This is a genomic window from Eikenella sp. NML99-0057 (assembly GCF_001648535.1).
Classification (GTDB): domain Bacteria; phylum Pseudomonadota; class Gammaproteobacteria; order Burkholderiales; family Neisseriaceae; genus Eikenella; species Eikenella exigua.
This window is the reverse complement of the sequence record NZ_LXST01000001.1, coordinates 56050-113720: the sequence shown is the minus strand read 5'-3', so window position 1 is coordinate 113720 and position 57671 is coordinate 56050. Positions and strand designations below refer to the sequence as shown.

Annotated in this window: 53 protein-coding genes and 2 pseudogenes (2 of these 55 only partly in view); 38 read left to right on the top strand and 17 right to left on the bottom strand. The window is 56.7% G+C overall.

Annotated elements, in window-relative coordinates; translation table 11 throughout:
- A protein-coding gene (gene yegQ / locus A7Q03_RS00515) for a tRNA 5-hydroxyuridine modification protein YegQ (RefSeq protein ID WP_067446370.1) crosses the window boundary here: on the top strand, positions 1-964 show its 3' portion. It extends 392 nt beyond the left edge of the window; only the last 964 of its 1356 coding nucleotides appear in the window; its start codon lies beyond the left edge, outside the window; its stop codon occupies positions 962-964.
- Positions 965-1028: 64 nt separating this feature from the next.
- A complete protein-coding gene (locus A7Q03_RS00510) occupies positions 1029-2213 on the top strand; it encodes a sugar transporter (protein ID WP_067446367.1) in 1185 nt (394 codons plus the stop codon).
- A 175-nt stretch (positions 2214-2388) separates the two neighbouring features.
- Here A7Q03_RS00510 and msrAB read toward each other — a convergent pair whose 3' ends face one another.
- Entirely contained in the window at positions 2389-3990 is a 1602-nt protein-coding gene (gene msrAB / locus A7Q03_RS00505) for a bifunctional peptide-methionine (S)-S-oxide reductase MsrA/peptide-methionine (R)-S-oxide reductase MsrB (protein ID WP_231881745.1), read from the bottom strand.
- Positions 3991-4300: 310 nt separating this feature from the next.
- Here msrAB and A7Q03_RS00500 point away from each other — a divergent pair, with 310 nt between their 5' ends.
- From A7Q03_RS00500 to A7Q03_RS00480, 5 genes are all read left to right on the top strand, one after another.
- The gene (locus A7Q03_RS00500; protein WP_067446361.1) at positions 4301-4573 is read left to right on the top strand and encodes a YbeD family protein; all 273 of its coding nucleotides are present in this window, start codon (positions 4301-4303) and stop codon (positions 4571-4573) included.
- A complete protein-coding gene (gene lipB, locus A7Q03_RS00495) occupies positions 4573-5196 on the top strand; it encodes a lipoyl(octanoyl) transferase LipB (RefSeq protein WP_067446358.1) in 624 nt (207 codons plus the stop codon). Before A7Q03_RS00500 ends, lipB begins: the two co-directional genes overlap by 1 nt.
- A gap of 60 nt (positions 5197-5256) precedes the next feature.
- Positions 5257-6255 carry a lipoyl synthase gene (lipA, locus tag A7Q03_RS00490; RefSeq protein WP_067446355.1) on the top strand — a complete coding sequence of 333 codons (999 nt, stop codon included), beginning with the start codon at positions 5257-5259 and terminating at the stop codon, positions 6253-6255.
- A 368-nt stretch (positions 6256-6623) separates the two neighbouring features.
- On the top strand, positions 6624-7220 hold the full coding sequence (locus tag A7Q03_RS00485; protein WP_082880665.1) for a TIGR00730 family Rossman fold protein: 597 nt from the start codon (positions 6624-6626) through the stop codon (positions 7218-7220).
- Between the two features lie 717 nt (positions 7221-7937).
- On the top strand, positions 7938-10067 hold the full coding sequence (locus tag A7Q03_RS00480; RefSeq protein WP_067446349.1) for a lysine decarboxylase LdcC: 2130 nt from the start codon (positions 7938-7940) through the stop codon (positions 10065-10067).
- A gap of 297 nt (positions 10068-10364) precedes the next feature.
- On the opposite strand, the gene A7Q03_RS00475 is transcribed toward A7Q03_RS00480, so the two are convergent.
- Complete coding sequence (locus A7Q03_RS00475) at positions 10365-10700, bottom strand: hypothetical protein (protein ID WP_067446347.1); 336 nt, start codon at positions 10698-10700, stop codon at positions 10365-10367.
- A 26-nt stretch (positions 10701-10726) separates the two neighbouring features.
- Positions 10727-11161, bottom strand: a complete 435-nt coding sequence (locus A7Q03_RS00470) for a surface-adhesin E family protein (protein ID WP_067446343.1) — start codon at positions 11159-11161, stop codon at positions 10727-10729.
- A gap of 81 nt (positions 11162-11242) precedes the next feature.
- Here A7Q03_RS00470 and recQ point away from each other — a divergent pair, with 81 nt between their 5' ends.
- Entirely contained in the window at positions 11243-13075 is a 1833-nt protein-coding gene (gene recQ, locus A7Q03_RS00465) for a DNA helicase RecQ (protein ID WP_067446340.1), read from the top strand.
- A gap of 553 nt (positions 13076-13628) precedes the next feature.
- Here recQ and A7Q03_RS00460 read toward each other — a convergent pair.
- A pseudogene (locus tag A7Q03_RS00460) lies at positions 13629-14852 on the bottom strand (alpha-isopropylmalate synthase regulatory domain-containing protein).
- 1470 nt (positions 14853-16322) lie between these two features.
- Between A7Q03_RS00460 and A7Q03_RS00455 the strand changes: the two are divergent.
- From A7Q03_RS00455 to A7Q03_RS00435, 5 genes are all read left to right on the top strand, one after another.
- Positions 16323-17297 (top strand): class 1 fructose-bisphosphatase, encoded by a 975-nt coding sequence (locus A7Q03_RS00455; RefSeq protein ID WP_067446337.1) that lies wholly within the window; start codon positions 16323-16325, stop codon positions 17295-17297.
- Positions 17298-17430: 133 nt separating this feature from the next.
- Complete coding sequence (locus tag A7Q03_RS00450; protein WP_067446334.1) at positions 17431-18237, top strand: carbon-nitrogen hydrolase family protein; 807 nt, start codon at positions 17431-17433, stop codon at positions 18235-18237.
- A gap of 110 nt (positions 18238-18347) precedes the next feature.
- Positions 18348-19037, top strand: a complete 690-nt coding sequence (locus A7Q03_RS00445) for an NAD-dependent deacylase (protein WP_067446331.1) — start codon at positions 18348-18350, stop codon at positions 19035-19037.
- A gap of 181 nt (positions 19038-19218) precedes the next feature.
- Positions 19219-21096, top strand: a complete 1878-nt coding sequence (locus tag A7Q03_RS00440; protein WP_067446329.1) for a monovalent cation:proton antiporter-2 (CPA2) family protein — start codon at positions 19219-19221, stop codon at positions 21094-21096.
- Positions 21097-21111: 15 nt separating this feature from the next.
- Positions 21112-21705: a 5-formyltetrahydrofolate cyclo-ligase gene (locus A7Q03_RS00435; protein ID WP_067446326.1), complete on the top strand. Its 594-nt coding sequence runs from the start codon at positions 21112-21114 to the stop codon at positions 21703-21705.
- A 52-nt stretch (positions 21706-21757) separates the two neighbouring features.
- Here the strand turns inward: A7Q03_RS00435 and grpE are convergent, their stop codons facing one another.
- Positions 21758-22339 carry a nucleotide exchange factor GrpE gene (grpE, locus tag A7Q03_RS00430; RefSeq protein WP_067446323.1) on the bottom strand — a complete coding sequence of 194 codons (582 nt, stop codon included), beginning with the start codon at positions 22337-22339 and terminating at the stop codon, positions 21758-21760.
- Positions 22340-22599: 260 nt separating this feature from the next.
- Here grpE and dsbD point away from each other — a divergent pair, with 260 nt between their 5' ends.
- The 7 genes from dsbD to A7Q03_RS00395 all read left to right on the top strand — a co-directional run bounded on the left by dsbD (position 22600) and on the right by A7Q03_RS00395 (position 32646).
- Positions 22600-24384, top strand: a complete 1785-nt coding sequence (gene dsbD, locus A7Q03_RS00425) for a protein-disulfide reductase DsbD (protein WP_067446320.1) — start codon at positions 22600-22602, stop codon at positions 24382-24384.
- Positions 24385-24813: 429 nt separating this feature from the next.
- Positions 24814-29589, top strand: coding sequence for an NAD-glutamate dehydrogenase (locus A7Q03_RS00420; protein WP_067446317.1), 4776 nt, complete (start codon positions 24814-24816; stop codon positions 29587-29589).
- Between the two features lie 11 nt (positions 29590-29600).
- The gene (tsaB, locus tag A7Q03_RS00415; protein WP_153705690.1) at positions 29601-30302 is read left to right on the top strand and encodes a tRNA (adenosine(37)-N6)-threonylcarbamoyltransferase complex dimerization subunit type 1 TsaB; all 702 of its coding nucleotides are present in this window, start codon (positions 29601-29603) and stop codon (positions 30300-30302) included.
- A complete protein-coding gene (gene rimI, locus A7Q03_RS00410) occupies positions 30299-30742 on the top strand; it encodes a ribosomal protein S18-alanine N-acetyltransferase (protein WP_067446314.1) in 444 nt (147 codons plus the stop codon). The genes tsaB and rimI overlap by 4 nt, the downstream gene beginning before the upstream one ends.
- The gene (locus A7Q03_RS10325) at positions 30736-31710 is read left to right on the top strand and encodes a uracil-DNA glycosylase (RefSeq protein ID WP_067446311.1); all 975 of its coding nucleotides are present in this window, start codon (positions 30736-30738) and stop codon (positions 31708-31710) included. The genes rimI and A7Q03_RS10325 overlap by 7 nt, the downstream gene beginning before the upstream one ends.
- A 223-nt stretch (positions 31711-31933) precedes the next feature.
- A complete protein-coding gene (locus tag A7Q03_RS00400) occupies positions 31934-32272 on the top strand; it encodes a hypothetical protein (protein ID WP_067446308.1) in 339 nt (112 codons plus the stop codon).
- A gap of 179 nt (positions 32273-32451) precedes the next feature.
- Positions 32452-32646, top strand: a complete 195-nt coding sequence (locus A7Q03_RS00395; protein WP_067446305.1) for a hypothetical protein — start codon at positions 32452-32454, stop codon at positions 32644-32646.
- Between the two features lie 72 nt (positions 32647-32718).
- Here A7Q03_RS00395 and A7Q03_RS00390 read toward each other — a convergent pair whose 3' ends face one another.
- Positions 32719-32991 carry a hypothetical protein gene (locus tag A7Q03_RS00390; RefSeq protein WP_067446302.1) on the bottom strand — a complete coding sequence of 91 codons (273 nt, stop codon included), beginning with the start codon at positions 32989-32991 and terminating at the stop codon, positions 32719-32721.
- A 16-nt stretch (positions 32992-33007) separates the two neighbouring features.
- On the opposite strand from A7Q03_RS00390, the gene A7Q03_RS00385 reads away from it, so the two are divergent.
- On the top strand, positions 33008-33232 hold the full coding sequence (locus tag A7Q03_RS00385; RefSeq protein ID WP_067446299.1) for a hypothetical protein: 225 nt from the start codon (positions 33008-33010) through the stop codon (positions 33230-33232).
- Between the two features lie 391 nt (positions 33233-33623).
- Here A7Q03_RS00385 and A7Q03_RS00380 read toward each other — a convergent pair whose 3' ends face one another.
- Both A7Q03_RS00380 and A7Q03_RS00375 read right to left on the bottom strand, forming a co-directional pair.
- On the bottom strand, positions 33624-34265 hold the full coding sequence (locus A7Q03_RS00380; RefSeq protein ID WP_067446296.1) for an NAD(P)H-hydrate epimerase: 642 nt from the start codon (positions 34263-34265) through the stop codon (positions 33624-33626).
- Between the two features lie 105 nt (positions 34266-34370).
- Entirely contained in the window at positions 34371-35021 is a 651-nt protein-coding gene (locus A7Q03_RS00375) for a hypothetical protein (protein WP_197474734.1), read from the bottom strand.
- A gap of 400 nt (positions 35022-35421) precedes the next feature.
- Between A7Q03_RS00375 and A7Q03_RS00370 the strand changes: the two genes are divergently transcribed.
- The 4 genes from A7Q03_RS00370 (at position 35422) to A7Q03_RS00355 (ending at position 39070) form a co-directional block, all read left to right on the top strand.
- Entirely contained in the window at positions 35422-36915 is a 1494-nt protein-coding gene (locus A7Q03_RS00370) for a UbiD family decarboxylase (protein WP_067446293.1), read from the top strand.
- A 102-nt stretch (positions 36916-37017) separates the two neighbouring features.
- The gene (locus tag A7Q03_RS00365; protein ID WP_067446291.1) at positions 37018-37599 is read left to right on the top strand and encodes a UbiX family flavin prenyltransferase; all 582 of its coding nucleotides are present in this window, start codon (positions 37018-37020) and stop codon (positions 37597-37599) included.
- Positions 37600-37765: 166 nt separating this feature from the next.
- Positions 37766-38341: a DUF554 domain-containing protein gene (locus A7Q03_RS00360; RefSeq protein ID WP_197474733.1), complete on the top strand. Its 576-nt coding sequence runs from the start codon at positions 37766-37768 to the stop codon at positions 38339-38341.
- A gap of 285 nt (positions 38342-38626) precedes the next feature.
- Positions 38627-39070 carry a pyridoxamine 5'-phosphate oxidase family protein gene (locus tag A7Q03_RS00355; RefSeq protein WP_067446289.1) on the top strand — a complete coding sequence of 148 codons (444 nt, stop codon included), beginning with the start codon at positions 38627-38629 and terminating at the stop codon, positions 39068-39070.
- A 92-nt stretch (positions 39071-39162) separates the two neighbouring features.
- Here A7Q03_RS00355 and A7Q03_RS00350 read toward each other — a convergent pair whose 3' ends face one another.
- Positions 39163-40065 (bottom strand): LysR family transcriptional regulator, encoded by a 903-nt coding sequence (locus A7Q03_RS00350; RefSeq protein ID WP_067446286.1) that lies wholly within the window; start codon positions 40063-40065, stop codon positions 39163-39165.
- Between the two features lie 178 nt (positions 40066-40243).
- Positions 40244-40579: pseudogene (locus tag A7Q03_RS10490) on the bottom strand (heavy metal translocating P-type ATPase metal-binding domain-containing protein); the annotation flags it as partial.
- A 620-nt stretch (positions 40580-41199) separates the two neighbouring features.
- Here A7Q03_RS10490 and A7Q03_RS10685 point away from each other — a divergent pair.
- The 3 genes from A7Q03_RS10685 to hemH all read left to right on the top strand — a co-directional run bounded on the left by A7Q03_RS10685 (position 41200) and on the right by hemH (position 45122).
- Positions 41200-41331: a hypothetical protein gene (locus A7Q03_RS10685; RefSeq protein WP_255361174.1), complete on the top strand. Its 132-nt coding sequence runs from the start codon at positions 41200-41202 to the stop codon at positions 41329-41331.
- Between the two features lie 329 nt (positions 41332-41660).
- A complete protein-coding gene (locus A7Q03_RS00340) occupies positions 41661-44051 on the top strand; it encodes a DNA translocase FtsK (RefSeq protein WP_067446280.1) in 2391 nt (796 codons plus the stop codon).
- A 57-nt stretch (positions 44052-44108) separates the two neighbouring features.
- Positions 44109-45122 (top strand): ferrochelatase, encoded by a 1014-nt coding sequence (gene hemH / locus A7Q03_RS00335; RefSeq protein WP_067446277.1) that lies wholly within the window; start codon positions 44109-44111, stop codon positions 45120-45122.
- Between the two features lie 54 nt (positions 45123-45176).
- Here hemH and A7Q03_RS10805 read toward each other — a convergent pair whose 3' ends face one another.
- Genes A7Q03_RS10805 through ttcA form a run of 4 tightly spaced genes read right to left on the bottom strand, consistent with a single transcriptional unit; the run spans position 45177 to position 47319 of the window.
- Complete coding sequence (locus tag A7Q03_RS10805; protein WP_369799374.1) at positions 45177-45278, bottom strand: hypothetical protein; 102 nt, start codon at positions 45276-45278, stop codon at positions 45177-45179.
- A complete protein-coding gene (locus A7Q03_RS00330; RefSeq protein ID WP_153705629.1) occupies positions 45271-45633 on the bottom strand; it encodes a DUF6678 family protein in 363 nt (120 codons plus the stop codon). Before A7Q03_RS00330 ends, A7Q03_RS10805 begins: the two co-directional genes overlap by 8 nt.
- A gap of 59 nt (positions 45634-45692) precedes the next feature.
- Positions 45693-46376: a CPBP family intramembrane glutamic endopeptidase gene (locus tag A7Q03_RS00325; RefSeq protein WP_067446271.1), complete on the bottom strand. Its 684-nt coding sequence runs from the start codon at positions 46374-46376 to the stop codon at positions 45693-45695.
- A complete protein-coding gene (gene ttcA / locus A7Q03_RS00320; protein ID WP_067446268.1) occupies positions 46366-47319 on the bottom strand; it encodes a tRNA 2-thiocytidine(32) synthetase TtcA in 954 nt (317 codons plus the stop codon). The genes A7Q03_RS00325 and ttcA overlap by 11 nt, the downstream gene beginning before the upstream one ends.
- A gap of 149 nt (positions 47320-47468) precedes the next feature.
- Here ttcA and A7Q03_RS00315 point away from each other — a divergent pair, with 149 nt between their 5' ends.
- From A7Q03_RS00315 to A7Q03_RS00305, 3 genes are all read left to right on the top strand, one after another.
- A complete protein-coding gene (locus A7Q03_RS00315; RefSeq protein WP_067446265.1) occupies positions 47469-47924 on the top strand; it encodes a DUF4149 domain-containing protein in 456 nt (151 codons plus the stop codon).
- Between the two features lie 122 nt (positions 47925-48046).
- Complete coding sequence (locus A7Q03_RS00310; RefSeq protein WP_067446262.1) at positions 48047-48313, top strand: accessory factor UbiK family protein; 267 nt, start codon at positions 48047-48049, stop codon at positions 48311-48313.
- Positions 48314-48323: 10 nt separating this feature from the next.
- The gene (locus tag A7Q03_RS00305; RefSeq protein ID WP_067446256.1) at positions 48324-49820 is read left to right on the top strand and encodes a YifB family Mg chelatase-like AAA ATPase; all 1497 of its coding nucleotides are present in this window, start codon (positions 48324-48326) and stop codon (positions 49818-49820) included.
- Between the two features lie 45 nt (positions 49821-49865).
- On the opposite strand, the gene A7Q03_RS00300 is transcribed toward A7Q03_RS00305, so the two are convergent.
- The 3 genes from A7Q03_RS00300 to pcnB form a co-directional block, all read right to left on the bottom strand.
- On the bottom strand, positions 49866-50525 hold the full coding sequence (locus A7Q03_RS00300; protein ID WP_067446254.1) for a deoxynucleoside kinase: 660 nt from the start codon (positions 50523-50525) through the stop codon (positions 49866-49868).
- 70 nt (positions 50526-50595) lie between these two features.
- On the bottom strand, positions 50596-51090 hold the full coding sequence (folK, locus tag A7Q03_RS00295) for a 2-amino-4-hydroxy-6-hydroxymethyldihydropteridine diphosphokinase (protein WP_067446252.1): 495 nt from the start codon (positions 51088-51090) through the stop codon (positions 50596-50598).
- A gap of 132 nt (positions 51091-51222) precedes the next feature.
- Positions 51223-52596, bottom strand: coding sequence for a polynucleotide adenylyltransferase PcnB (gene pcnB / locus A7Q03_RS00290; protein ID WP_067446250.1), 1374 nt, complete (start codon positions 52594-52596; stop codon positions 51223-51225).
- A gap of 157 nt (positions 52597-52753) precedes the next feature.
- Between pcnB and A7Q03_RS00285 the strand changes: the two genes are divergently transcribed.
- The 7 genes from A7Q03_RS00285 to A7Q03_RS10485 form a co-directional block, all read left to right on the top strand.
- Complete coding sequence (locus A7Q03_RS00285; protein ID WP_003823186.1) at positions 52754-52939, top strand: DUF3460 family protein; 186 nt, start codon at positions 52754-52756, stop codon at positions 52937-52939.
- Between the two features lie 15 nt (positions 52940-52954).
- Positions 52955-53647: an O-methyltransferase gene (locus A7Q03_RS00280; RefSeq protein ID WP_067446247.1), complete on the top strand. Its 693-nt coding sequence runs from the start codon at positions 52955-52957 to the stop codon at positions 53645-53647.
- A complete protein-coding gene (locus A7Q03_RS00275; protein ID WP_067446245.1) occupies positions 53638-54303 on the top strand; it encodes a tol-pal system YbgF family protein in 666 nt (221 codons plus the stop codon). The genes A7Q03_RS00280 and A7Q03_RS00275 overlap by 10 nt, the downstream gene beginning before the upstream one ends.
- Positions 54304-54377: 74 nt before the next feature.
- Positions 54378-54884, top strand: a complete 507-nt coding sequence (locus A7Q03_RS00270) for an SH3 domain-containing protein (RefSeq protein ID WP_067446241.1) — start codon at positions 54378-54380, stop codon at positions 54882-54884.
- 236 nt (positions 54885-55120) lie between these two features.
- A complete protein-coding gene (gene purH / locus A7Q03_RS00265) occupies positions 55121-56713 on the top strand; it encodes a bifunctional phosphoribosylaminoimidazolecarboxamide formyltransferase/IMP cyclohydrolase (RefSeq protein ID WP_067446239.1) in 1593 nt (530 codons plus the stop codon).
- Between the two features lie 105 nt (positions 56714-56818).
- The gene (locus A7Q03_RS00260) at positions 56819-57313 is read left to right on the top strand and encodes a hypothetical protein (RefSeq protein WP_067446237.1); all 495 of its coding nucleotides are present in this window, start codon (positions 56819-56821) and stop codon (positions 57311-57313) included.
- An 84-nt stretch (positions 57314-57397) separates the two neighbouring features.
- On the top strand, positions 57398-57671 hold the 5' portion of the coding sequence (locus A7Q03_RS10485; RefSeq protein ID WP_231863688.1) for a DUF6348 family protein. Its footprint extends 86 nt past the window's final position; only the first 274 of its 360 coding nucleotides appear in the window; it begins with the start codon at positions 57398-57400; its stop codon lies beyond the right edge, outside the window.

Sequence of the window (57671 nt, the reverse complement as noted above, 5' to 3'; positions counted from 1 at the left end):
GCAGCGCATCGGCGTGGAACGCATTATTTTGTCGCGCGAATTGAGCATGGAAGAAATCGCCGAAATCCGCCAAGAATGCCCCGATGTCGAGCTCGAAGTATTCGTGCACGGCGCACTCTGCATCGCCTATTCCGGCCGCTGCCTGCTCTCCGGCTACTTCAACCACCGCGACCCCAACCAAGGCGCCTGCACTAACTCCTGCCGCTGGGACTATAAAGTCCACCCTGCCGAAATCGACGAAATGGGCGACGCCCGCCTGCTGCAAGGCTTTGATTTCAACAAAGCCCAAGAAGAAGCCAACGCCGCCTTCGAAGGCATCAACGGCCAAGTGCGCCACCCCGCCGCCAATAAAATCTTCCTCATAGAAGAGAGCAACCGCCCCGGCGAAATGATGCCGATTATGGAAGACGAACACGGCACCTACATCATGAACTCCAAAGACCTGCGCGCCGTAGAACAAGTGGCCGAGCTCGCCCGCATCGGCGTGGACAGCCTCAAAGTTGAAGGCCGCACCAAATCTGTGTATTACGTGGCGCGCGTGGCTCAGGCCTACCGCAAAGCCATCGACGATGCCGTAGCCGGCCGCCCCTTCGACTACAGCCTGCTGGCCGAACTGGAAGGCCTCGCCAACCGCGGCTACACCACCGGCTTCCTCGAGCGCCACCAAACGCAAGACTACCAAAACTACCTCACCGGCCATTCCGTGGCCAAGCAAAGCCAATATGTCGGCCACGTTACCGAAATCGACACCGAAGGCTGGGCCACTGTGGAAGTGAAAAACCGCTTCGCCGTGGGCGACACACTGGAAATCATTCACCCGCAGGGCAACCAAACCATCGTGCTGCAAGCCATGAAGCGTAGGGGCGAAGCGGCGGAAGTTGCCCCCGGCAACGGCATTCAGGTGCAGATTCCGAATATGGTGGGCAGGGATAAGGCACTGATTGCAAGAATATTGAACCCTTAAACCGCCTGCTGGATCAGAGTTTAAAGGCTACCTGAAAACATTACTTCGCTTTCCATATACGCCCATGCTCAAACATCACCCCCATGCCCCCATCCTACTGGCCTATCTGCGCGTGTTTGCGATTTCGGTGGCGGCCTTTGTGGTATGCACCACCGAATTCATCCCCATCGCCATGCTCACCGATATTGGCAAGGGCTTCAATATGTCTGCCGCCGACACGGGTATCATGATTACCGTGTATGCCTGGGTAGTATCGCTGGCTTCGTTGCCGTTGATGCTGCTGGCAGCCAACGCGGAACGGCGCAGGCTGCTGCTTGCGCTGTTTGCCGTGTTTGTGGCCGGGCACGGGCTTTCCGCTGTGGCGTGGAGCTTTCCCGTGCTCTTGGCTTCGCGCGTGCTGATTGCCTTTACCCACGCGCTGTTTTGGGCCATCACCGCTTCACTAGTGATGCGTCTGGCACCAGTGGGCAGGCGGCAGCAAACTTTGGGCTGGCTCTCATTGGGCACATCTATGGCCACGGTGTTGGGTTTGCCGTTGGGGCGGCTGGTGGGGCAGTGGCTGGGCTGGCGGGTTACCTTCGCACTGATCGGCGTGCTGGCTTTGGGCGTGATGGTGCTTTTAGCCAAAATCCTGCCGCACTTGGAAAGCAAAAACGCCGGCTCGCTGAAAAGTCTGCCACTCTTAGCCAAACGCCCTCACCTATTGGGGATGTATGCGATGGCAGTGCTCATTGTGAGCGCCCATTTCACAGCCTATAGCTACATCGAGCCTTATGTGCTGGAAATTACCCATATGCCGCCGGATACAGCCACGGCGCTGCTGCTGGTATTCGGCTTGTCGGGCATGGCGGCCAGCTGGCTGTATTCGCGCTTCTATCCAAAACACCCGAATCCCACTCTACTCAGCTCGGCAGCCTTGCTGCTGGTTTCATTACTGCTGTTGAGACCTTTAGGCGGCAGCACGGCAGCCATGTTTGCACTCTCGCTGGTTTGGGGAACTGGCATCGGGGTATTGGGCTTGAGCATGGTTGCCCATGTGATCCGCTACGCTCCGGATGCCACCGATGTGGCCAATGCGATTTACTCTGGCAGCTACAACATCGGCATCGGCGGCGGCGCGCTCTTGGGCGGCATCATCTCGCGCCACTGGGGGCTGGGTACGCTAGGCTGGGTGGGCACCGCCCTAGCCGCTGCCGCTCTAGCAGTATTTGCGTGGACGCAGCTTGGCTTTAAAATAAAACAGACTTGAGATGGATACACTGAAGTATTTAAGAGGCTAACTGAAGATAAACAACCAAACGGCTGCCTGCCATACAAAAGGCTACCTGAAAACTTCCTATCCCTTTTCAGGTAGCCTATCCGCTATCTATACAAAACAAAGGCTACCTGAACCTTCAGGTAGCCTTTTCTGCATTTATCCACACTTAATGCAAATCTTTCAGGTAGCTGCCGTAGCCCTGCTGCTGCATTTGGTTTTCGGGGATGAAGCGCAGGCTGGCACCGTTGATGCAGTAGCGCAGGCCGCCGCGGTCTTTTGGGCCGTCGGGGAAGACGTGGCCGAGGTGGGAGTAGGCAGCGCTGCTGCGCACTTCGGTGCGGTGCATATGGTAGCTGTAGTCGTCGTGTTCGGTGATGGCATCAGGACTGATGGGACGGGTGAAGCTGGGCCAGCCACAGTGGGAGTTGAATTTGTCGCGGCTGCTAAACAGAGGCTGACCGCTAACAATATCAACATACAGGCCGGGCTCGAACAGGTCATCATACTGGTGACTGAAGGCACGTTCAGTGTCACCTTTTTGGGTAACGCGGTATTGCTCGTCGGTGAGAGTACGGCGCAGGGTGGCGTCGTCTGGCTTGCGGTAGGTGGCAGGGTTGAAGCCTTTGGCGGGGGCAGGGCTGCTTCCCTCGGCAGGGTCAAGCGGCTTGTCAGCGAGGCCGATGTCGATATGGCAGTAGCCGTTAGGGTTTTTGGCGAGGTAGTCTTGGTGATAGGCCTCGGCAGGATAGAAGTGTTGCAAGGGCAGGGCTTCCACTACGATGGGACGGCGATGTTTACGCTGTTCGGCAGCCAGGGCGGCGCGTACGGTCTTAGCTTCGGCAGGGTCGGTGTAGTAGATACCGGTGCGGTATTGGCGGCCTCGGTCGTTACCTTGCTGATTGAGCGAGGTGGGGTCGATAACGCGGAAGTAGTAGCGTAGAAGGTCTGCCAGGCTGATGCGCTCGGGGTCGTAATCCACCTTCACGGTTTCAGCGTGGCCGCTGCCACGGATTACATCTTCATAGCTAGGGTTGGCAGTTTGACCGTTAGCGTAGCCGGATACGGCATCCACCACGCCAGGCAGGCGCTGCATATAGGCTTCCACACCCCAGAAGCAGCCACCGGCAAGGTAGATGGTTTTGGTCTGTGCGGTGCGGCTGCTGCCGTCGGCGGCGGTGTAGTGCTGCTGTACGGGCACGGCGGCGAGGTCGGCATTAGGGTTATCGAGTAAGGCGAGGGCTTGTTCATGCTGCAAACTACCTTTGTGCACGCGCAAGATTTCTCCGTCGGCAGAGAGTAATACCCAGCTAGGATACACACCAACACCGGCGGCTTTGGCTAGGCTGCCGTCGTCGAGGGCTACCTGAAGGCCGGGGTAGTCGAGCTTAGCAAACCATTCTTTAAATTCGGCTTCTGGCTTTTCGCCGAGGAAGCCAGGCGAGGCAATGGTAATCAGGTTAGCACGGGCATTTTCGCCGGAAAACTCGGCAGATTGCTGCCATTCGGCAGTAGTTTGTAACTCGCTCAAACACAAGGGGCACCAGCTGGCCCAGAATTTAACCAATGTGGGGCGGTTACTTTTGAGTAGGGTTTGTACGGGCTGACCGCCGGGAGTGTGCAAGGAAACGAGGCGTTGAGCAAAGGCGGGGTTACTGGGCATGGCATGGGCTCCAGGTTTGGCTTGGGCGATGAATTTGGGGGCAAAAAAGCCGAGGATGAGAACGGCTGGAATGATAGCGGCTAAGAGTAGCAATATTTTGCGTAGCATAGTTTGAGCTTTCGAAAAAGTGGAAGACATAGCTTAGACGGAACAGGCAGCGGTTTTCTGACACACTATAGCGGTTCCCCTTTCGGAATGAAACAAAGTAGCGAACCAATCCCGTCATTCTTAATTTAAGGCAGACATAAAAAACAGGCATTTAATCTTTTCAGGTAGCCTTTATCCGGCGCCAAAGGCTACCTGAAACCCTATTTCCGCCACACCGCGGCGTGTTGTTCAAGCCATCGGTTTTCCAGTAAAATGCCGCCCTGATTATACCGCGCCGCCACTCCGAACGGCGGCCGTTTGAAAGGCCACCATGAGCGAAACCAACCAAGAAACCCTACTGGAATTCCCCTGCCGCTTCTCCATCAAAATCATGGGCGCCAAACACCCCGAATTTGCTGTGCAGATATTGGAAACCGTGCGCCTGCACGCGCCAGACACCGCCGAACACGATATGCGCCACCGCGAAAGTAGTCAAGGCAACTATCAGGGCATAACCGTTACCATAAACGCCCACAGCAAGTCGCAGCTCGATAATATTTACCTAGCACTCACCTCACACCCCTTGGTGAAAGTGGTGCTGTGATGAAAGTCATTCAGCTTGGCTTGGCCGAATACAGCCCGATTTTCCACGCCATGGAAGCCTTCACCGATGCCCGCAGCGAGCGCACGAAAGACGAGCTTTGGGTGGTGGAACATCCGCCCGTGTTCACTCAAGGCATGGCCGGCAAAGCCGAGCATCTCTTGGCACGCAGCAACATCCCCGTGGTGCAGATCGACCGTGGCGGCCAAATTACCTACCACGGCCCCGGCCAGCTGGTGGTATATACCCTAATCGACTTCAAACGCCGCAAAATCAGCGTGCGCGACTTGGTAAGCAGTTTGGAAAACAGCATCATCGCCACCCTGGCTGAATACGGCATCTTCGCCGCAGCCGACCCGAAACGTCCCGGCGTGTATGTGGAAGGCAAAAAAATCGCCTCCCTCGGCCTGCGCATCAAACGCGGCGCGGTGTATCACGGCTTGGCATTAAACGTAAATATGGACTTAAGCCCCTTCCGCCAAATCAACCCCTGCGGCTACGCCGAGCTGGAAATGACTCAAATCGCCGACTTGGTGCAGCCCGTCCCCTCCGTGGCCGACGTGGCCGCCAAACTGACCAACCATTTGCAGCAGCAGTTGAGGCTACCTGAAAAACAGGCCGACTGACTACCCGCCGGCTACCTGAAAAGTACACACCACATTGAAAACACAGCAAAGGAACAAGCCATGGCCACAGAGAACCCCGCCAAACAAGACAACAGCCGCGGCGTAAAACACAAAGGTGCGGCCAAAGTTGCCCGTATCCCGATTAAGGTTGTGCCGCTGGAGCAGAAACTGAAAAAACCAGAATGGATTCGCGCCCAGCTGCCCACCGGCAAGAAGTTCTTTGAGATCAAAAATATCCTGCGCGATCAGAAAATGCACACCGTGTGCGAAGAAGCCAGCTGCCCCAATATCGGCGAATGCTTCAGCCGCGGCACCGCCACCTTCATGATTATGGGTGATATCTGCACTCGCCGCTGCCCCTTCTGCGATGTCGGCCACGGCCGCCCCAACGCGCTCGATACCGAAGAGCCGCAACATCTCGCCTCCAGCGTGGTCTCCATGAATTTGCGCTACGTTGTTATCACCTCGGTAGACCGTGACGATTTGCGCGATGGCGGCGCCCAGCACTTTGCCGACTGCATCACTGCCATCCGCGAGCGCAGCCCCAATACTAAAATCGAAATCCTCGTACCCGATTTCCGCGGCCGCATGGATATTGCCCTCGAAATTCTGGCCAAAACCCCGCCCGATGTGATGAACCACAACCTAGAAACCCACCCGCGCCTCTACAAACAGGCCCGCCCCGGCGCCAACTACCAGCATTCGCTCGAGCTGCTGCGCCGCTATAAAGAAATGATGCCGCACATCCCCACCAAATCCGGCATCATGGTAGGCTTGGGCGAAACTGACGATGAAGTGCGCGAAATCATGCGCGATATGCGTGCCAACAACATCGAAATGATCACTGTGGGGCAATACCTGCAGCCCAGCAACAGCCACCTGCCCGTATTGCGCTACGTTACCCCCGAAATGTTCAAGCAGTTCGAACATGAAGCCTATGCCATAGGTTTTACCAACGCTGCTATCGGTGCCATGGTGCGCTCCAGCTACCACGCCGACGCACAAGCGGCCGAAGCCATGGCCTCGGCCGGCGGTGGCGGCTGCCACCACGGGCATTAACGATACACGCCAAACAGGCTGCCGATTACTTCGGCAGCCTGTTTTTTTGCACCATACAAGTTTCAGGCTACCTGAAAACATCAGTCTCACTAAAGCCAAAGGCTACCTGAAAAGCTGTTGTAGCATTTTCAGGTAGCCTTTGCCTGTCCTACCCTCCGGCTTGTGCGCAAAAATTCCTATTTCGCTATAATTCACCCTTTCACCTTTACCGGCTAATTGCCGAAACCACTACCCTCCAAGAGGATAAGGCCTGCACCAAGCTGCCGAATATAGATGCAGTTTAAGGCGTGTACATGCAACCAAAAAATATACCGCGAGCAGTATTTAGCCAAGACCTCGGGCTACCTGAAAGAATAAATATGAATGCTATGAACAACATCGTCGTCTATTGCGGCTCCAACCTAGGCGAAGACCCGAGCTACAGCCAAGCCGCCCGCGAGCTGGGGCGTGCTATTGCCGAACGCGGCAGCCGGCTGGTGTACGGTGGTGGTGGTATCGGCCTGATGGGCGAAGTGGCTTCTGCCGCCCTGGCTGCCGGCGGCAAAGTAACCGGCATCATCCCCACCTTCCTGCGCCACGAAGAAATGGCGCACGGCCGCCTCACCGAGCTCATCATCACCGACAACATGGCCGAGCGGCGCACCAAAATGATTGAGCAGGCCGATGCCTTCATCGCCCTGCCCGGCGGGCTGGGTACATACGAAGAGCTGTTTGAAGTGCTCTCGGCCGCCCAGCTCAAACTACACAGCAAACCCATCGGCCTGCTTAACATCAATGGCTTTTTTAATCCCATCACCACCCTGTTGCAGCACACCGCCAGCCAAGGTTTCATGCCAGCCGCCAATACCGGCTTAGTGTGTACAGACAGTAGCATCCCCGCCCTGCTGAACAAAATGGCCGCCTATCGTTTCCAAGACGCACCCAAATGGCAATGCCCCGCTTGGCAGCAGGCAGAGGCTACCTGAAAATATGGCCAAAGGCACTTCATATCCTAATTGCGTTAACTCACCTTACCGTACTCCTGTATTGTCTGTGGCTTGCCGCCCTGTAGGAAAATGTGCTCTACATAATACCCCCTCCCAATATATTTGCGGGAAACTTATTTTTCTCAACGATTAAATACCCCAGTACCCACCATTTCCATTTACGCAAACTCACACTCAACCCTTGCTGCCAGCACCTTCCCGCCAGCTCCCTTTGGTTAGTATGTTTACTCTAAAATTTTCTGACTAAAGTCAACCCATATCACAATATTTTATGATATGATGTATCAATAAATAGATAGGCATTCAAAATAAATTGCCAATTCAGTCAAATTATTAAGATATTGCTCTTTAAAATCAACTGGCTCTATATGCATGCAAGGATGCAAATGATTTTAGCATTTGTCCACTTGAACGCAACAGCTAAAGCAACTGTTAAATTTCCTTAGCAGTATTTAACTGTAAGACAGATATTCTATCCGCCGCCAGACAGCTTGTCTCAGGATATCATTAACGCACTACCCCCCTTGCCTGCATATACCGTAGTATGCAGGTTTATTTTTGTCGTTGTGTTCGCAAACGGCAAAACACAAGTTGCTGCTGCTGCTGTGCTATTCTGGCACAGCAGCAGCAGCAAAAAGCCGGGTTTATCCGGCTAGCAAAGCAGCTGTTTTTTAATTTATTTAAAGGATTTAGATCATGAAGAATATATTATTAGGCTGTGGTCATAAGGAACTTGGTGACTATCTGAAGAGCTTGATTGCAACTTTGGAAAAGGGTGGTTACGCCATCCGAATAGCCCATGACCAGCAAGAAATACTGACGCTTTTGAAACATGATGCCAGAATAGGTTCCGTGCTTTGTACACTGGATATTTTCAACCAAGAATTAGACAAGAAAATTATTGCGCTCAACGATGAGTTGCCTGTATTCATTCTGAAGCCTACCGACTGCGACAAACCCGTGGACTTCGGTGCTGTAGGCGACCACGCCACCTTCATTGATTGCCACCTGTTCAGCAACGAAGACGTTGTTGATAAAATTGAAAAAGCAATCTGCCACTATATCGACAATATCACACCTCCCTTCACCAAAGCCCTGTTTGACTACGTTGTTAAAAACAAATATACATTCTGTACTCCGGGCCACATGAGCGGTACCGCTTTCTTGAAATCTCCCGTAGGCAGCCTGTTCTACGACTTCTACGGCGAAAACACTTTCAAATCCGACATTTCCGTTTCTATGGGCGAGCTAGGCTCTCTGCTCGACCACTCCGGTCCGCACAAAGAAGCCGAAGAATACATCGCCAAAACCTTCAATGCCGACCATAGCTACATCGTAACCAACGGTACTTCCACCGCCAACAAAATCGTGGGTATGTACTCCGTGCCGGCCGGCAGCACCGTGCTGATCGACCGTAACTGCCACAAATCATTAACCCACCTGTTGATGATGAGCGACATTACTCCGGTGTATCTGAAACCGACCCGTAACGCCTACGGTATCTTGGGTGGTATTCCGCAAAAAGAATTCACTAAAGAAGTTATTACCGAAAAACTTGCCAAAGTTCCGGGCGCCACTTGGCCGGTACATGCTGTGATTACCAACTCCACTTATGACGGCCTGTTCTACAACACCGACAAGATCAAAGACACCCTGGATGTGAAATCCATCCACTTCGACTCTGCTTGGGTTCCCTACACCAACTTCAGCCCGATCTACAACGGCAAAACCGGTATGGGCGGTAAGCAGGTTAAAGACAAGGTAATCTTTGAAACCCACTCCACCCACAAACTGCTGGCTGCATTTTCACAGGCTTCCATGATTCACGTTAAGGGTAACCTGAACACCGCCACCTTCGGCGAAGCCTACATGATGCACACCTCCACTTCTCCGTTCTACCCCATGGTAGCCTCTACTGAAGTGGCAGCAGCCATGATGCGCGGCAACTCCGGTAAACGCCTGATGCAGGATTCACTGGAACGCGCCGTTAAATTCCGTAAGGAAATCAAGAAACACAAAGCCCATGCCGATTCATGGTATTTCGACGTATGGCAACCTGAAAACGTTGATAACATCGAATGCTGGGAATTGCATCAAACCGACAAATGGCACGGCTTCAAAGACATCGACGCCCAGCACATGTACCTCGACCCGATCAAGGTAACTCTGCTTACCCCGGGCTTGGATAAAAACGGCGAGCTGGAAAAAACCGGTATCCCTGCCAACCTCGTTTCCAAATTCTTGGAAGACCGCGGCATCATCGTGGAGAAAACCGGTCCCTACAACATCCTCGTGCTCTTCAGCATCGGCGTGGACGACACCAAAGCCCTCAGCCTGCTGCACGCATTGAACGAGTTCAAATCCCTGTACGATGCCAACGCCACCGTGGAAGAAGTATTGCCGCGCGTGTTCAATGAATCTCCCTCTTTCTACCAAGACATGCGGATTCAAGAATTGGCACAAGGCATCCACAGCCTGATCTGCAAGCACAACCTGCCTGAACTCATGTTCAGCGCATTCGAAGTGTTGCCGACCATGGTGATGAACCCGCACAAAGCCTTCCAGCTTGAGCTGAAAGGTCAGATTGAAGACTGCTACTTGGAAGACATGGTAGGTAAGATCAACGCCAACATGATTCTGCCCTATCCTCCCGGCGTACCGTTGGTAATGCCTGGTGAAATGATCACCGAAGAAAGCAAGCCCATCTTGGAATTCCTGATGATGCTGTGCGAAATCGGCGCCCACTTCCCCGGCTTCGAAACCGACATCCACGGTGCTTACCGTCAAGAAGACGGCCGCTACAAAGTTAAGATTGTTAAAGCTTAACCCACGCGGTACGGGGCTTCATACCCTCGCAGCATAAACCAACCGGCCTGAATAATCAGGCCGGTTTTTTATATGCCGATATAGCCGGGCAAGCAAAGGCTACCTGAAATTTTAACTGCGCAGAAACTCTGCTGCGCCGTGCTTTCAGGTAGCCTCTTCCATACAAACTCCAACATCAAAACCTTCACATAAACTTTCAGGTAGCCTCTCCGTACGGAAAGGCTACCTGAAAGCGCAGCTTTAACCAGTCAAAACCAGTTTCTGCAAAGCTAAAAATCTGCTACTACTAATCTCCGACTAAGGCTGCTGTCCGCGTACTGCCGTCCAAGCCGCGTCCAGCCGGCGGCCGGCTTCTTCCAGCGTGGTATTCGATTGCTGCGCGGCCACATCCGCCTCATTCAATTGCGTTTGCAACTGCGTGATTTCCGCCTGTTTTTGCTGCAAGGCAGTTTGCGCCGCTTCCAAACGGGTGCGCAGCGTGTTCACACGGCTGCCGTTATCGGTTTGCACCTTCAATGCTTCCTGATACGCCATCTGCGCACTCAAAAGCTCGGTTTGTGCCGCATCATCCGCCCAAGCTGGCGCAGCGGCGGCCAGCAGGCACAGGCCGGCCACAATTCCCTTGATCCGCATATTTTCTCTCCTTAATTCTGCAAAAATCACAAAGTTTTGCCACAGGCAATTTCAAACTGTTTACCGCCGGCCGAACCTTTCACCACCGGCTGGGCAGGCCGCCTGGCTGTTTCATATTGGTTGGCAGCCAGTTTGTTGCCTGAAGCATCCCACATATCCACCGCAGCCAAACGGCGGGTGCGCGCCTGGCAATCGAACTGCCATTGGTTGACCGCCGTTTTGAAATGCGGCGTGTTCACATAATGCTCGCGCCCCACATCCGACACGGTAATCCGCTCGCGGAAGCTAACCCGGCTGCCTTCTTTCCGAATACTGGAAGTGTCTATTTCATAACGCATGTTGCCGTTTTGGCTCACACCCACCTCTCTCCAGCTGCCGCCCAGGCTCGGCCCGCCGCTCATGCTCGGGCAACCCGCCAACACCAACACTGCACACAGCCCGGCCCATCTCTTCAGTTGCATAAAAATCCTTTCAGGTAGCCTTCAAACGCTATAAAATCCGCGCCATTATATCCAACAAATCCCGCAAACGGAAAACCACCCATGCCACAACCCTCCGCCCTCAACATCCTGCGCGAAGTTTTCGGCTATCACGCCTTCCGGGGGCGGCAGGAAGAAATCGTGAACGCGCTGGCAGAAGGGCAAAACCTGCTGGTGCTGATGCCCACCGGTGGCGGCAAATCCCTATGTTATCAAATTCCCGCCCTGATGCGGCGCGGGCTGGCCGTGGTGGTGTCGCCGCTGATTGCCCTGATGGACGACCAAGTGGCCGCCCTGCAGGCCGCAGGTGTGGCCGCCGCCAGCGTGCATAGCGGCATCAGCAGCAGTCAGGTGCAGCAGATTGCCGACACCATCGAAGCAGGCTACCTGAAACTGCTCTACGTTTCCCCCGAGCGTCTGGTAAGCGAACGCTTCCTGCGCTTTCTCGACCACACCGAAATCAGCCTGTTCGCCATCGACGAATCCCACTGCGTGAGCCAATGGGGGCACGACTTCCGCCCCGAATACCGCCAGCTCGGCCTCCTGGCCGACCGCTATCCCGCTATCCCCCGCATCGCCCTCACCGCCACCGCCGATGCCGAAACCCGTGCCGACATCAAACACTACCTCAAACTGGAAAACGCTGCCGAATACATCGCCAGCTTCGACCGCCCCAATATCTACTACCAAATCATCGAAAAAAACAACGGCAAAAAGCAGCTGCTCGATTTTCTGCACAGTCGTCCCCACGGCGAAAGCGGCATCGTCTACTGCCTAAGCCGCAAAAAAGTAGAAGACACTGCCGCCTTTTTAAACGAACACGGCTACCGCGCCCTGCCTTATCACGCCGGCCTCACCATGACCGAGCGCAACGAAAACCAGCACCGCTTCACCCGCGAAGAAGGCCTCATCATCGTGGCCACCGTCGCCTTCGGCATGGGCATCGACAAACCAGACGTGCGCTTCGTCGCCCACCTCGACATGCCGCAAAGCATCGAACACTTCTACCAGGAAAGCGGCCGCGCCGGGCGTGACGGCCAGCCCGCCGCCAGCTGGCTGTGCTACGGCCTCAACGACTACTCCCTGCTGCGCGAACGCATCCAAACCGGCAACAGCAGCGACTTCCAAAAGCAAATCGAACAGCAGAAACTCGAAGCCATGTTTGCCGTGTGCGAAACCTCCGGCTGCCGCCGCGCCGCCCTGTTGAGCCACTTCGGCGAAGCAATCCCCCCCTGCGGCCACTGCGACAACTGCCTGCACCCGCCCGTCCTTTTCAACGCCACCGAAAACGTGCAGAAACTCCTCAGCTGCGTTTACCGCGTCGGCCAGCGCTTTGCCGCCGGCTACGTCATCCACGTATTGCGCGGCAAGGCCGACGACTGGATTCGGCAAAACCACCACGACCAGCTCTCCACCTACGGCATCGGTGCCGCCCTGTCCGACAAAGAATGGCGCGGCATCATCCGCCAATGCATCGGCCAAGGCCTGCTCGCCACCGACCCGCACAACTACCACGCCCTCATGCTCACCCAAGCCGACCGCCCCGTGCTGCAAGGCAAGCAGACCGTGATGCTGCGCCCGCTCAAACGCGAAAAATCCGCCACCCGCACCCCGCGCGAACAATGGCTGCGCACCGAGCGCGAAGAGCGCCTCTGGCAGGCGCTGCGCCAATGGCGCACCGAACGCGCCCGTGCCGACAATGTGCCCGCCTACATTGTGTGTGGCGACCGCACCCTGCAAGATATCGTGCAGCAACGCCCCGCCAGCCTCACCGAACTGCAAAACGTCTACGGCTTGGGCGAAGCCAAAATCCAAAAATTCGGCAACGATATTCTCGAAGTCTGCACGCGGTTCACTCAAGACAGCGCCCCCGAACCCGCCCTGCCAGATGCCTAAGCTAATCCATAAAAGGCTACCTGAAATTTTCAGGTAGCCTTTTAAATGCGGACAACACGTTTCCAGCCAATTTATAGTGCATTAAATTTAAATCAGGACAAGGCGGCGAGCCGCAGACAGTACAAATAGTACGGTAAGGCGAGACAACGCTGTACTGGTTTAAATTTAATTCACTATACCTTTGCCACACATGGCGCAGCCCATATTATTCGGAGCAAGCCGGGCAATACCGAATCAGCAAAACCAGCTAGTTTAAATATAAAAACACAGGCCTTAATCAGATTCGATGCGGCAGGAATCAACTATCTGGTGCACAAACTGCCCTGCTCATACAGAATGATTCAGGCTACCTGAAAGCAGTATGGCGCTGCAAAACTCCGGCGAGGGATATCTGCATTGTTTGAGTGTGTACCTTCCCGCCTCCTGCACAACAGAAAGGCTACCTGAAAACCATACCACATAATTTCAGGTAGCCTTTCGTGCAAAATCAAACCGCCCTGCAGCATGATGCCGAAGGGCGGTACTTCAAAAGCAAACTGAAAACAAAATCCTGCTAAATCCCGCCTTGCGCCTTCACTTTTTCACCGCCTTCCAGCTTGTTCAACGCGGAAAGGTAGGCTTTGGCGGTAGCGGCCAGAATATCGGTGTCCGCACCTTGGCCGTTGGCCACGCGGCCGTTTCTGGCCAGGCGCACACCGGTTTCGCCTTGGCTTTCCGTGCCGAAGGTTACCGCATTCACCGAATAAATCTGCAATTCGGCGCCACTCTGCACCACGCTTTCAATGGCCTTGAAAATCGCATCTACCGGGCCGGAGCCGGTGGCTTCGGCGTGCTGCTCTTCGCCATCGGTGCTGAACACGATTTCGGCGCGCGGCAGTTCACCGGTTTCGGTAACGATTCGCTGCGAGATGAATTTATAACGATCAGGCGTGAGATTAGACATTTCGTCTGAAACCAGCACATGCAAATCTTCGTCAAAAATTTCGCGTTTTTTATCGGCCAGTTCTTTGAAGCGGGCAAAAGCAGCATTGAGCGCTTCCTCGCTACCCAATTCAATGCCCAGCTCGGCCAATTTGGTTTTGAAGGCATTGCGACCGGAAAGTTTACCCAAACTCAATCGGTTGGCCGACCAACCCACCGATTCGGCCGACATGACCTCATAGGTTTCCCGATGTTTAAGCATGCCATCTTGGTAGATGCCGGATTCGTGGGCAAAAATTGGCACCCATAATGGCATTATTGGGCTGCACCGGATAGCCGGTGATGCTGGACACCAGCTTAGACGCGGGTACGATTTGGGTGGTATCGATGCCGGTTTCCCGGCCAAACAAGTCGTGCCGCACTTCCAGCACCATCACGATTTCTTCCAAGCTGACGTTGCCGGCCTCGATTACATCCACCCCCAGCCTCTCCAGCTGTCGTGCCACGCGTACTTTTTCTTCCTTGGTTATGGCGGCGCCCGGAGATTGCTCACCATCGCGTAGAGTGGTATCGACCACTATGCGGCTACTACCGGGCTGTGCCGGGACATGCTGCAAAGTAGGCTACTGCTCCAAAAAAGCATTCAAGTCCAACGACCTGCCCTGCACTTCAGCCAGAGTAGTCAGCCTTTGCAGCTGCGCCAGCGGCAGCGAGCGCCGCGTGCGCGCCATTTGTAAATTGCCGCCGTGGAGGTAACTCCTTCGGGATCATGTAGGCGCAGTACCTCGGCTAATGCATTTACACCGACTAAATAAACAATCAGGAGATCGATATCGAGTTCATAATAGACTTTCAATCTAAACCGAGAATATAGTAGATGCCGCCATATATAGACATTTCTATAGACATAAAAACAAGCACAATTTTTACAAATAATGTGTAAACGAGTGAATTTTTATGCTTATTGCCCACAACCATTCACTTGTTGTGCATATGTTTTATCTTTTTTCACCTTTTTTGGTCACTATACTAGACATAAATGTAAAGAAATCGCTATAATTCAAAATAGATACAGAGGGTTTCCGAAAAAGAGAGTCTCGTTGAAACATAATATGTAAACAGCATTCTGCTAAAAGCGGCAAGCTTTGAACTCTTACCCTTGCGCTGCGATAACAAACAAATAGTAAATACTAATTCTGATACCTACAACCAGACAACTTCATCCCATACAACCAAGACTTGTTGCCTTACTAGATAAATTACAAAATAATTGAGGATGCAAGGTGTTTTGCGCTATTACTTGCGGGAGAATAACGATGTTTGATTTATCTCTCTCTTTCTTATTGCTAGCACTGCTGCTATGGCTGCTGGTGCGGCTGAAACAGCACCACCACCGCCAGCGCAAGCCGCTCACCGCCCACGGGCACGATGATTGCAGTTTTTTTACTCACGAGTATCACCGTGACAAACAATAGCCCGTTCTGTGGCAACCGCCCAATGTACGTTTCTGCTTTCAGGTGGTAGCCTCTCAGCCTAGAAAGAAGCTTATATCCCACACCTACTGCGCAGCCTTGCCTTGGCCGCACTCCTGCCCCCCTCCCGCTACAACACAAACCCCATCTGAACTAAGTGCTCGACCAACTGATTGATCCGCTAAATCTTTCCACTTGCCTGTGCACCACCGTGTCCACCACCTCCGATTTCACCAACCAGAAAATCGCCTCACCGAACCAACAATAACCCCTGTCCGAACCTCGAACAACACGCTGCCGAGCAATATATTACCGGTATTAACCGCGAAGTATTCCAATCTGAAGAAGTACTGAACCAATTGCATGGAATCAGTCACAATGCAATAAACCAAACCTATACACAGGAAGAGGTGAACATCATGATTACCTTCTACCGCACGCCGATTAGACAAAACGTGCTGAACAGGGTGATTAACTAAAGCCATGATGCCACCAATGATACACCTGATTAGCCAACACTACGAACAGACAAGCCAACACCTCACTCCGCCATTCCGGCACAAAGTAAAATGCATTCAGCGCGAAGCGGAATGCACAGTTCAGCCAAGCCGCGTCGGCAGTAATAAGTGCCGTTAAACTTCCCACGCCAAAACATGGCTGCACGTCAAATTTCTCCCTGCAAACCCTACCCCGCCAAGCCGCTGTGCGGGTAAAATATGGCCATGCTAACAGGCTACCTGGAAATAAAGTCCCTACGCAGTTCAAATCCAGCGTAACGGCGCTGCCATGCCAAACTTTTCAGGTAGCCTTTAACTACAGATAACCCACAAAAACATCCTAATCGAGTTTTCCCCATGCCCACTCTATCCCAATTCCTCCAGCAACACCTCGCCGAACACCACCTCCCCGCCGAATTAGGCAGCGTGGTTTCCACCATCGTCCAAGCCTGCCAAACCATCAGCGGCCAAGTGCGCCAAGGTGCGCTCGCCGGCGTGCTGGGTGAAGCCGGCAGCAGCAATGTGCAAGACGAAGCCCAGAAAAAACTGGATGTGATCGCCAACCAAATCTTGATTGACGCCCTCTCCGCGAACCCCACTGTGGCCGGCTTGGCCAGCGAGGAAGAAGAGCAGTTTGTGCCCGCCCACGATCAAGGCCGCTATCTCGTGCTGTTCGACCCTTTAGACGGCTCGTCCAATATCGACATCAATATTTCGGTCGGCACTATTTTCTCCATCTTGGAAAAACCAGCAGGCCCGCTTTCTACCCAATCCTTCCTGCAAAGCGGCCGTGCTCAAGTAGCCAGCGGTTATACGCTCTACGGGCCGCAAACCCAGCTCGTGCTCTGTCTGCGCCACGGTGTGGCCGTATTTACGCTGGATGCCGGCAGCCAATTTGTCCAAACCCAGCTCAACCCGCAAATTCCACAAGCCACGCGCGAATTTGCCATTAATATGTCCAACCAGCGCCATTGGCAGCCACCCATGCAGCAATACATTGCCGAACTGCTCGCCGGGGAAACCGGCCCTCGCGGCAAAAACTACAATATGCGCTGGGTGGCCAGCATGGTGGCCGAAATCCACCGCATCCTCATGCGCGGCGGCATCTTTATGTATCCCAAAGACGCGCGCGACCCGGCCAAGCCCGGCAAACTGCGCCTGATGTATGAAGCCAATCCCTTGAGCCTCATCATCGAACAAGCCGGCGGTGCGGCCACCAACGCCCGCGAAAACATGCTCGATATCCAGCCCGAAGGCCTGCACCAGCGCGTGGCCGTAATCATGGGCAGCCGCGAAGAAGTGGATTACGCCACCCGGTTGCACCAACAATAAACCCTTGGGCTACCTGAAATAATTTTGGCTTCGCCGAAACAGCCGCCCGCAACAAAATATTGCTTTAACCCCGTTGAAGCAGATGCTTTCAGGTAGCCTCCCCTTAGTTTTCCAATCTAACATCGAACACACTATGCAAACTATCCGCGCCGCCGCCATCCAACTCGTTTCTCACACCGACCCTGCCGTAAACCGCTGCAGCGTCGTACAGCAAGTGGCCGCTGCCGCCCAAGCCGGCGCCGACTGGGTGCTGCTGCCCGAATACTGGTCGTTGATAGGTCGGCACGACACCGACAAACTCGCCCAGGCCGAACAATTCGGCCGCGGCCCCCTGCAAATCTTCATGGCTGAGCTTGCCGCCCGCCACCGCATCGTCTTATTCGGCGGCAGCATTCCACTGCTCGCCAACGAAAGCGGCAAAATCATCAACAGCCTGCTCGTATACGGCCGAGACGGCCAATGCCTCAGCCGCTACGACAAAACCCACCTCTTCAGCTACACCGGCATCGGCGAAAGCTACTGCGAAGCCGACACCATCGAAGCCGGCAACAGCATCCCCCCGTCTGTGGAGATCGACGGCTGGCGCTACGGCCAAGGCGTGTGCTACGACCTGCGCTTCCCCGAAATCTTCCGCGCCCAGCAGCCGTTCGACGTACTCCTCCTGCCCGCCGCCTTCACCTACACTACCGGCAAAGCCCACTGGCAAACCCTGCTGCAGGCCCGCGCCATCGAAAACCAATGCTACGTTATCGCCGCTGCCCAAGGCGGCCTACACGACAGCGGCCGTCGCACCTACGGCCACAGCATGATTATCGACCCCTGGGGCGAAATCCTTGCCGAGCGGCCAGAAGGCGAAGGCTGGATCATGGCCGAACTCAAGCCACAACGCCTGCACACCGTGCGCAACCAACTGCCCGCCCTGCAACACCGCCGGTTTTAAACGCAAAGGCTACCTGAAAATCCATATCCTATTTTTCAGGCAGCCTCTTTCAAACAACTCAAGCTACCTGAAAACGAGTATTTCAAACAAAACCTGAAAGAAAGCAAACCATGCAAAAAATCGTCGTCCTCACCGGTGCCGGCATCAGTGCCGACAGTGGCCTGCGCACCTTCCGCGACACCGACGGCCTGTGGGAAGGCTACAAAGTGGAGGATGTGTGCACCCCCAAAGCCTTCGCGCGTAATCCCAAGCTCGTGATCGATTTCTACAACGAGCGCCGCCGCCAAGCGCAGGCTGCCAAGCCCAACGCCGCCCACCATGCGCTGGCCGAACTGGAAAAATACTACCAAGTTCAAATCGTTACCCAGAACGTGGACGACCTGCACGAACGTGCCGGCAGCAGCACCGTGCTGCACCTGCACGGCGAATTGAACAAAGCCCGCAGTAGCGCTGATGAAAACTACGTGATCGAATGGACGGGCGACCAATCCACTGCCGATACCGACCCCCAGGGCCACCCCATGCGCCCGTACATCGTTTGGTTCGGCGAGGCCGTGCCGCTGATTGAAACCGCTGCACGATGGGTGTCGCAGGCTGACAAAGTGCTGGTAGTAGGCACCTCGATGCAGGTGTATCCCGCTGCTGGCCTGTTGGAATATGCTCCCTACGAAGCCGAACGCTATCTGGTCGATCCGCGCCCGCCGGTGGGCTTGGCCGATATCAGCATCATCGAAGCCAAAGCCAAAGACGGCGTGCCGCAGCTGGTGAACAAACTGATTGCCGAAGCCGCGCGGCAATAATTGCCGAAAGGCTACCTGAAAACGTAAGTTTCAACAAAGTTAAAACGAGTGCAACAAGTTTCGCCCAAACGAACGGTGCAAACACCACTATCTATTTTCAGGCAGCCTCTCGCCCGTCAAATAGGCCACCTGAAACCCTAAGCCCTTGTTATAACGACAACTCACCTAGCACCACAAGCCCATGACTTCTATCTTACCCTACACTTTCATCTATCTTGCCTTCGCTGTGGCTGCTGTGCTTACCTCCAAAAAACTGGGCTTGGGCTCGGTGTTGGGCTATTTGATGGCCGGTATCGCCATCGGCCCAATTTTAGGCTTGACCAGCAAAGAAACCGAATCCATCCAACACGTTGCCGAATTCGGCGTAGTGATGATGCTGTTTCTGGTCGGCTTGGAACTGGCACCGCAAAAGCTATGGCAGCTGCGGCACAAGCTCTTAGGACTAGGCGGATTACAAGTGCTGCTCTCAATAGCAGTCATTGCCGGTATCACCGTAACCATTGGCAAAAGCTGGCAAATGGGCATAGCCGTGGGCTGCATCCTGGCTCTCTCCTCCACCGCCATCGTGCTGCAAACCTTCAACGAAAAAAACCTGATGCGGTCACCCGGCGGGCAGGCCGGCTTTGCCATCCTGCTGTTTCAAGATGTGGCTGCCATCCCGATGCTGGCACTTTTACCGCTCCTGGCCGCCACCCACCACCAAAGCAACCAGCATACCACCAACCTTTTGGCGAACCAACCCGGCTGGGTACTTGCCACCGTGAGTATTGCCGCCATCTTGGCGATTGCCGTGAGCGTGCGCTACCTTGTGCCGCGCATGTTCTGCTTCATCAGCAAAGTCCGCCTCAACGAAATGTTCACCATGTTCACCCTGGCCTTAGTGGTGGGTATCGCCACACTGATGTCGCTCATCGGCCTCTCCCCCGCGCTGGGCGCGTTCGTGGCCGGCGTGGCGCTGGCAAACAACTCCTACCGACACGAAATGGAAAGCCACCTCGAACCCTTCAAAGGCCTGCTTTTGGGGCTGTTTTTCATCACCGTGGGCGCAGGCATGAATTTCACCCTTTTATCCAAAGAATTCTGGGTAGTATCCACCATCACCTTAGCCACGCTGGCAGTGAAAGGCAGCATTCTCTTTATCCTAGGCCTACTGTTCCGCCTGCCACGCATGGGCAGCAAGCTACTCGCGCTGAGTCTGGCGCAGGCCGGTGAATTCGGCTTTGTGCTGCTTTCCATCGCCCGCCAGAGCCATGTACTGCCGCGCGCCATGGCCGACCGCATCTCGCTGGTGGTCGCCCTTTCCATGCTGCTCACCCCGCTTTTGTTCATCTTCTACGACAAAGTGATCGCCCCGCGCGGCATCGTGGAAGAAAACCAAGAGCGCCCGCAAGACATAATTGAAGAAGAAAACCCCATCATCCTACTCGGACACGGCCGCTTCGGCCAGCAAATCAACAGCATGCTCACTGCCTGCGGCTTCCACACCACCGTGATCGACTATCAGGCCGACACCGTGGAAGGCCTCACTAAATACGGCAGCAAAACCTACTACGGCGACGCCACCCGCCCCGAGCTGCTCAATTCCATCGGCCTGGCACACGCCAAGCTGCTCATTATCTGCATCAGCAACCTCGAGCATGCCACCTCAATCGTGGAATTCGTCCACCGCCACTACCCCAACTTGCCGGTGATTACCCGCGCCTACGACCGTATCCACGCCTACCACCTGCACCACGCCGGCGCCAACTACATCATCCGCGAAACCGTAGATGCAGCTATCCGAAGCGGCCGCCTCGCGCTGGAAAAACTCGGCATCAACTCCGAAAAAGCCCAAGAGCTCAGCGAATTCTACGCCGCCCGCGACCGCTACCAGATGGACAAAATGGCCGAAAAATACAATCCCGACCTGCCCATATTTGCCAACGAGCCCCTGCTCCAAGCCGCCCGCAAAATCGACACCGAAACCGCCCAAATGATGCAGGCTATACTGCGCGGTGAAAGCGTAGAGTGGCAAGAAGACCCAGAAAGCTGGACCCGCCTGAAAAAAGGCCTCACCTAAGCCGTTGAGCCCGCTATGCCAAGCAAAACCGACCTCCGCCGCCACTTCCGCCGCCAACGGCAAGGCCTGACGCCTGCCGCACGTCAGCGTGCCGAGAAGCGCATCAACAACCTGCTCAAAGGCTACCTGAAACGTGGCAAACGGCTGGCCATCTATTGGCCCATCGGCAGCGAGCTGCGGCTCGACAGCCTCGCCGCTGCCGCCCGCCAACGCGGCACCGAGCTCTACCTGCCCTACATCGAACCACGCCGCCAGCGCCTGTGGTTTACCCCTTTCCCGCAACAAGGCCGCCCCGAACGCCGCCGCCAAGGCAAACTGAACATCCCCCAATTTGCCGGCCGCAAAATCCGCATCCACAACCTGCACAGCATCATCATTCCCCTAGTCGGCATCGACCGGCGCGGCTACCGCCTCGGCCAAGGCGGCGGCTTCTACGACGTTACCCTCGCCGCCACCCGCCACCGCCTCTGCCCGCACAAAATCGGTGCCGGCTTCGCCTGCCAGGAAACCGACATCCTGCCCGCCGAAGAGCACGATATGCAGATGGACGTGTGGGTGTGCGAAAACGGCATCCGGCGTTTCGGCAAAACGGCCAATGTTCAGCGCTAACTAAAAATGGATACAACAAAGGCTACCTGAAAATCCGTTTACAGCCCGAAAGCTATTCCGCCTCCGGCGCCTTGGCTACGGATACCGTGGCGGGGCGCAGTACGCGATCGTGCAGGGTATAGCCTTTCTGCATCACGTTCACGATGGTATTGGGCTCTTGCTCGCTTTCCACGATTTGGAAGGCCTGGTGGCGGTGCGGGTCGAGCTTGTCGCCGGGCTGGGGCAGGATTTCTTTAATCTGAGCCTGCTCGAAGGCATGTTTGAGCTCGGTAAGGGTCATCTCCACGCCCATTTTCAGCGCGTCGAAATTGCCGCTTTGATCAAGTAGTGCCATCTCCAAATAGTCTTTTACTTTCAACAGCTCTCCGGCAAATTTCTTAGTGGCAAATTTGTGAGCGGCCTGAATTTCTTCTTGATGGCGGCGGCCCAGGTTTTGTAACTCGGCCTGATGGTATTTGTTGATGTCGGCCAGCTCGGCTTCAAGCTCGGCTACACGCTGAGCAAGCTGCTCGGGCGTAAGCTCGGCAGTGGCTTCAGCGTTGTCCTGCGCCTTGGTAGCTTCAGCCTGTGCTTCTTGCTGCGGGAATTCGGTTTCTGGGCTTTGGTGTTGCTGGTGGTTATGGTGATGAGACATGGGAGTTCCTTTATAGAGAGCATTTGATCTGCCAAATGGGGAGGGATGGCGGCTTTTCAAGCAAAAGGGTGGCAGCGGGCGCAATTATTTTGCGGTGGCTGTCAGAAACAGCGTGTACCATCCGTCTATTCAGCAGGTCGGCTGTAGGCGGCAAAGTTAATCCCATCAATCGCTTTGTTAAATTAAGCCCATAGCTGGCATGATACTATTTCCTATAATATACGCAGATTTCTGTGTTTTTAATTTTCAGGTAACCTTATATGTTCAAAAAATTTATTCAATCTTTCATCCTGCCCGTGCTGTTATGCTCAGGTATGGCCGCGCATGCGGTGGATGCCAGCAACCTGCTGCCGTCGGAGCAAGCATTCCGCCCCACGGTGGCAGTGGGTGAGCAAGATGTGACCGTGCAGTTCCAGATTGCCGATGGCTATTATCTCTATCAAGAGAAAATTCGTGTGGAAACCGAGCCTTCCGGCCTGCTGGGCGCAGCTGAATTTTCGCCGGGTAAAGAAAAGGAAGATGAGTTCTTCGGCAAACAAACTGTGCATTACCGCCAAGCTGTTGTCAAACTGCCCTTCCAATCCGCTGCACCCGCCGCTTACCGCCTCACGCTCACCTACCAAGGCTGTGCAGATGTGGGCATATGCTATCCGCCAGTAACGAAAACGCTGGAAATTAAAGGTACGGGTGTATATGGCGATACGTCCACCCCGCCTGCCAGCGGCAGCAACCGCCTTACTGCACCGCAGGATGGCACGCCCGCTGCCAGCCCTGTGCCGCAGCAACGCAAAAGCCCATTCAGTCTGTCACGCGATACATTGGGGGCGAACCTACTGGCTTTTTTTAGTTTTGGCATTGGCTTGAGCTTTACCGCCTGCATGTATCCCCTGCTGCCCATTGTGTCGGGCATTATCGTGGGAGACCGTGCCAATGCCGGCAAACGCCGTGGGCTGATTTTGTCTTCGGTTTATGTGCAGGGGCTGGCACTCACCTATGCCGCTGTGGGCGTATTGGCCGGACTCACCGGCTCGCTGCTCACCGTGTGGCTGCAACAGTCATGGGTAGTGCTTTCCGCTGCCGCGCTGATTGTAGTGCTGGCGCTGGGCATGTTTGACGTATTTACCATCCAGCTGCCCTCCTTTATCCAGAGTTATTTCCAGCAGCAAAGCAGCAAGCTTTCCGGCGGCAAAATGGCTTCCGTATTTGTGATGGGTATGCTCTCAGCACTAATTGTTGGCCCCTGCGTGGCGCCACCCTTGGCCGTGGCCTTGGGCTATATCGGCCAAACCGGCGATGCTGCGCTAGGCGGCCTGGCCTTATACAGCATGGCACTGGGCACTGGTGTACCCTTGGTGTTGGTAGGTACTTTCGGCGGGCATATCCTGCCCAAGGCTGGTACGTGGATGAACAGCATCAAACACGCCTTCGGTATCATCCTTTTGGCCGTGGCCGTGTATCTGGCTGCCCCCTTCCTGCCCTATGCACTCACCGTTTCGCTCTATTCCCTGCTGCTGGTGATTCCCGGTGGCCTGCTATTGGGCAAACACCTGCGTGCGCGGCAACTCAAGCCACTGGCTATAGGGCTGGGCAGCCTCTTGCTCACCATCGGCGTGTTTTTTGCCGTGCAGAGCGTGCGCATGCAGCCCACCTTCCTGCACCAAGCGCTCACCGTGTTCCCGCCGCAGCAAACCGCACACCAAGTATTTACCACGCCGCAGCAGCTCAACAGTGCCATGCAGAGGGCTTTGGCCAGTGGTAAGCCGGTGGTGCTGGATTTTTATGCTGACTGGTGCGCCAGCTGCAAAGAGATGGAACATAAAACCTTCAGCCGCCCCGAAGTGCAGGCTGCTGTGCCGCCCGATCGTGTATTTAAAATCGACCTCACCGACAACACGCCCGAGCATCGCGCGCTATTACAGGAATACGGTCTGCCCGGTCCGCCCGGCATCTTCGTTATCCACCCCGATGGCCGCCGCAGTAGCCCGCTCATCGGCTTTACCGAGCCAGCAGCGTTTATCGAGTGGTATCAGCAGCAGGTTTCCTGAGACCGATTGTAATTTAAGAGTGAAGGCTGCCTGAAAAGTGTTTCAGGTAGCCTTTTCTTTATTACAAGCAACAATCGCAATACATTCTTTATACAGTAAACAACAAGACACGTTCCCTCGATGGATTATTGCGCCCCTACGGGCTTACCACCTTGCCCCTAAAAATAATCACTTTCGCTATAACACTCTATAAAACAAAGTATTTCGGCTATTGCCTTTCCCACATCTAAGGCTACCTGAAACCTCTCCGCCACATCCTACTACCACCACCCCGCCACACCCTACCTCAAACGGCATATTTCGCGTATCATTAGCCCGTCTTAATTTTCATTATGATGGGTTAAAACCGGCAAAGAGAAACGCGACCAACTGCGTTGCTCAGATTGCAATCCGCCATACCAACCCAAGAAGCTCAAGAGGAGCCCCAGCATGAGCCTGCCGACCCCCGTTTTGCGCCTGCAAGACAGTGCCCGCCAACAGAATTTTGCAGAAGATTTCCTCCCCTTCCTTGCCAGCTATTATCGCCAGGCCGACTTTGCCGACCTAGCCAGCTATAGCGACACCGAACTATTATCTGCCGCCGATTCCCACCGCAAGCTTGCCCAAGAGCCCCGTGCCGCCGGCAAAGCCGTGGTGCGCGTTTCGCCCACTGGTGACACTGTGCAGCACACGCTGGTAGAAATTGTGGCCGACCATCTCCCCTTCTTGCTCGATTCCCTGTTGATGCTGCTCAACCGCGAGCAGCGTATGCCTTTGGCCGTGTTGCACAGCGCATGGCAGGTAAAACGCAATGCAGACGGCAAAGCTGCCACTCTCGAAGAAGCTGCCAAAGAAAGCAGCGCACAGGAAACTTTGGTGGCCGTATATCTGGAAGGCGGCGAGGCCGCACAGGACCAAAAACTGGCCGAGCAAATCCGCAGCCTCTTAGCCGAATTGGGCACAATTGTGGAAAGCGAACACAAACTGCGCGGCCAGCTTTTGCTGGTTAACCAGATGATTCTGAACGAAGGCCGCAGCCAAGATGCGGAAATCGTTTCCTTCCTCAGCTGGCTGGCCGACCGCCATTTCCTCCTGATGGGCTTCTGCGAATACGATTTGGTCAACCATTCCGGCAGCCCGCGCCTGCAGGCCAAAGCCAACACTGCGCAAGGCATCCTCGCTGGCAACAGCAATCTGATTGCCGATAATTTTGCCGCCCTCTCCGATGCCGACAAAAAACAATGGCTGCGCCACAACCGCCTGCTGCTCAACAAATCGCAGCAGCGCAGCCGTATCCACCGCCCGGCCTATCTTAACCAAGTCAGCATCCAAAAACTCAACGCCAACGGCCAAGTTGTCGGCCAATGGTGCTTCATCGGTCTCTACACCGACACCGCCTACACAGACAGCATCTGGAACATCCCCGTACTGCGCGACAAAGCCAAACGTGTGCTGAACCACTTTGATTTTGCCGATGGCAGCCACCAAGAGCACAACCTGCGCCACCTGCTGCAAACCTACCCGCGCGACGAGCTGTTTGAATCCAGCAATGAAGAACTGACCAAAGCTGCTGCCGGCCTGCTTGCGCTGGGCCAGCGCCCGCGCGTGCGCCTGTTTGCCCGCAGCGATGTATTCAAACGCTACGTTTCCGTACTGTGCTATCTGCCCAAAGAACAATTTGGCAGCGAACTATGCCAACGCATTGCAGGCTACCTGAAAACCACTCTGGCTGCTGAAAGCTGCGAATACGCCGTGCAACTGACCGACGACAACCCGCTCGCCTGCGTCCAATTCCTGTGCCGCACCAATGCCGGCAAACTGCCTTCCTTTACCCGCAGCGAGCTGGAACAACACGTTGCCGGCCTGGCAGCCAATGCCGAAGCCGCCCCGCAGGCTGCCGCGCCACAACCCAAAGCCGAACAGAAAAAACAGCCCGAAGCCAAACACAAAGCCAAGGCCAAATCCGCATCTGCCTCCCACGAAGACGATACCGCCTTCTCCGCTGCCTACCGCGAAGCTTTCAGCCCCGACCAGGCCATTACCGACCTCAAACACGCCGAACTCCTCAACGACAACCGCGTGCTGGTTACCGTCTTCTCCGAGCAGGAAAATCCAGCCGCGCCCTACGCGCTGCGCCTCTACACCCCGCAAATCAGCCCACCGCTATCGCAAACCCTGTCCATTATTGGGAACATGGGGTTCGACGTGCATACCGCTGTGCCCTATACCCTGCACACCGAGAACAGTGCCGTCGGCCTGAACCACTTCTCCCTCAAACCCAATGTGCCTGTTCACGCTCAAGCCGATGGCTGCGATGCCTTGGGAAGCGAACTGCCCGCGCTGTTTGCCGAAGTATGGGCAGGCCGTGTGGAAAACGACCGCTTCAACGCCTTGGTGCTCTCCGCCGGCATCACTTGGCGCAACAGTGTGCTGCTGCGCGCCATCGCCAAATACCTGAAACAGGCTACCCTGCCGTTCTCCCAAGAGCGCATCGAGCAAACCCTCCTCCGCCACGGCGCCATCGTCGCCAAACTGGTGGAACTGTTTGCCGCCCGTCTGCATCCTGAAGAAGCCGACGATAACCGTGCACTGATGATTAACAGCGAACTCACCGGCCTCTTGGCCGACGTGCCCTCACTGGACGAAGAGCGCATCATCAATGCCTTCCGCTCCGTGATTTTGGCCGTGTGCCGCACCAACTTCTGGCAAACCGATAAAGAAGGCAGCCTGAAATCCGAAATCAGCCTGAAAATCAAATCCAAAGACATCCCCTTCCTGCCCAAGCCGCTCCCGCTGTTTGAAATTTGGGTATACAGCCCGCGCGTAGAAGGTACCCACCTGCGCGGTGGCAAAGTGGCTCGCGGCGGCCTGCGCTGGTCCGACCGGTTCGACGACTTCCGCACCGAAGTACTGGGCCTGGTGAAAGCACAAATGGTGAAAAACGCCGTGATCGTGCCCGGCGGCTCCAAAGGCGGTTTCGTGTGCAAACAACTGCCCAATGCCGCTACCGACCGTGAAGGCTACCTGAAAGAAGGTGTCGCCTGCTATCAGATCTTCATCAACGCCCTGCTCGACCTCACCGACAACCGCACCACCGAAGGCATCGAGCCGCCGCCGCAAGTGCACCGCCGCGACGGCGATGACCCCTACCTGGTGGTGGCTGCCGATAAAGGCACCGCCTCCTTCTCCGACACCGCTAACGCCCTCTCCGCCGAACACGGCTTCTGGCTGGACGACGCTTTCGCCTCCGGCGGCAGCGCCGGCTACGACCACAAAGGCATGGGCATCACCGCACGCGGTGCGTGGGAATCGGTAAAACGCCATTTCCGCCATTTGGGTAAAGACATCCAAAACGAAGACTTCACCGTAGTCGGCATCGGCGACATGGGTGGTGACGTATTCGGCAACGGTATGCTGCTGTCCGAGCATATCCTGCTCAAAGCCGCCTTCAACCACCGCCACATCTTCATCGATCCGAACCCCAGTGCCGCCAAGAGCTTTGAAGAGCGCAAACGCCTGTTCCAAAGCGGCGGTGGTTGGGAAAAATATAGCCGTGCACAGATTTCGCAAGGTGGCGGCGTGTATGAACGCAGTGCCAAATCCATTGCCATCACGCCCGAAGTAAAAGCCTGGCTTGGTATCGAAGCTGACAACCTCACCCCCAACGAGCTCATCCGCGAGCTGCTCAAAGCCGACGTGGAACTGATCTACAACGGCGGTATCGGCACCTACATCAAAGCCACTTCCGAAAGACATGCCGACGTGCGCGACAAGGCCAACGACGAGGTGCGCGTGAACGGCGGCGAAATGCGCGCCAAAGTGTTGGGCGAAGGCGGCAACCTCGGTGCCACCCAGCTAGGCCGTATCGAATACTGGCAAAACGGCGGCCGATGCTGCACTGACGCCATCGATAATTCCGCCGGTGTAGACTGCTCCGACCACGAAGTAAACATCAAAATCCTGCTCGGCGAAGCCGTGCGCGCCGAACGCCTAACGCTGGAAGAGCGCGACGAATTGCTCCGTGATATGACCGGCGAAGTGGCGCAACTGGTGTTGCAAGACAACTATCTGCAAACCCAAGCCCTCTCCGTTGCTCAGCTCAACCCGGCAGGCTACCTGAAAACCGCTGCCGCGCTCATCCGTTATCTGGAAGAAAACGCCGGCCTCGACCGCGCTGTGGAATTCCTGCCGGATGAAGCCGAAATCAAACGCCGCGCCGAAGCCGGCAAAGGCCTGAGCAACCCGGAAATTGCGGTATTGCTGTCCTACAGCAAAATGCACTGCCAAGACAACCTCTTGGGCAGTGACCTTCCCGACGATCCCAACTTCCTGCCCGCGCTTATCCGCTATTTCCCCGCCCCGCTCCATCAGCAATACGGCAGCGAAATGCAGCAGCACTACCTGCGGCGCGAAATCATCGCCAACCAGCTGGCCAACCGCGTCATCAACCGTATGGGTATGCACTTCATCCAGCGTTGTAGCGAAGAAAACCAAGCTTCCGTGGCCGATGTGGTGCGTACCTACTGGGTGGCCGATATCCTGCTCGATGGCGAAGCCCGTTTCCAAGCCGTGCAGGCTCTCGACAACCGCCTGCCTGCCGAAGCACAAATGCGTCTGTGCGCCGACATTGCCGACCTTATCGGCCATGTAGCCGGCCAGCTGCTGCGCAGTAAACGCCCCTTCGACAACATCGGCAGCCTCATCAGCCACTACCGCGCTCCCACCACCGAATTCATGCAACAACTGCCGGAGCGCATTCAGGCCGAAGAGCACCCCAGCGTCGCCGAACGCGAAACCTGGCTCAGCAGCTACGATGTGCTCAGCCAGCAGGATGTGGCCATGCTCGCGCGTCTGCCCTTTGCCGCCAATGTGTTGGCCGTAGTGGATTTGGCCGCCAAAATCGGCAAGCCCATCGCCACCGTTGCCAAGGCCTACTTCATGCTCTCTGAAAAACTGAACATGAGCTGGATTTACCGCGCTATCGCCAAACTGCCGAGCGACAACCAATGGCAGTCGCAAGCCGGTTTGGCCATGTACGAAGACGCCACCAATATCTATTTGGCGTTCACGCGCGACTTCCTGCAGGCCGGTAGCAACAGCCGTGCCGCTGCCAAAATTGCCGCAGCCCGCAGCCAGATTGCCGACATGCAGCACTACGAACCAGCCGACTTGTCTATGCTCTCCGCGTTGGTACGTAATCTGTCCAAAATCGTGGCAGCAGACTGAAGCTGCATAGCATGAGCCACACCATTTTTGCCGAACAGCCGCTGCTCGCCATCGACACCTCCACCCAGTGGTTGTCGTTGGCGCTGCGGCACAACGGCCATACCCGTCTATTCCATCAGGAGACCGGCAACCGGCAGTCTGAACTCATCCTGCCGCAGATTGCCACCCTGCTGGATGAAGCCGGGCTGGCTGTGCGCGAACTGGCCGCCATCACCTATGCCCAAGGCCCGGGCGCATTTACCGGCCTGCGCATCGGCGCCGGTGTGGCACAAGGCTTGGCTGCGCCGTTTGGCATTCCGCTCATCCCCGTACCCTGCCTCGATGCAGTCGCTTCGCTCTGCCCCAGCCAAACTGCCGTACTGGCTGCCACCGATGCACGCATGGGCGAAGTGTTCTATGCCTGGTTCAACACCCAAACCCCTCAACGCTTGAGCGATTACCAAGTGGGCAAAGCTGCCGACATCAGGCTACCTGAAAACTTTTCAGGTAGCCTCAACCCTGATGGCATCAGCGGCATCGGCAACGCTTTTGCTCTGCCCGAGCCCCCGCCCTTCCCCGGCCGATCCGACATGCCCACCGCCGAGCACTACTTGATGCTGGCCGCCTCTGGCCGCTACCCCGCCGTTTCCGCCGCCAAGGCCGAACTGCTCTATGTGCGCAACAAAGTCGCCCTTACCGCTGCCGAACAGGCCGCGCGTAAAGGAGCAGCATGATCGTCCGCCTCGCCCGTCCAGACGACAGCGCCGCCCTGGCCGCGCTCGATGAGCAATGCAACCCCTCCCCTTGGTCGGAAAAGCAATTCGCCGCCTGCATCAGCCATGCCAACGAAACCGTGCTCTTGGCCGAACAAGGCCGCGAGCTGGCCGGGCTTATCGTGTGGCAAACCATCCTCGACGAAGCCGAGCTGCACCTTATTGACACCGCTCCTGCCTACCGCCGCCAAGGCGTGGCCAGCCTGCTGCTCGGCCACCTATTCAAACAGGCCAATGCCCAAAAGATCCACCGCATCTTCCTCGAAGTGCGCCACAGCAACCAAGCTGCCATTGCCCTGTATCAACAACACGGCTTCATCCCCTGCGGCAGCCGCCCCGGCTACTATCCCCGCCCCGACGGCAGCCGCGAAGATGCCCTGCTGATGGAGAAACCATGCTGAGCAGCCGCTATCCCCGCCTGCACGAATCCCTCGGCCTCGGCCCTATGTGGCTCAAACGCAGCGCCCGCATTGCCGAGAACGCCCACCCCGAATCGCAAAGGCTACCTGAAAACGAGCATAACAAACCCCGCCCAAGCGGACACGACGCGCTTCAACCCAACCCGCCCCACTCCGCCGCAGCCCAAGCCAGGCTACCTGAAAATGAACAAAGCGGGCTTCGGCAAAACGAGGCCGGCGGGCTTCAGCAACATCCAAGCCACACCCTTGCGCCCAACCAAGCCGCCGCCCGTCCCGCGTCGCCCCCGCAAGGCCACCGTGCCGACGTGTTGGCTGCCATGGCCGTCCCCCAGCCTTTCCAGCCCGCCCCCGCGCCAGCCGAAAACGAAAGCGACCCCCTCGCCGCCGTGCAACGGCTTTGGGCAGCACTGCCCCCTGCCACCTTCGCCAACATAGAAGAGCTGCAACGGCAAGCCGCTGCCTGTGCCGCCTGCTCCCTACACAGCCAGCGCAAACAAGCCCTCAGCGGCTACGGTGCCATGCCCGCTCGCCTCATGGTGATCAGCCTCAACCCCGCCCCCAGCGACGACGAAACCGGCCAGCTTATCAGCGGCCAGCACGGCCGGCTGCTTGACAATATGCTCGCTGCTATCGGCTTGGCGCCCGAACAAGTGTTTCGCACCGCCTGGCTGCGCTGCACACCGCGCATCGCCCTCAAAACCACTCCCGAAGAACAAGTGCGCTGTGCTGCCTTTATCCGCCAAGAATTCGCCTGGGTGCAGCCGCAAGCCGTCCTCCTGCTCGGCAACAGCTTCTACGACCCCGCCCGCCGCTGGCTGCTCGAACAACTCATCGGCCGCACCCCCGCTTTCACAGTCCCCCACCCCGCCATCCTCCTGCACCAGCCCGAGCTCAAAGCCCAAGCCTGGCATAGCCTCAAACAGCTCAAAGCCGCCTTGGCCAAAGCCTAAGCAAGCCGCACAATATTTTTCAGGTAGCCTTTCCCAGCAGGCTACCTGAAATTTTTTCGATTCAACACAAACAAACCCAGCCACACTCGCCAATGTTATACCCTACCCCGTTACGTTATACTGGATTATAAATTTATATAAATCAACAAATTACTTGCAATCAGCATCCATTTCCACTATCATCGCCGCATCTACAAAACACACTCTTACGAAAGGAAAGGAAATGAACAATTGTCATACCCATGCCAACCACCAACACGTTCACGGCCAAGGCTGCGGCCACACCGCCATCAAACACGGCGACCACATCGACTACATCCACGACGGCCACCTGCACCACGAACATAACAACCACTATGATGAACACAGCCTCGATGTAAACGCTACTAATCCCGACGGCTGCCACCCCGTACAAACCTGTAACGGCCATGTTCACGGCGAAGGCTGCGGCCACGAAGCCGTACCGCACGGCGACCACATCGACTACATCGTAAACGGCCGGCTGCACCACCAACACAGCGACCACTGCGATGACCACGGCCCGGTGAAAATCGTTAAATAAGCCCATGCAAAAATAATTTCAGGTAGCCTTTTCATCACGAAAGGCTACCTGAAATTTTTCGGCTAGAGTTAAATCAACCATTTCCTCAGTAGAGCCAAAGCAATTATTGATTCCCCTATCAGGCGGCAAACCGCAGGCATGCTAAAATTTCCTATCCCCCACCATCCAGAAAGCCCATCATGAACAAAGCCCTCATCGTCGGCATTGCCGGCCTCCTCGTATTCAGTGGCGCAACCGCAGGCGGCAGCCTCTATGTTAACCAACAGCAAACAGGCAATGCCTACTCCCTCAAGCTCATGCACCGCTTCTCCGACCTGGCCAACTTCCAAACCCAAACCAAGCTGGGCGTCCTATCCGGCAGTGCCCAATGGTAAGGCAACCTCGTTCTCGACCCCTGCCAGCCTAGGAATAAAATTACCATCCGGAGCAGCGACACCATCCATCGTTCACTCTCCAACTACCGCATCGACAGCAAAATCCACATCGTATCCGACTCCCCATAGCTCCACACCTATTTCCCCGAAGGCTTCCTCCTCAACGCCTACCGCCACATCAGCTGGGGCGGCAACGTGCAAACCAACCTCCACCTCCCTGGCCGCACCGTGCAGAAAGACAACAACACCCTCACCTGGCAAGACATCAACGGCCAAGTTACCCTGCACAAAGAAAACAACGAACTCACCCTGCCCCCCAGACCAATACGGCAATATCGAAAACATCCGGCCAGAAACCCTGGTGCAAAACCTGCAATACCGTGCCGACATCCGTATCCACCAGGGCTTTATCCAAGCTGCCAACCACACTTTTGCCGACTGGTCGAACCACAGTTACAACGAAGAAGACACCCGGCAAATCATCGCCAAGCTGCTCCAGCTTCCAGAAGCCACAAGAAGGCGACTCCATCCACCTGATTTACCACAAACCCTAAACAGGCAAAGCATCCGCCCATTTTTCAGGTAGCCTGCATTCCGGCAGGCTACCTGAAAATCATCCACTCCCACCGTGGAAGAGAGCTATGGCTGAAACACCTTTCTCATATAGCTGAAATCATTATTTCTTCATACCAAGCGGCGGGCGGCAAACAGCACAAGTAATACGGCAAAGCGAGCTAACACAGCAGGAAGAAATTAAAACCCTAGCCATAGGGAGAACGCAATAAACCGCAAGCCGACAAGATTGCCGCCAATACATCAAAGGCTACCTGAAACCCACACTCCGTTTTCAGATAGCCTTTGCTATAGCTGAAGCACATTTCTCATACCAGACGGCAAGCCGCAGGCAATACACATGTATGACAAAGCGGCCAACGCTCTAGGAAGAGCAGTGTTTTAGCTATAGTCAGCCGTTCGCCCTAATCAATCCCGATATCCAAACACACAATCTCGCCGCACCACTGCTGCGCGGTGGGGCCGGCGTGGGCGGGTTTGAGCGCGGCGAAGGCGTAGGTGAGGTTGGCGCGGAAGGTGTCGTCGGCGGCTTCTCCTGTGTCGCCGTTGAGGCCGGTGGGGATATCGAGCGCCACTTTGTAGCCAACAGCGCGGTTGATCTGGCGGCAACATTCCGCGGCCTCGGGCGGCAGGCTACCTGAAAAACCGGTGCCGAAAATGCCGTCTATAATCAGGCTGTAGCCTTGCTCCAGCTCGGCAGGTAATGCCTCAGCCGGCAGGAAGCGGATACCATCCAAGCCCTGAAGGCGTTGGCGGTTGGTTTCGGCCAAATCCGACAGTATCGCGCCCAAGAGCAGCACAATATCGGCCTGCCAGCCGTGCTGCTGCAACACGCGGGCAATCACCAGCGCATCGCCACCGTTATTGCCTTTGCCGCACACCAAGAGGGCGCGGCCGGGCTCGGGCAACCGGCGCAACAAATCGGCAGCAGCGGCCTGCCCGGCATTTTCCATCAGCTGCAAAAAGCTGGTGCCGGCCTCCACAGCGGCCTGTTCGCGCTCGCGCATTTGGGCGGCGGTATAGATTTTCGGGGTATTTTGCGGCATAGGATTCTCCGGTGTTGGGGTGGGCAAAATTCTATGCCCTTCCAGGCAAACAGGCTACCTGAAGATTCTCAGGTAGCCTGTTTGGCATGCAATCCCAATGCAATTTTAATGCCGATGCCGCTTAGGCATGCGCTGCAAATGGCTTGGATAAACCGCGTGCGTTTCCACCCTGCCCTGTTCCACTGCATTGAGGATGGTTCGGCCTTTTTGGTCTTGCGGGAAGTTGCGCACATATTCGCGCAGCAGCGCCAGGGCCTCGCTGCGTTTGTTTTGCGTTAACAGGGCGGTGGCCAAATCCCGGCCGCTTTCTTGATGACCGGCTTGGTAGGCGGCGCGCAGCATGGGGATGGCGCGTTCCATGCGGGCGCTGGAAGCGAGGAAGTTGCCGAATTCGCCCTGCACGGCGGGTTTGGCGGCGGCAGGAGCGAGGGCAAGCAGGCGGGCGTAGTCGGCTTCGGCACGTTCGGCATAGCCTGCTTGGTCGAGGTTGTGCCCCATCCAGTTGAGGCGGGCGCGCATTTGCAGGAGCGCCAAATACCCTTGGCTGGGCGCAGCACCGGCACGCGGCATGTTGTTTTGCACGAAGCTGTCGAGCAGCACGCCCAAAGGCTGCAAATCGGCGATGGCGCGGCGGCGGTCGGCATCGTTGTCGAACTGCACCGGATATTCCGCCGCATGTGCAGCCAAATTGTCGAACGCACGCTGCACGGCAGGCATGTTCACATTAATCGGCGGATGCTCGGGGCTGCCACTCACCAAGCTTTGCAGGTTCAGCGGCTGATAAGGCGCGGCCAAGGTGGCGGGACAGCCAATGCCAATAGGATGGCGAGCAGGTATTTTTTCATGATGTTCCTTGTAATAGATTGAACACAATCCGGCAGCAAAGGCTACCTGAAAATATTTCAAATAACACAGCGGCAATATACCGAAATTCACATTTGCAGCAAAGAGAGTGTTTTAACTTGGTTACAGTTTGGCTTTCAGGTAGCCTCAAATAGTTCGGGCAGTCTGAAACTCCTGTATCCCACCCCCTTTTCTCCCCATATCTTTTTGGTATCCCCCATCAAATAAAACGGTATTTTTCTATTGGCTACCCGCCACCTATACTGCAACGGCATTCAAAACTTTCCCCCAACGCAACAGAGAGGTGTAGAAAATGCCGAACCCGCAAAAATCCCCCGTTCACGACCTGCGCTCCGCCCTCGAGCTTTTAAAAACCCTGCCCGGCGAATTGGTGTCCACCGATGTGGAAGTTGATCCGATTGCCGAGCTCTCCGGCGTATACCGCTACGTTGGTGCCGGCGGCACCTGTCAGCGCCCCACCCGTAAAAACGGTCCGGCCATGCTGTTTAACAAAGTAAAAGGCTATCCCGGCATTCAGGTAGCCATCGGCTTGGTTGGCTCGCGCAAACGTGTTGGCCAGTTTCTCAATTGTGCTCCCGAACGCCTGGGCTTCCTGCTCAAAGACTCCGTACAAAATCCCATTCCGCCGGTGCTGCTTGGCGAAGGGCAGCAACCGCAATGTCAGGAAGTGGTGCACCTAGCCAGCGATCCCGATTTCGACCTGCGCACCCTGCTGCCCGCACCCACCAACACCGTGGAAGACGCCGGCCCTTATTTCACGATGGGTTTGTGCTATGCCTCCGACCCAGAAACCGGCAAATCCGACATCACCATCCACCGCCTGTGCGTGCAGAGCAAAGACGAGCTTTCCATGTGGCTTACCCCCGGCCGCCACATCGACGCCTTCCGCCAAAAAGCCGAAGCCGCCGGCAAACCGCTGCCGATTTCCATCAGCATCGGCGTGGATCCCGCCATTGAAATCGCCGCCTGCTTCGAGCCGCCCACCACGCCGCTGGGCTTCGACGAACTGAGCATTGCCGGCGCGCTGCGCGGCCACGGAGTGGAAATGGCCAAATGCCTCACCATCAACGAACGCGCCATCGCCCATGCCGAAGTGGTGATTGAAGGCGAACTGCTGCCCGATGTACGCGTGCGCGAAGATCAAAACAGCAACACCGGCAAGGCCATGCCAGAATTCCCCGGCTACACCGGCGACGCCAAGCCCGCCCTGCCCGTAATCAAAGTGAAAGCGGTTACCCACCGCAAAAACCCGATTCTACGCACCACCATGGGCCCGGGCGAAGAGCATGTGAACATGGCCGGTATCCCCACCGAAGCCAGCATTCTGGATATGGTTGAGCGCGCCATGCCCGGCCGCCTGCAAAACGTGTTTGCCCACTCTTCCGGTGGCGGGAAACTTTTGGCTGTGATGCAGTTTAAGAAAATCACGCCGGCCGACGAAGGCCGCCAACGCCAAGCCGCCCTGCTCGCCTTCTCCGCCTTCCCCGAATTGAAACACGTGATTCTGGTGGACGAAGACGTGGATATTTTCGATACCGACGATGTTTTGTGGGCTATGCAAACGCGCTACCAGGGCGATAACGACACCATCTTCATTCCCGGCGTGCGCTGCCACCCGCTCGACCCATCACAATCGCCAGTGTTCAGCAACCGCCTAATCCAGGAAGGCACATCGTGTAAAACAATCTTCGATTGCACCGTGCCGCTGCACCTGAAAGAACACTTCCAGCGCTGCAAGTTTATGGAAGTAGACGTAAAACGCTTCCTGCCTGACTTTGAAGCATAGGCAGAAAGGTTTCAGGTAGCCTCACTCAGCCTTATACGGCCAAGCCGTAGAGGCTACCTGAAAACCAAAGCGCATCCCGTACCATCCACTCAAGGAGCAATCATGGGCAAACAACGCATCATCCTCGGCATCAGCGGTGCCAGCGGCTTCCAATACGGCTATAAAGCCTTGCAGCTTTTGCAAGCCGTGGAAGACTTGGAAGTACACCTCGTTATCTCCAAAGGCGCGGAAATGACCCGCACACTGGAAACGCCCTACAGCCGCGAAGAAGTGTTGGCCATGGCCGACGTAGCCCATCCGATTCAGGCTTTGGGCGCATCCATTTCCAGCGGCTCGTTCCAAACCCTCGGCATGCTCGTTGCCCCCTGCTCGATGCGTTCCCTGGCCGCCATCGCCCACGGCCTGAGCGATAACCTGCTCACCCGTGCAGCCGACGTGGTGCTCAAAGACCGCCGCAGGCTGGTGCTGATGGCGCGCGAAACACCGATGAACCTCGCGCATATCGACAATATGCGCCGCGTAACCGAAATGGGCGGCATCATCTTCCCGCCTGTGCCCGCGCTCTACCACCGCCCGCAAACTGTGGACGACATCCTTACCCACAGCGTGGGCCGTGCGCTGGATTTGTTCGGCATTTCGGTGAAACACTTACCGCGCTGGAGCGGCGGCAAGGAAGATAAATAAAGCTTTCAGGTAGCCCAAACCATATTGAAGGCCAGCTAAAACCCAATCCCACCCGCAAGGCCATCAGCATTTCCCGTTTCCCAAGCAAGCCAATGGTATCCTGCCGGCGCCAGGCTGGGGAGAGCTTTACCTAAAAATGGCCTGCAACCCACCAAGGAGATACATCATGACTATGCCAATCGGTCCTTTTGTTAACGGCAGCGCCGTCGTGCTCGGCCTCGTGATTGGTGAATTGTGCTACCTGGAAAAAGGCATCGGCAAAGCCGCCGGTAGCGCACGCGGGCTGATCGACAAAATCTTTCCGCCCAAAGAAGGCATCAGCCAGGAAGAATTCCTCGACAAATACGTTGCCATCGTCGTCCTGTTCTGCGCCAGCGGCACCGGTGTGTTCGGCTCCATGCACGAAGGCATGACCGGCGACCCCTCCATCCTCTATATCAAAACCATTTTGGATTTCTTTACCGCCGGCATCTTCGCCATCACACTGGGCTACGCCGTATCCGCCATTGCCGTGCCGCAGCTGGCCATCCAACTTTCGCTGTTCTTCCTCGCCACCCTCATCGTGCCGCTCACCACGCCCGAAATGCGTGCCGACTTCGCTGCCGCCGGCGGGTTGATCATGCTGGCCACCGGCTTCCGCATCACCGGCATGAAATCCTTCCCCGTGGCCAATATGCTGCCCTCGCTGCTGCTGATTATGCCCATCTCCTATTTGTGGGCAACCTATATAGCCGCACACTAACCGCCTCCATCAAGGGGCTTAGTTGAACCCGGTTTTTGCAATCCAACGTCAAACTCCTAGCGAAACAAAACGGCGCGGCAGGCTACCTGAAACCTGCCACGCCGTTTCCGTTGGCGGGCCGAACACATGATTATTTTCAGGTAGCCTCATATACCGCAGCCCTGCCGCCTGATACCATTCGCCATACCGTAACCAGTGCCGTCTGTTTCCCTGCCTACCGGCACCACCTTTTAGTTTCGCAGAAGCTTTGTTTTCAACCAGCTCTGCTCCCAATCGAGCAACACCATGCCGCCCCTGCCCGCCAATATCCACGCCTTCCTCACCGAACACCACGTTGTCAGCCTGGCCGCCTGCCACGAAGGCGAGCTGTGGAGTGCCAGCTGCTTCTACGTATTCGATCCCGCTGCCGCCCGTCTCATCGTGCTCACCGGCAAAAACACCCAACACGGCCGCCTGATGCTGCACAACCCACATATTGCCGGCACCATCGCCGGCCAGCCCGCACGCATCCGCGATATCTGCGGCATCCAATTTGCCGCCCGCGCCGAATGCATTGCCCACCCTGCCGAACGCCGCGCCGCACTCGATCTCTACGCCCAAGCCCACCCCATCGCCAAAGTTTTTCCCAGCGATATCTGGCAGCTCCAGCTTGAATACATCAAATACACCAGCAACCGCCCCGTCTTCGCCCACAAAACCCATTGGCGGCGCGATGAAGAAAACGGCTAACCCAATCCTCATCCAGCCAAATATTTTCAGGTAGCCTTTCAGCGGATATATCCCCACCGAAAGGCTACCTGAAAGTGTTCCTAAGCAAATTCTCAGCGGCACTTCGGCGCCACAAACGGATAGCCGTTGGCCATCACTTCCTCCAGCCCGCGGATTTCCGGTGTTGTCGTCAGCTTCACCAATGCCGGGAAAAACACCTGCGGATCGGGCGACACCCGCACCAACACGCTGTTGCGCAGCTGCGAAGGGCACACTTCCGATTCCGGTAGCAGCACCGCCGCCTCAATGCCCGACTCAATCCAATCCACAATCACGCTCGGCTGCGACACGTGCATAATCACCTGCGGCGTAGTGCCGCTCTTGTGCAGCTGATCCATCAACTGCTCAAACGTGCCCACCCCGCTGCTGCGGCGTAACAGAATCAGCGGCAGCCCGCCTAGCTGTTTCAGCGTCATCGTGTCGGGCACCCCTTCCGGCAGCAGGCTGAGGTGTACTACTGCGGCCATCTGCACCGCTGGCAGCGCAACATAGCGGTAGCGCTCCAACCATTTCGGCTGCTGAATAAGCGCAACATCTATCAGCTGATTATTCAGCAATGTTTCTAAATGGCTGGAATCCGATACCAACACATTAATTTCCGTATCGGCATATTGGCTATGGATGGCCATAATCAGCGGCGTGAAATATTTTTGATACAGATGGGTTAGCCCGATGCGCAACACATGCTGCTGCTGTTGGGCAAAAATCAGCGTATCACGCTCAATATTGCCAATGCCCACCAAAATCTCCAGCGCCCGCTCATAAAGGAAAAAACCGGTGGGTGTGGGCCGAATGCGCCCGCCGTCGCGAAACAGCAGCGGCGTACCGATTTCCTGCTCCAGCTCCTGTACCCGCTTGCTCAACGGCGGCTGGGAAATATGCAGCATTTCCGCCGCCTTGGTGAAGCTGCCGCATTCCACCACGGTGCAGAAGTATTTCAGCCGTTTAATGTCCATGGCGTTTCTCCTTTATTTTTAGTCGTACTGAATTAGCAACCAGGTAAAACAGCGAACTGCTGATTTACTCAGCATTCTATCCTAGCCGCCCTGCCATACCTATTTTCAGGTAGCCTTCCCCTATTTCGCCCGCCGCAGCAGGCGCAGGGCGTTGGCGGAAACCAGGAGCGAGCTCAGGCTGCTGCCCAATCAGCCACACGCAGGCCGCACAGGTTATCCTGCCCAGCATCAGCACCGCCTCACGTTCGTTTTCTGTTTTCTCTTCCACAAATTCCGCCTGCATATCCGGCAGCTCATACAGCTTGAGCTGCTCCAGCACTTCCGGCGGCGGCACCGCCCACTCCGCCTCCGCCGTGCGTCGGGAGTAGTAGCTGCCCAGCTACGCCACCGCCTAGCAGCCCGCACAGCAAGCCGGATGGCACACGCCTTCAAATTCAATCGGCAAATCCAAACCGCGCGGCACGGGCAGGCCGCAGTGGAAACAGGTGTTGGCTTGGGATTCGGTGTGGCTCATGGTGTGTGCTTTGCTTATAGGACGGCGCGGATTATAGGCTACCTGAAAATTTTCAGAGCGGGAATAATCTGATGAGAAGCGGATTGATGCCGATATTTGATGTATCGCATTCAAATTTAAAAAGATTTGCTTGCAAAAAATTATTAAACCAGCTATATTCCCAGCAAGCTGTGAAGGCAGTATTTTCAGAGCGATGTATCCGATGTTTTAAGGCATGAAGGCAGGCAAATTGCCCGAAATGCACCGAATATTTCGTAAATTAAGGAAATTATGATGGACATGAAAAAACCTATCTATCTATCTATCTATCTATAGCTGCTTTCACTCTCACCGGATGTGAAACCCTCGGCCTGCCCGGCAGCAATTCCGCAAACGGTTGCAGCAACATCAACTGGGTTCGTCAAAACATCAAGCCGGGGCAAACCACCCATAATGAAGTTATCGAATTGTGCGGCCAGCCCACTTCCTCTAGGCGGGCCGGCGGTTCGCTGCAACTGAATTATGTAACTACGCGGGAAGCGGATGAAACAACGACCAGCATGGTAAACGCGGCCGGCACCTTCGCTATATCTCAGTTCAATATTTTGAGCACTACCAGCAAAAATCCGACGCTAGGTCAAGTGGCAGTCAGAGAGCTCAGCCCCGTGGCGACCAATGCCGGAACATATCTGCCAAGAAGAACCGAAGGCGTAACCATTTTCGTGCGCAACGGCAAAGTCAGCCGGATTGCTGCCAACAATTCGACACAATAACGCCCATTCCGAGCCGCCGTACTGCAACGCATAGTGGCAGCATGGGTAGGGTGTTGCGGAACGCACGCACGCGTTGCTTGAAGTTCCTATCCGCGTGCGTGGCTGCGCCACATACCCTACCGCGCCAAGTCAACCCCGAAAGGCTACCTGAAATTCTCAGGTAGCCTTTTCCGCCCGCCCTTGCCGCGCCGAGCCTTGGGCAATACTGCTATAATGCGGCGTTTTGTATGGCCGCTCCCGGCCGTCATCCCTGGCTGTAATCCCAGGCTGTAATCAGTTATCCACCGTTTTTCAGGTAGCCCCTATCAGGCTGCCGGCAGTTGTGAAATATGAGCAAGAAACCTTCCCGCAAACCCGCCAAGCCGAAGCCAAACCGGCATAATCCCCCTTCCAAATCCGCGCGCCGGAGCCATATGCCTTCGGCGGCTACGGCGGCGTCACAATCCATTTCGCTGCTGGCGGATATGCTGTGGCTGTTGGTGCTGCTGTTTTCTGTGTGCCTGGCTTTGGCGCTGGCAAGCTTCACCATGGACGACCCGGCTTGGTCGCGCAGCATTCCCACCGATAATGAGCCGCACAATCTGGCCGGACTCGTGGGCGCATACACGGCGGATGTGGCCTATTATCTGTTCGGGCTGTCGGTGTGGTGGCTGCTGCTGGCGGCAGCGGTGTGGCTCTACCGCAATTTCCGCAGCGTGAAGCAGAGCAACAAGAAGCCGTATCACTTGGGCATGGGCTTGGGTGGAGCGGCGCTGTTGCTATTTGGCAGCCCGCTTTTGGAGGCAGCGGCCTGGTCGGCAGAATTGTATGACAGCCTGCCGATGGGCGCGGGCGGCTTAATCGGCCAATCGCTCGGCAGCGGCTTTATGCGGCTGCTGGGGGTTTCAGGTAGCCTGCTGGTGCAGGCAGTGCTGATTGTGGCGGGGCTGTCGCTGCTGTTGCAAGTATCGTGGCTCACGCTGCTGGAAAAAGCGGGGGCGCAGCTGGAATGGCTATGGTATCGGCTGATCCGCCAGCCGCACCAATTTGTGCGCGACATACCGAATGCGAAGTTTGCTCGCCGTATGGTGCGCGCGGCGAAAACCATCACCGCCGAAGAAGTGGCAACGGTGGAAGGCGCCAGCAGCAACCGCAAGCCGGTGGCGGTGCAGATTAACCAGCCTGCCAGCCAAGGGCTACCTGAAAAAGAAAAACCCGCGCCCGAGCGGCAAAAAGATTTGTTCGCCCCCAAACGGCAGGCTGAAGACGGCGAATATCTGCTGCCGGAATTGGATTTGCTCACGCGCCCGCAGGAGCACAAGCCGGAAATCAATCCCGAAGCCCTGCAGCACATGGCCGAGCGCATCGAGGCCAAGCTGGCCGAGTTCGGCATTCAGGTAACCGTGGTAAGCGCCACCGCCGGGCCGGTGATCACGCGTTTTGAAATCGAGCCGGCGCAGGGTGTGAAAGGCAGCCAGATTACCAACCTTGCCAAAGATTTGGCGCGTTCGCTTTCCATGCAGTCGGTGCGCGTGGTGGAAACCATTTCTGGCAAGAGCACCATGGGCATCGAAGTGCCGAACGAGAAGCGGCAGGAAGTGCTGCTGCGCGAAATCCTGTCCTCGCCGGTGTTTGCCGCCGCACTGTCCAAGCTCACCGTGGCCTTGGGCAAAGATATTGCCGGGCAGCCGGTGGTGGCCGATTTGGGCAAAATGCCGCACCTGCTGGTGGGCGGTATGACCGGCTCGGGCAAATCAGTGGGCGTGAACGCCATGATTATGTCGATACTGTATAAGGCCGCGCCGGATGAGGTGCGCTTTATCATGATCGACCCGAAAATGCTGGAACTTTCCGTGTATGAAGGCATTCCGCACCTGCTCTGCCCGGTGGTAACCGATATGCGCGAGGCCGGGCAGGCGCTCAATTGGTGTGTGGCCGAAATGGAAAAACGCTACCGCCTGCTCGCCCATGCCGGCGTGCGCAACCTGGCCGGCTTCAACCAAAAAGTGGCCGAGGCCGCCGCTTCCGGCAAGCCCCTGCCCAATCCCTTCAGCCCCAATCCCGACGAGCCCGAGCCGCTGCAAAAACTGCCCTATATCGTGATTGTGATTGATGAACTGGCCGACTTGATGATGACCGAGAAAAAGGCGGTGGAAACGCAAATCGCCCGCCTGGCACAAAAAGCCCGCGCTGCAGGTATGCACCTGATTGTGGCTACCCAGCGACCCAGCGTAGACGTGGTAACCGGCCTGATTAAAGCCAACATCCCCACCCGTATGGCCTTCACTGTGCAAAGCCGCATCGACAGCCGCACCATCCTCGACCAAATGGGCGCGGAAGACCTGCTCAAATACGGCGACCTTTTATTCCTCCAGCCTGGCAGCGCCGAGCCCGTGCGCCTGCAAGGCGCGTTTGTAAGCGACCACGAAGTGCACGAAGTGGCCTCCTTCGCCAAACGCCAGCAAAGCGCCAACTACATCGAAGGCCTACTTTCCGGCGAAGCCGCGCAGGAAACCGTAAACGCCGTCAGCCCCAATGCCGCCGGCGACGAAATGTTCGACCAAGCCGTCGCCTTTATTCTGGAAAGCCGCAAAACCTCCATCTCCTCGCTGCAACGCCAACTGCGCATCGGTTACAACCGAGCCGCCAACCTGATGCAGGCTTTGGAAGACGCGGGCATCGTTTCCCCCGCCGATGTGAGTGGAGCGCGTAAAATATTGGCAAGGAAGGATGACTTATAGAAATATTGGAGCCGATGTTTTCAGGTAGCCTCCAATAAAAACACCCAAGGAGCCCCCATGCCCCACTTCCAACCCGAGCCGCCACACGGCGGCCGGCAGCAAGCTCGAGTTGGCATTCTTCTGGTCAACCTCGGCACGCCCGCTGCGCCCACACCCGAAGCCATGCGCCATTTCTTGCGCGAATTCTTGTCCGACCCGCGCGTGGTCGAGCTGCCACGCTTGTTGTGGCAGCCGCTGCTGCACGGCATCATCCTGCCCTTCCGTGCAAAAAAAAGCGCACATAGCTACCGCCAGATCTGGCAAAGAGAAGGCTCTCCGCTGGCTGTGTTCACAGCCAAACAGGCTGCCGCCCTGCAAGCCGAGCTGCCGCAAGTGCTGGTGGGACACGCCATGTCCTACGGCGTGCCTGCCGTGGCCGATGCTATCGCCGTCATGAAAGCCCAAGGGGTAGACCGCTTGCTCGCCATCCCCCTCTATCCGCAATACGCTGCCAGCAGCAGTGGCGCCGCGCTGGATAAGGTGTTGAGCGTATTGCTCCAACAGCGCAACCAAATCAGTCTGCGCACCATCAGCCGCTTCTACAACCACCCCAGTTACATCCAAGCCATGGCTGCACATATCCGCGCTTACTGGCGGCTGCACGGCCGCGGCCAACGCATCCTGTTCAGCTTTAATGCCATCCCCAAAGCCGCCGTGCAGCAGGGCGACCCTTACGAGGCCGAATGCCATGCCAGCGCAGAAATGCTGGCTAAAGCCCTGCAGCTCACCACCCAAGAATGGTATATCGCCTTCCAAAGCCACTTTGGCCGCAACCGCTGGATAGGTCCTGCCACCACCGATTTGCTCACCGAACTGCCTGCCAAACACAACATCCGCGAGCTCGACATTTTCTGCCCAGGCTTCGTGAGCGACTGCCCGGAATCCCTAGAAGAGCTCGCGATAAAAGGATGCGAACAATTCCACGAAGCCGGCGGCCAAACCTTCCGCTTCATCCCCTGCCTCAACGACAACCCCATCTTCATCGAGGCTCTGGCCGATATTGCACAGGAAAACCTGGGTGGCTGGGTGTAGCGTGAGGCTACCTGAAACACTTTCAGGTAGCCTGTATCTTTGCTTTTCCGGCACTCAAGCTTTCAGGTAGCCATATACCGTGAAGCAAAACTCGCCCTCCACATATGGAATGGCAAACCGATCCAATATCGCGCGGATACCCTCGCTATTATCCACGATTTCCCGCGACGATTTCCCGCGCAATCAGGTGCCCGCGAAACACCGAGCGCAATTTCCGAATTTTCACCCATTCAATATCGAACATCGAATAAAAATGCTCATTGCCCCAATCGCCTATCGCTACCGTCGTTTCAGCTATGGCTTGCTCAACCTCCACTTCCGATATTTCGTCAAACAAATACTTGATTTCATAGGCCGGCGCATTTTCCCACTCATCCATTGCCTCACACAGCTCCCGCCATTTGGTGTTATTCATCGCGCCCACCAGTCTGTTTTGCTGCACAAATTCACGCACGCGGCGGCGGTAGCGTTCTTGTTTGCTTTTGAGCTCCGCCCATTCGTCTGTTGGCATCGCCATCTCCATCAGGCTACCCGAAAATCAAACTGCTTTCAGGTAGCCTTTCCCCATTCTTACTCAAACAACACCCCAGCCAAGCCCAATGCATTGTTTGCCATATGAATCAAAACCGGGTATTTCAAATCTCTGGTGTGCAGATAGGCCGTGCCGAGTACCAAGCCCATGGCGAAATACAGCAGAAAATCGTAATGTACCGGCGGGCTGTGCAGGCTGCCGAAGATGAAGGCAGACAGCACCAGCAACAGCCAGCGTTTGCCGCGGTTTTCTACGCTGCCGAAGCTTTGGAAAAAAATGCCACGCAGCAGCAGCTCTTCCAAAACCGGCGCAAACAGCACGATATAGGCCGCCATCGTCAGCGGGGCACGTTGCAGCATTTCCATAATGATGAGCTGGTTTTGCAGGTTGTCCACGCTGCTTTCTACGCCCAGCGCGGCCATCAGCATTTCGTAGAGCGGGTTGATGGCCAGCATCAGCACAATATAGCCCGCCGCCCACAGCAGTTTTTTGCCGGAAAACCGGCTTTTCCAATTATGGAAATAACCGTTTGCCTGCTTAAGGTAGAGCTGCAGGTATAGCCCGCACATGGCTACGGCGGCAACCGTAAACAGCAGTGCGGCCACAATTTGGGCAGCCATGCTCCTGCCCAGGCCGCCGAGCAGCCAGGCCAATATCGGCAGCACCTGCGTCAGCATCAGCAGGGGAATAAACTGTAAGAGTGAAATGAATTTATCCCGCACCGCAGCCTCCGGTTTTCGGCTTGCTGCCCAAGATATTAATCACTTTGCGTGCGGGTTTTTCAGGTAGCCCTTCGTCTTCGTCGTCGCGCGGGGCGTTAAAGGAAACGGTTTCGCTGTCGAAGGCCAAATCGCCGCCGTGTTTCAGGGTCTGACCACGTTGCAAACCGGCAAAATCAAACAGTTCGGTATCGGCCAAATGCGAGGGCACCACGTTTTGCAGCGCGGAAAACATACTTCCGATGCGGCCGGGGAAACGTTTGTCCCAGTCTTTCAGCATTTCGCTCACTACCTGCCGCTGCAGATTGGGCTGCGAGCCGCACAGGTTGCAGGGAATAATGGGGAACTGCTTGATTTCGGCGTATTTGATCAAATCCTTTTCTTTCACATAGGCCAGCGGGCGGATCACGATGTGTTCACCGTTGTCGCTCACCAGCTTGGGCGGCATGGCTTTGAGTTTGCCACCGTAGAACATGTTTAAAAACAGGGTGGCGAGGATGTCGTCTCGGTGGTGGCCGAGCGCGATTTTGGTGCAGCCCAGCTCTTTGGCCGTGCGGTACAAAATTCCGCGCCGCAGGCGGCTGCACAACGAGCAGGTGGTTTTGCCTTCATCGAGCACGCGCTTCACGGTGGAATAGGTGTCTTCTTCCACAATTTTGAACGGCACGCCTATAGAAGTCAGATACTCCGGCAACACATGTTCGGGAAAGCCGGGCTGTTTTTGGTCGAGATTCACCGCCACCAGCTCGAAATTGATCGGCGCGGAGGCTTGCAGGTGGCACAGGATGTCTAAAAGGGCGTAGCTGTCTTTGCCGCCGGAGAGGCAGACCATGACTTTGTCGCCCTCTTCAATCATATTGAAATCGTTAATCGCTTGGCCCACGGCGTGGCGCAGGCGTTTGTGCAGTTTGTTGGCTTCGTGTTCGTGTTTGGGCTTATTGGACATAATGGTGTGTCGGCAACGTAAAGTGCGGGATTGTAACGCAATGTAGGCTGATTTTATAGCAGGTAAAGTATCGGCCCGGCAGCTGAAAGTATGCAAAGAATACGGTACACTGCGTTTCGTTTTAAACAAAAAGCAGAGAAAGGAAACGAATGTTTGCAAATCGAGTGTTGGCCCTGTTGGCCGCCGTGTGGTTTGGCGCGTATCTTTTGGCCGGCTACGGCGTGGCGCCGCTATTGTTCCAATCTCTGCCCAAAGAGCAGGCCGGCAACCTGGCCGGTACGCTGTTTAGCGCGGTAAACTATATCGGGTTGTTTGTGTGGGCCATCCTTTATTTGGCCGGCCTCTCGGCGCAGCAGCGCAGCTACGGCCAACGCAGCAAACTCAGCTCGCGCATCGTCGCCCTCACTTGGCTGCTGCTGGCCATCTCGCAATTTGCGCTGGTGCCGCTTATCCGTGCCCTCCGCGGCGGGCAGACGCATTGGCTCTCCAACCTGCTCGGTGGAGAGCTCTCTTTCTGGCACAGCATGTCCAGCAGCCTGTATGTGCTCATCAGCCTGCTCGGCCTGTTTTTAATCATGCGCCTGCTGCGTTTCGAGTGGCAATAAATCTGGCTGAAAAGGCTACCTGAAAGTTTAGCCGCGTTTCAGGTAGCCTTTACTGCTTGCCGCCCTATTCCCGCACTTATACAATGCGCCCATCCCAACCCTTCAAAAATAAAGGAAACCCCATGTTGGCCAAACAAATCCTCGACGAACTCGCCGGGAAAATCGGCAGCGCCATTGCCGAAAGCCCGGTGAAAGACGTGGAAAAAAATGTGAAAACCCTGCTCGGCAGCACATTCAGCAAGCTCGATTTGGTAACGCGCGAAGAATTCGACATCCAACAGCAGATGCTCATCAAAACCCGCGAAAAACTGGCCGCCTTAGAAGCGCGCCTGGCCAAGCTAGAAGCCGCCGCTCCAGCCGCCCTGCCCAACCCTTCTGAACAGCAATAGGAAGCGCGGCATGAGTTTGGCGGTGGTATACAGCCGGGCGCTCAGCGGCATGGCCGCGCCCTTGGTGGAAGTGGAAGCCCACTTGGCCAACGGCCTGCCTGCATTCAATATTGTCGGCCTGCCCGATACCGAAGTGAAAGAAAGCCGCGACCGCGTGCGCGCCGCCATCATCCAAAGCGGCTTCGACTTCCCCGCCAAAAAAATCACTGTCAACCTTGCCCCGGCAGATCTGCCCAAAGAATCCGGCCGTTTCGATCTGCCGATTGCCGTGGGCATCCTCGTAGCCTCCGGCCAAATCGCCATTTCGCCCGAAGAATTGGCGCAATACGAACTGGCCGGTGAGCTGGCCTTGTCCGGCCTGCTGCGCCCGGTGCGCGGTGCGCTGGCCATGGTGTGGCAGAGCACGCAGGCGCGGCGTCGTTTTATTTTGCCGCAAGAGAGCGCCGAGCAGGCCGCGCTGATTGAACGCGCCGAAGTATTGGCTGCCGAAAGCCTGGTGGCCGTGGCCGCCCACCTCAACGGCATCGCCGCCCTGCCCCGCTGCCAAGCCCGTGCTGAAGCGGCCGAAGAAGCGCCCTATCCCGACCTGCAAGACGTAAAAGGCCAGCACACCGCGCGGCTCGCGCTCGAAATTGCCGCTGCCGGCGGCCACAGCATCCTGATGAGCGGCCCGCCCGGCACCGGCAAATCCATGCTGGCGCAACGCCTGCCCGGCATCCTGCCGCCGCTCTCCGACGACGAAATCACCGAAACCTGGGCGCTGCGCTCGCTGCTGCCCCAGCAGCACAGTTTCTCCCGCCGCCGCCCCTTCCGTTCGCCGCACCACAGCGCCAGCGCCGCCGCCATGGTGGGCGGCGGTTCCGACCCCAAGCCCGGCGAAATTTCCCTGGCGCACAACGGCGTATTGTTTCTCGACGAATTGCCAGAATTCGACCGCAAGGTGCTGGAAATGCTGCGCGAACCGCTGGAAAACGGCCTTATCCACATTTCCCGCGCCAGCCGCCAAGCCACCTATCCCGCCCGCTTCCAGCTGGTGGCTGCCATGAATCCCTGCCCCTGCGGCTACCTCGGCCACCCCGCCAAACCCTGCCGCTGCACGCCCGAAAGTATTGCCCGTTATCGCGGCAAAATTTCCGGCCCGCTTCTGGACAGGATTGATTTGATTATTGAAGTGCCCGCCCTCTCCGCCGCCGAGCTCACTCAAGCCACACCCGGCGAACCCAGCGCTGCCGTACGGGAACGCGTGCTGGCCGCGCGCGAACGCCAACAGCAGCGGCAAGGCAAAAGCAATGCCTTGCTCAACGTAACCGAGCTGGATGAGCTGTCCGCCATCGAGCCCAAAGCCAAAGCCGCCCTCTCTGCCGTGCTGGAAAAACTTTCACTTTCCGCCCGCAGTTACCACCGCATCCTGCGCATCGCCCGTACCCTGGCCGACTTGGCCGGCAGCGACACCGTAAACCAACGCCACGTAATGCAGGCCGTGAGCTTCCGCCGCACCCCGTCTTAAAATAAGGCTACCTGAAACATTTCAGGTAGCCTTTACCATTCCGCCCTAGCGTTCGCTCAAGTTCAAATAATGCCGGCTGCCGCGCATATTGGCGATGGCGTGCAGCAGCAGTTGGAAGTGGTCGGGGTTGTTCACAAAATCCAGCTCTTCGGTATTGGCAATCAGCAGCGGGGCGCGGTCGTAGAGGTAGAAATAGCGGTGGTATTCCTCGTGCACCTGCTGCAGGTAGCCGGGCGGGAACAAATTGATGTGGTTGTCGCCACGGCTGCGCAGCTGCGCTTCAGCGGCACCGGCGCTGGTTTGCAGGTAAATCACCAAATCTGGCACGGGAATTTCGGGCATGATTTTTTGCTTGAGCTGCCAATACAGCATCTGCTCGTCTTCGCGCAGGATGGTGGGCACGAAAATCTGGTCTTTTTCCAATAAGAAATCGCTCACCACACGCTGCATACTGTGGTTGGCATTGCCGATTTCGTCGGCGGCGGCGATGAGGTTGAGCGTTTCGGTGCGGCGCAGCAGGAAGTAGAGCTCGGCGGCCAGGCCGTGGTTGGCGGCATTGAGGTAGAACTGCTCCAAAAACGGGTTCTGCTCGGGCTGCTCGCTGATGAGGGTGCAGCCGAAATGCTCGGCCAGCTTGCGGCTGAGCGGGGATTTGCCGCTGCCGATGGGGCCTTCCACAACGATGTAGCGGTAGTCTGCCTGCATGGTTTCTCCTTGGAATGTTTCAGGTAGCCTTTCGGGGGTCAGGCAGCCTTCCAAAGGCTACCTGAAAAATTTAACTCTCTGTTTCATCTAAACGTTGCACGCCTTCATTGCCCAGCGTGGCGGCTAGCTCGGCAGCGGTGGCGGTTTGGCCGGGCAGGATGTGCTGCGGGGCGATTTCGGCCAGGGGAATCATCACGAAGCCGCGCTGATGGGCGCGCGGGTGCGGCAGCTGCAAGGCGGGGCTGTCGATCATTTGGCCGGCGTAGTCGATTAAGTCCAAATCCAGCGTGCGCGGGGCATTGCGGAAGCTGCGCACGCGGCCGGCGGCGGCTTCGGTTTGGTGTAACAGCGCGAGCAGTTCGGCAGCGGGCAAATCGGTAGACAGCAGTGCCACGGCGTTGATGAAGTCGGGCTGGTCAGCATAGTCCACCGGCGCGGTGCGGTAAAACGAGGAAGCGGCCAACACCTGCACTTGCGGATGCGCGGCCAGCGCGGCCAGGGCGTTTTGCAGCTGGGAAACGGGCTGTTCGAGGTTGCTGCCCAAGGCAATAATGGCTTGCTTCATCTGGCGTTTTTAATCATGGAGTGATTGGAGTTTAGGCTACTTGAAAACGGAGTGGTCGGGATTTTCAGGTAGCCTTTGAATGAGGTGTCGGATTCGAGGATCCGACCTACGGCTGCTTCAACCCAATGCCGCTTATTCAACCATGTCCTTATCTGCCGCGCCTGTTTTCTTCTTGCGCCGGCGGCGGCGTTTTTTGGCTGGGGCATCGCCGCTGTCAGGGCGTTGTTCGGCGGCTTGAATCATCTGCTTGCGCTGTTCTTCATCGGCTTCTTGGAAAGCTGTCCACCAGTCGGCAATGCCCTGCTCCACTTCGCCGGCGCGGGCGCGCAGCAGCAGGAAATCGTAGGCGGCGCGGAAGCGGGGCTGGGCAAGCAGGCGGAAGGGACGGGCGCCGCGCCGGTATTCAAATTGGGGCTGGAGCTGCCAGATTTCGCGCATCGAGGCGGTGAAGCGGTGCGGCACGCCCCAACCTTTCTCCATGTGGGCGCGGGTTTCGGCTACGGCGGCGCTGAGTGCGGGCATGGTTCTGAGCCCGCTATTCTGAGCGCGCTGCCAGGCCTCGCGCACCTGCGGCCACAATACGGCGGCCAGCACAAAGCCCACCGATACGCCTTGGTCGGCACGCAGGCGGCTGTCGGTGCTGTTGAGGGCAAGCGCCACGATGCCGCGCCCTTGGTTTTCAGGTAGCCTTTCCAAGGCGCAGGCAAGCAGGGGGTGCACGCTTTGGCCGTCCATGCCCAGGGCCTGCATCTGTTTGAGGCAGTCGATGGCTGCGCCGGAAAACAAGAGTTTCATCACTTCGTCGAACAGGCGCGCCAGCGGTTCTTTGGGCAACAGGTGCAGGCATTCGGCAATCGGCGCGGCGGTGTCGGGGGCTACCTGAAAACCGAGTTTGCCGGAAAGCCGGGCGGCGCGCAGCATGCGTACCGGGTCTTCCTGATAGCGCGCGCAAGCGTCGCCGATCATCACCAGGCGTTTGGCGCGGATGTCGGCCACGCCGTGGTGGAAATCGGTGATTTCCCCGCGTGCGGGGTTGTAATACAGGGCGTTGCAGGTGAAATCGCGGCGGGCGGCGTCTTGCTCCATGCTGCCGTAGCTGTTGTCTTGCATGATACGGCCGTGTTCGTTTTGCCGCGCGGGGCGGCTGCCGCCGCGGAAGGTGGTGACTTCAATCGTTTCCGGCCCCACCATCACATGCACAATCTGAAAGCGGCGGCCGATGATGCGGCTGCGGCGGAATACTTTGCGCACTTCTTCAGGGCGGGCGTTGGTGGCCACGTCGAAATCTTTCGGCTCGATGCCCAAGAGCAAATCGCGCACCGCGCCGCCCACCACATAAGCCTCAAACCCGGCCTGCTGCAACCGCGACACCACCTTTTCCGCCGCATAGCTGATCCCGTTCGGCGTGATGCCGTGTTCGTTTTGCGGCAGCACCTGTTTGTGTGAATGTGTTGCGGCGGCTTCAGGTTTGCCCGGCAGGATTTTGCGCAGCCATCTAGTCAGCATAGGGGGTATTCTCTTCTTGTTTTTCAGGTAGCCTGCGGCGTGCGCGCAGGCGCGTGCTTAAGATAAAGTGCGCAGTATAACCTTTCGCCGCAACGGCTGCCAAACCAAGCGCTTTCCGTTATAATCGCCGCTACCCCGCACCACAGGAAAACACACCATGTATAACTACCAATCCGACGCCACCCAGTTCCTGCAAAAATACATCGAAGAACACCCCGAAGAGCAAGAACGCCGCCTCCAAAACCGCGGTCTGTTGTGGGATGTGGAGCTCAACCCCGAAGAGCAGGCCGATTTCGCCGCCGGCAAAGTCGCCAAAAAACCCTACACCTACTATTCCTACTAAACCCCGCGCCGCGCCATGACCGCAGCCACCGACCATCTGCCCCCCGGCCTTGCAGGCTACCTGAAAAGCATCAACCCGCCCGAAGCAGAAGTGTTGCAACGCCTGCGCCAAACCACCGCGCAGCACCGTATGGGCAAAATGCACCTGGCCGCCGAGCAAGCCCAGCTCCTCGCCTTTCTCGTGCAGCTCATCCGCGCCGAACGCTGCCTAGAAATCGGCGTGTTCACCGGCTACAGCAGCACCGCCGTCGCCCTCGCCCTGCCCGAACACGGCCGCCTCACCGCCTGCGACATCAACATCACCTACACCAACACCGCGCGTCGCTTCTGGCGCGAAGCCGGCGTGGAGCACAAAATTGAGCTCCACCTCCAGCCTGCCCTCATCACACTCGACCAACTCATCCAGCAAGGCCGCAGCGGCAGCTACGATTTCGCCCTTATCGATGCCGACAAACCGCCCACCGCCCACTACTACGAACGCTGCCTCACCCTGCTGCGCCCCGGCGGCCTCATCGCCATCGACAACCTCCTGCTCGGCGGCCGCGTGTATCAGGCAAACGCCGAGTCCGCTCCCGAATCTATCGAGCGCATCCGCGCCTTCAACCAATCCCTGCAAACCGACTCCCGCGTAGCCGCCCTCACCCTACCCCTGGGCGACGGCCTCACCCTGCTGCGCAAACGTTATCCCGAGGAAACCCCATGCGCCTAATCATCCCCGCCGCCCTCTGCGGCCTCGCTGCTTGTACCGCTCTCCCCCCCACACGACCATCCGCCACCGGCAGCCCCCAACCCTCGCAGCGCATCGTAACCGAACTTACCGCCCACAACCAGCAAATCAGCCAGCTGCAACAACAAATTGTCGAACTACGCGGCCAAATTAGCGAACTGCAACAACGCCAGCAGCAGCTCGCTCAGCTCCTCGATGCTCGAGCCGCCTCCCGCCGCAGCACCAGCCACAGCAGTGCCGAGCCTGTCACCACTCCTGCTGAAAACCCGCAAGAGCAAGCCTATCAACAAGCCCTGCAACTCTATCGCAGCGGCCTCTACAGCCAGGCCCTACAGCAGCTGCGCTTCGCCGAACGCAGCGGCAGCGGCGGCCGCACCGAGCAAAACGCCCTCTTCCTGCTCATGCAGAGCCACGAAAAACTGCGCAACTGCGAATCCGTCATCCTCACCGGCCAACGCTTCGCCGCCCGCTTCGCCGCCAACCCCAAAGCCGCCGAGGCCCTTTACAGTGTCGGCCACTGCCAATGGGGCATGCAGCAGCGAGACATCGCCCGCGCCACCTGGCGCAAGCTGATGCAAACCTACCCCAATAGCCCAGCCGCCCGCCGCGCTAATCAACGTATCCAAAACAACCGTTGATGAATGAGGTTACCTGAAATTTCAGGTAACCCCTTGCCCGCCGGGCTTTTAAGCCCAAACAGAAGCCCTTCCAAATGAAAACCTTCCTAGCCGCCCTACTCACCGCCGCCGGCCTGTCTGCCCAAGCTGCAGACTACTTCCTGCCCCACATCGAAGCCGACGGCACGGCAAACGTCCGCACCGCGCCCAATGCCAACAGCAGAATCCTCGCCAGGCTGGATTACCGCAGCGCACAACGCGAAATCCTCAGCAGGCAGGGCAATTGGTACCACATCCGCCTAGATGGCCGGCGCATCGGATTTGTGCACCAAAACCAGGGCTTTATTGTGCAAAACTACATTGTCGCCAGCCCTAACGGCTCGGCAAATGTCCACAGCATCCACCCTGGCTACCCAACTAGCAGAGCCCCAATCATCAAAACGCTACCCAACGGCACACGCGTGCAAATTGTTCCGGGTTTGAGCAAAGACAACTGGCTGCTATACGACAACCAGGGCGCATACACCGAAAAAGACGAATACGGCAACGATGCCGTATTCCAAGGCTATATCCACAAAAGCCAGCTGCGGCGTGTAAATTAACAGCCCTCCTCATATAGTGGATTAACAAAAATCGGGACAAGGCGGCGAGCCGAGGACAGTACAATCAGTACGACAAGGCGAACCAACGCCATACCGGTTTTTGTTAATCCACTACATGAAATGCCTGCCATAAAGGCTACCTGAAATTTAGCTTCGCAGAAACTTTACTTCTTTCGGAAGCTCCGTTTTCAGGTAGCCTCTCCCCTTCCCACCAGCTACCACAAAAGGACTCCCCCATGCCTTCCATCAAACGTGCCCTCATCAGCCTGTCCGATAAAAACGGCGCAGTCGAATTTGCCCAAGCCCTGCATAAACTCAGTGTCGAAATCCTCTCCACCGGCGGCACAGCGAAGCTGCTTGCCGATGCGGGCATTCCCGTGATCGAAGTATCCGACTACACCGGTTTCCCCGAAATGCTCGATGGCCGCGTGAAAACCCTGCATCCGAAAATCCATGGCGGCATCCTCGGCCGACGCGATTTGCTTGATCACGTTGCCACCATGGAAGAACATGACATCGGCAATATCGACCTGGTGTGCGTGAACCTCTACCCTTTCGCCGCCACCATCGCCAAGCCCGACTGCACGCTGGAAGATGCGATTGAAAACATCGACATCGGCGGCCCGACCATGGTGCGCTCCGCCGCGAAAAACTGGAAACACGTCGCCATCATTACCGACACCGCCGACTTCCCCGCCATCGCCGCCGAAATGGAAGCCAACGGCGGCGCGTTGAGCGACAAAACCCGTTTTAACCTGTCGCGCAAGGCGTTCAGCCACACCGCCCAATACGACAGCATAATTTCCAACTACTTAACCTCGCTTTCAGACGACGTGTTGAGCGGCACGCCCGAAATCGGTGAATTCCCGAGCCAGTTCAACCAAAGCTGGATTAAAGTTCAAGACATGCGCTACGGCGAAAACCCGCACCAACGCGCCGCGTTTTACCGCGATGTGTACCCCGCCGCAGGCAGCCTCGCCGCCTACAAACAACTGCAAGGCAAAGAATTGTCGTATAACAACATCGCCGATGCCGATGCCGCTTGGGAAGCCGTCAAATCCTTCGACGCACCCGCCTGCGTGATTGTGAAACACGCCAATCCGTGCGGTGTTGCCGTTGCAGCCGATACATTGACCGCCTACAAACTCGCCTACGCCACCGACACCACCAGCGCGTTCGGCGGCATCATCGCCTTCAACCGCGAAGTGGACGGCGCAACCGTGAAACAGATTACCGACAACCAGTTTATGGAAGTCCTCATGGCGCCGAAGTTCACCGCCGAAGCCCTCGAAATCGCCGCCGCCAAGAAAAACGTGCGCGTATTGCAAATTTCTCTAACAACCCCGCTCGAAGCAGGCGCGAACCGCTTCGAACTCAAACGCGTCGGCGGCGGACTGCTGGTACAAACGCCCGACATTCACCGCATCAGCCGCACCGATTTGAAAGTCGTCTCCAAACGCCAACCGACCGAGCAGGAATGGAACGATTTGCTGTTCGTCTGGAACGTCGCCAAATACGTCAAATCCAACGCCATTGTATTCGGCAAAGGCGGTCAAACCTACGGCATTGGTGCAGGCCAAATGAGCCGCGTGGACAGCACCCGCATCGCCGCCCGCAAAGCGCAGGACGCAGGCCTAGACTTAAACGGCGCATGCGCCGCCTCCGACGCCTTCTTCCCCTTCCGCGACGGCGTGGACGTGATTGCCGAACAGGGCATCAAAGCCATCATCCATCCCGCAGGCTCGATGCGCGATCAGGAAGTCTTCGATGCGGCGGACGAACACGACATCGCCATGGTGGTAACGGACGTGCGGCATTTCAGGCATTAAGCTTTTCCGTATGGCAAAGGCTACCTGAAAGTTTCAGGTAGCCTTTTATATAACTGATATAATGAAGAAACATTGTTTCAGCCCACAATTATTAGGAGAAGCAATATGCAAAAATATATTTTGACCACCCTATTGCTTGCCTGCGCCACAACAGCTGGGGCAGACAATTTCCGCCCACAAAAACTGGCCTTGATCCATAGCCTATATGTACCCTATCAAAACGGCAATACCATTCATGCACATCCGGAACGCCATTTTTCCGCCGATCTACAGGCTGTATACCAAGAAGACAAACAGCATACACCACCGAACGAAGTCGGCTGCATCGATTACGACCCGATTATTGCCGGGCAGGATTGGGATCAAGCCAGCCTAAACCGGACACTGAACATCCGGCCACTGGCCAACGGCCGAATCGAAGCCGTATTTCAGCAGTTTCCCGGCGATTTCTCGGCCACCCAAGTGCAATTCGTACTGCAATGCAGCCCAAACGGCCGCTGTCTGGTCGACGACATCTACTCCGCCACGCCAGGACACCACTTGGTTTCATTCAAACGCAGCGTACGGCGCTGTATTAGCGAAATGACCAAACAGCACTAAGGCTACACCAAACTTTGTTAGAATCGATAACAACATAGCCCCTACCAACCACCATATTTTTCAGGTAGCCTCAAGAGCAAACTCATGGAACCTCAAGAACTCGATACCCTAAACCTCAACGAAGCCCTTGCCGAAATCCTGCAAGCCCACGGCTATGCCTGCCAAACGCGGAGCGACAAAATCCTGCCCGATTTCGCCGTGCCCGTGCAGCTCGAAACCTGGGCGTTTCCGCACCAACACGGCAACGGTGCGATGGTGAGCCGTTTTGATGTCGGCATTACCCTGCCCGACGGGCGCGAACTCTACGAATGCTGCGACGGCATCGGCGAAAACCTGGAGGACTCCCTCTCGCGCAACC

Excerpts from the sequence above, each read along its gene's own strand:
- recQ (WP_067446340.1), top strand. The coding sequence starts at position 11,243 with ATGCCACAACCCTCCGCCCTCAACATCCTGCGCGAAGTTTTCGGCTAT.
- A7Q03_RS00400 (WP_067446308.1), top strand. The coding sequence starts at position 31,934 with ATGAACAATTGTCATACCCATGCCAACCACCAACACGTTCACGGCCAA.
- A7Q03_RS00450 (WP_067446334.1), top strand. The coding sequence starts at position 17,431 with ATGCAAACTATCCGCGCCGCCGCCATCCAACTCGTTTCTCACACCGAC.
- hemH (WP_067446277.1), top strand. The coding sequence starts at position 44,109 with ATGCCCCACTTCCAACCCGAGCCGCCACACGGCGGCCGGCAGCAAGCT.
- A7Q03_RS00470 (WP_067446343.1), bottom strand. The coding sequence starts at position 11,161 with ATGCAACTGAAGAGATGGGCCGGGCTGTGTGCAGTGTTGGTGTTGGCG.
- A7Q03_RS00260 (WP_067446237.1), top strand. The coding sequence starts at position 56,819 with ATGCAAAAATATATTTTGACCACCCTATTGCTTGCCTGCGCCACAACA.
- A7Q03_RS00445 (WP_067446331.1), top strand. The coding sequence starts at position 18,348 with ATGCAAAAAATCGTCGTCCTCACCGGTGCCGGCATCAGTGCCGACAGT.
- dsbD (WP_067446320.1), top strand. The coding sequence starts at position 22,600 with ATGTTCAAAAAATTTATTCAATCTTTCATCCTGCCCGTGCTGTTATGC.
- msrAB (WP_231881745.1), bottom strand. The coding sequence starts at position 3,990 with ATGCTACGCAAAATATTGCTACTCTTAGCCGCTATCATTCCAGCCGTT.
- A7Q03_RS00305 (WP_067446256.1), top strand. The coding sequence starts at position 48,324 with ATGAGTTTGGCGGTGGTATACAGCCGGGCGCTCAGCGGCATGGCCGCG.
- A7Q03_RS00330 (WP_153705629.1), bottom strand. The coding sequence starts at position 45,633 with ATGCCAACAGACGAATGGGCGGAGCTCAAAAGCAAACAAGAACGCTAC.
- A7Q03_RS10325 (WP_067446311.1), top strand. The coding sequence starts at position 30,736 with ATGCTGAGCAGCCGCTATCCCCGCCTGCACGAATCCCTCGGCCTCGGC.
- A7Q03_RS00390 (WP_067446302.1), bottom strand. The coding sequence starts at position 32,991 with ATGTTTTCGATATTGCCGTATTGGTCTGGGGGGCAGGGTGAGTTCGTT.
- pcnB (WP_067446250.1), bottom strand. The coding sequence starts at position 52,596 with ATGCTGACTAGATGGCTGCGCAAAATCCTGCCGGGCAAACCTGAAGCC.
- lipA (WP_067446355.1), top strand. The coding sequence starts at position 5,257 with ATGGCCACAGAGAACCCCGCCAAACAAGACAACAGCCGCGGCGTAAAA.
- lipB (WP_067446358.1), top strand. The coding sequence starts at position 4,573 with ATGAAAGTCATTCAGCTTGGCTTGGCCGAATACAGCCCGATTTTCCAC.
- tsaB (WP_153705690.1), top strand. The coding sequence starts at position 29,601 with ATGAGCCACACCATTTTTGCCGAACAGCCGCTGCTCGCCATCGACACC.
- A7Q03_RS00485 (WP_082880665.1), top strand. The coding sequence starts at position 6,624 with ATGAACAACATCGTCGTCTATTGCGGCTCCAACCTAGGCGAAGACCCG.
- ttcA (WP_067446268.1), bottom strand. The coding sequence starts at position 47,319 with ATGTCCAATAAGCCCAAACACGAACACGAAGCCAACAAACTGCACAAA.
- A7Q03_RS00455 (WP_067446337.1), top strand. The coding sequence starts at position 16,323 with ATGCCCACTCTATCCCAATTCCTCCAGCAACACCTCGCCGAACACCAC.
- A7Q03_RS00300 (WP_067446254.1), bottom strand. The coding sequence starts at position 50,525 with ATGCAGGCAGACTACCGCTACATCGTTGTGGAAGGCCCCATCGGCAGC.
- rimI (WP_067446314.1), top strand. The coding sequence starts at position 30,299 with ATGATCGTCCGCCTCGCCCGTCCAGACGACAGCGCCGCCCTGGCCGCG.
- A7Q03_RS00365 (WP_067446291.1), top strand. The coding sequence starts at position 37,018 with ATGGGCAAACAACGCATCATCCTCGGCATCAGCGGTGCCAGCGGCTTC.
- A7Q03_RS00340 (WP_067446280.1), top strand. The coding sequence starts at position 41,661 with ATGAGCAAGAAACCTTCCCGCAAACCCGCCAAGCCGAAGCCAAACCGG.
- A7Q03_RS00370 (WP_067446293.1), top strand. The coding sequence starts at position 35,422 with ATGCCGAACCCGCAAAAATCCCCCGTTCACGACCTGCGCTCCGCCCTC.
- A7Q03_RS00285 (WP_003823186.1), top strand. The coding sequence starts at position 52,754 with ATGTATAACTACCAATCCGACGCCACCCAGTTCCTGCAAAAATACATC.
- A7Q03_RS00510 (WP_067446367.1), top strand. The coding sequence starts at position 1,029 with ATGCTCAAACATCACCCCCATGCCCCCATCCTACTGGCCTATCTGCGC.
- A7Q03_RS00480 (WP_067446349.1), top strand. The coding sequence starts at position 7,938 with ATGAAGAATATATTATTAGGCTGTGGTCATAAGGAACTTGGTGACTAT.
- A7Q03_RS00270 (WP_067446241.1), top strand. The coding sequence starts at position 54,378 with ATGAAAACCTTCCTAGCCGCCCTACTCACCGCCGCCGGCCTGTCTGCC.
- A7Q03_RS00360 (WP_197474733.1), top strand. The coding sequence starts at position 37,766 with ATGACTATGCCAATCGGTCCTTTTGTTAACGGCAGCGCCGTCGTGCTC.
- purH (WP_067446239.1), top strand. The coding sequence starts at position 55,121 with ATGCCTTCCATCAAACGTGCCCTCATCAGCCTGTCCGATAAAAACGGC.
- A7Q03_RS00380 (WP_067446296.1), bottom strand. The coding sequence starts at position 34,265 with ATGCCGCAAAATACCCCGAAAATCTATACCGCCGCCCAAATGCGCGAG.
- A7Q03_RS00355 (WP_067446289.1), top strand. The coding sequence starts at position 38,627 with ATGCCGCCCCTGCCCGCCAATATCCACGCCTTCCTCACCGAACACCAC.
- A7Q03_RS00435 (WP_067446326.1), top strand. The coding sequence starts at position 21,112 with ATGCCAAGCAAAACCGACCTCCGCCGCCACTTCCGCCGCCAACGGCAA.
- A7Q03_RS00500 (WP_067446361.1), top strand. The coding sequence starts at position 4,301 with ATGAGCGAAACCAACCAAGAAACCCTACTGGAATTCCCCTGCCGCTTC.
- A7Q03_RS00310 (WP_067446262.1), top strand. The coding sequence starts at position 48,047 with ATGTTGGCCAAACAAATCCTCGACGAACTCGCCGGGAAAATCGGCAGC.
- A7Q03_RS00275 (WP_067446245.1), top strand. The coding sequence starts at position 53,638 with ATGCGCCTAATCATCCCCGCCGCCCTCTGCGGCCTCGCTGCTTGTACC.
- A7Q03_RS00475 (WP_067446347.1), bottom strand. The coding sequence starts at position 10,700 with ATGCGGATCAAGGGAATTGTGGCCGGCCTGTGCCTGCTGGCCGCCGCT.
- A7Q03_RS00280 (WP_067446247.1), top strand. The coding sequence starts at position 52,955 with ATGACCGCAGCCACCGACCATCTGCCCCCCGGCCTTGCAGGCTACCTG.
- grpE (WP_067446323.1), bottom strand. The coding sequence starts at position 22,339 with ATGTCTCATCACCATAACCACCAGCAACACCAAAGCCCAGAAACCGAA.
- A7Q03_RS00315 (WP_067446265.1), top strand. The coding sequence starts at position 47,469 with ATGTTTGCAAATCGAGTGTTGGCCCTGTTGGCCGCCGTGTGGTTTGGC.
- A7Q03_RS00395 (WP_067446305.1), top strand. The coding sequence starts at position 32,452 with ATGAACAAAGCCCTCATCGTCGGCATTGCCGGCCTCCTCGTATTCAGT.
- A7Q03_RS00440 (WP_067446329.1), top strand. The coding sequence starts at position 19,219 with ATGACTTCTATCTTACCCTACACTTTCATCTATCTTGCCTTCGCTGTG.
- folK (WP_067446252.1), bottom strand. The coding sequence starts at position 51,090 with ATGAAGCAAGCCATTATTGCCTTGGGCAGCAACCTCGAACAGCCCGTT.
- A7Q03_RS00420 (WP_067446317.1), top strand. The coding sequence starts at position 24,814 with ATGAGCCTGCCGACCCCCGTTTTGCGCCTGCAAGACAGTGCCCGCCAA.
- A7Q03_RS00350 (WP_067446286.1), bottom strand. The coding sequence starts at position 40,065 with ATGGACATTAAACGGCTGAAATACTTCTGCACCGTGGTGGAATGCGGC.